53 protein-coding genes, 1 tRNA gene and 1 pseudogene (1 of these 55 only partly in view) are annotated in these 56,019 nt (G+C 61.6%); 19 read left to right on the forward strand and 36 right to left on the reverse strand.

Annotated elements, in window-relative coordinates:
* Positions 1-349: 349 nt before the first annotated feature.
* The 6 genes from JTP94_RS34830 to JTP94_RS34855 form a co-directional block, all read right to left on the reverse strand.
* Positions 350-1,414, reverse strand: coding sequence for an ABC transporter ATP-binding protein (locus tag JTP94_RS34830; protein WP_204854896.1), 1,065 nt, complete (start codon positions 1,412-1,414; stop codon positions 350-352).
* Entirely contained in the window at positions 1,411-2,340 is a 930-nt protein-coding gene (locus JTP94_RS34835; protein ID WP_204854897.1) for a PfkB family carbohydrate kinase, read from the reverse strand. Before JTP94_RS34835 ends, JTP94_RS34830 begins: the two co-directional genes overlap by 4 nt.
* Positions 2,341-3,363: an SIS domain-containing protein gene (locus tag JTP94_RS34840; RefSeq protein ID WP_204854898.1), complete on the reverse strand. Its 1,023-nt coding sequence runs from the start codon at positions 3,361-3,363 to the stop codon at positions 2,341-2,343.
* Complete coding sequence (locus JTP94_RS34845) at positions 3,360-4,205, reverse strand: carbohydrate ABC transporter permease (RefSeq protein ID WP_204854899.1); 846 nt, start codon at positions 4,203-4,205, stop codon at positions 3,360-3,362. The genes JTP94_RS34840 and JTP94_RS34845 overlap by 4 nt, the downstream gene beginning before the upstream one ends.
* On the reverse strand, positions 4,205-5,089 hold the full coding sequence (locus JTP94_RS34850) for a carbohydrate ABC transporter permease (RefSeq protein WP_204854900.1): 885 nt from the start codon (positions 5,087-5,089) through the stop codon (positions 4,205-4,207). Before JTP94_RS34850 ends, JTP94_RS34845 begins: the two co-directional genes overlap by 1 nt.
* A 185-nt stretch (positions 5,090-5,274) precedes the next feature.
* Positions 5,275-6,513: an extracellular solute-binding protein gene (locus JTP94_RS34855; RefSeq protein ID WP_204854901.1), complete on the reverse strand. Its 1,239-nt coding sequence runs from the start codon at positions 6,511-6,513 to the stop codon at positions 5,275-5,277.
* 228 nt (positions 6,514-6,741) lie between these two features.
* On the opposite strand from JTP94_RS34855, the gene JTP94_RS34860 reads away from it, so the two are divergent.
* Entirely contained in the window at positions 6,742-7,944 is a 1,203-nt protein-coding gene (locus tag JTP94_RS34860; protein ID WP_204854902.1) for an ROK family transcriptional regulator, read from the forward strand.
* A gap of 4 nt (positions 7,945-7,948) precedes the next feature.
* On the opposite strand, the gene JTP94_RS34865 is transcribed toward JTP94_RS34860, so the two are convergent.
* A complete protein-coding gene (locus JTP94_RS34865; RefSeq protein ID WP_204854903.1) occupies positions 7,949-8,284 on the reverse strand; it encodes a DUF6665 family protein in 336 nt (111 codons plus the stop codon).
* Positions 8,285-8,516: 232 nt separating this feature from the next.
* Between JTP94_RS34865 and JTP94_RS34870 the strand changes: the two genes are divergently transcribed.
* Positions 8,517-9,050, forward strand: a complete 534-nt coding sequence (locus tag JTP94_RS34870; protein WP_204854904.1) for a methylated-DNA--[protein]-cysteine S-methyltransferase — start codon at positions 8,517-8,519, stop codon at positions 9,048-9,050.
* 236 nt (positions 9,051-9,286) lie between these two features.
* On the opposite strand, the gene JTP94_RS34875 is transcribed toward JTP94_RS34870, so the two are convergent.
* The 5 genes from JTP94_RS34875 to JTP94_RS34895 form a co-directional block, all read right to left on the reverse strand.
* Positions 9,287-11,290, reverse strand: coding sequence for an aldo/keto reductase (locus JTP94_RS34875; RefSeq protein WP_204854905.1), 2,004 nt, complete (start codon positions 11,288-11,290; stop codon positions 9,287-9,289).
* Positions 11,291-11,341: 51 nt separating this feature from the next.
* On the reverse strand, positions 11,342-12,430 hold the full coding sequence (locus JTP94_RS34880) for an ABC transporter ATP-binding protein (protein WP_204854906.1): 1,089 nt from the start codon (positions 12,428-12,430) through the stop codon (positions 11,342-11,344).
* Between the two features lie 15 nt (positions 12,431-12,445).
* Positions 12,446-13,282 (reverse strand): carbohydrate ABC transporter permease, encoded by an 837-nt coding sequence (locus tag JTP94_RS34885; RefSeq protein ID WP_204854907.1) that lies wholly within the window; start codon positions 13,280-13,282, stop codon positions 12,446-12,448.
* Positions 13,279-14,139, reverse strand: coding sequence for a carbohydrate ABC transporter permease (locus JTP94_RS34890; RefSeq protein ID WP_204854908.1), 861 nt, complete (start codon positions 14,137-14,139; stop codon positions 13,279-13,281). The genes JTP94_RS34885 and JTP94_RS34890 overlap by 4 nt, the downstream gene beginning before the upstream one ends.
* 112 nt (positions 14,140-14,251) lie before the next feature.
* A complete protein-coding gene (locus JTP94_RS34895; protein WP_204854909.1) occupies positions 14,252-15,526 on the reverse strand; it encodes an ABC transporter substrate-binding protein in 1,275 nt (424 codons plus the stop codon).
* 86 nt (positions 15,527-15,612) lie between these two features.
* On the opposite strand from JTP94_RS34895, the gene JTP94_RS34900 reads away from it, so the two are divergent.
* Together JTP94_RS34900 and JTP94_RS34905 are read left to right on the forward strand one after the other, a co-directional pair.
* On the forward strand, positions 15,613-16,563 hold the full coding sequence (locus JTP94_RS34900; protein WP_246755465.1) for a helix-turn-helix domain-containing protein: 951 nt from the start codon (positions 15,613-15,615) through the stop codon (positions 16,561-16,563).
* A gap of 64 nt (positions 16,564-16,627) precedes the next feature.
* Complete coding sequence (locus tag JTP94_RS34905) at positions 16,628-17,398, forward strand: TIM barrel protein (protein ID WP_204854911.1); 771 nt, start codon at positions 16,628-16,630, stop codon at positions 17,396-17,398.
* A 60-nt stretch (positions 17,399-17,458) separates the two neighbouring features.
* On the opposite strand, the gene copD is transcribed toward JTP94_RS34905, so the two are convergent.
* Complete coding sequence (copD, locus tag JTP94_RS34910; RefSeq protein WP_204854912.1) at positions 17,459-18,343, reverse strand: copper homeostasis membrane protein CopD; 885 nt, start codon at positions 18,341-18,343, stop codon at positions 17,459-17,461.
* Positions 18,344-18,755: 412 nt separating this feature from the next.
* Between copD and JTP94_RS34915 the strand changes: the two genes are divergently transcribed.
* Entirely contained in the window at positions 18,756-19,502 is a 747-nt protein-coding gene (locus JTP94_RS34915) for a metallophosphoesterase (protein ID WP_204854913.1), read from the forward strand.
* A 9-nt stretch (positions 19,503-19,511) separates the two neighbouring features.
* On the opposite strand, the gene JTP94_RS34920 is transcribed toward JTP94_RS34915, so the two are convergent.
* The gene (locus tag JTP94_RS34920) at positions 19,512-20,993 is read right to left on the reverse strand and encodes an NAD-dependent succinate-semialdehyde dehydrogenase (RefSeq protein WP_204854914.1); all 1,482 of its coding nucleotides are present in this window, start codon (positions 20,991-20,993) and stop codon (positions 19,512-19,514) included.
* A 74-nt stretch (positions 20,994-21,067) separates the two neighbouring features.
* A complete protein-coding gene (locus JTP94_RS34925) occupies positions 21,068-22,339 on the reverse strand; it encodes a 4-aminobutyrate--2-oxoglutarate transaminase (protein WP_204854915.1) in 1,272 nt (423 codons plus the stop codon).
* 193 nt (positions 22,340-22,532) lie between these two features.
* Here JTP94_RS34925 and JTP94_RS34930 point away from each other — a divergent pair, with 193 nt between their 5' ends.
* From JTP94_RS34930 to JTP94_RS34940, 3 genes are all read left to right on the forward strand, one after another.
* Positions 22,533-23,363: a MerR family transcriptional regulator gene (locus tag JTP94_RS34930; RefSeq protein ID WP_204854916.1), complete on the forward strand. Its 831-nt coding sequence runs from the start codon at positions 22,533-22,535 to the stop codon at positions 23,361-23,363.
* Between the two features lie 83 nt (positions 23,364-23,446).
* Positions 23,447-24,073, forward strand: a complete 627-nt coding sequence (locus JTP94_RS34935; protein ID WP_204854917.1) for a ribonuclease D — start codon at positions 23,447-23,449, stop codon at positions 24,071-24,073.
* Between the two features lie 248 nt (positions 24,074-24,321).
* A complete protein-coding gene (locus tag JTP94_RS34940) occupies positions 24,322-25,965 on the forward strand; it encodes a hypothetical protein (protein ID WP_204854918.1) in 1,644 nt (547 codons plus the stop codon).
* An 82-nt stretch (positions 25,966-26,047) separates the two neighbouring features.
* Here the strand turns inward: JTP94_RS34940 and rpsA are convergent, their stop codons facing one another.
* The 4 genes and pseudogenes from rpsA to JTP94_RS34960 form a co-directional block, all read right to left on the reverse strand.
* Positions 26,048-27,751: a 30S ribosomal protein S1 gene (rpsA, locus tag JTP94_RS34945; protein ID WP_204854919.1), complete on the reverse strand. Its 1,704-nt coding sequence runs from the start codon at positions 27,749-27,751 to the stop codon at positions 26,048-26,050.
* Positions 27,752-27,938: 187 nt separating this feature from the next.
* Positions 27,939-28,571: a (d)CMP kinase gene (gene cmk / locus JTP94_RS34950; RefSeq protein ID WP_204854920.1), complete on the reverse strand. Its 633-nt coding sequence runs from the start codon at positions 28,569-28,571 to the stop codon at positions 27,939-27,941.
* A 25-nt stretch (positions 28,572-28,596) separates the two neighbouring features.
* Entirely contained in the window at positions 28,597-29,232 is a 636-nt protein-coding gene (locus tag JTP94_RS34955; RefSeq protein ID WP_204854921.1) for an FMN-binding negative transcriptional regulator, read from the reverse strand.
* 75 nt (positions 29,233-29,307) lie between these two features.
* A pseudogene (locus tag JTP94_RS34960) lies at positions 29,308-29,466 on the reverse strand (3-phosphoshikimate 1-carboxyvinyltransferase); the annotation flags it as partial.
* 310 nt (positions 29,467-29,776) lie between these two features.
* Here JTP94_RS34960 and JTP94_RS34965 point away from each other — a divergent pair.
* The gene (locus JTP94_RS34965; RefSeq protein WP_034512763.1) at positions 29,777-30,157 is read left to right on the forward strand and encodes a TIGR02300 family protein; all 381 of its coding nucleotides are present in this window, start codon (positions 29,777-29,779) and stop codon (positions 30,155-30,157) included.
* Between the two features lie 151 nt (positions 30,158-30,308).
* Positions 30,309-30,384, forward strand: a tRNA-Ala gene (locus JTP94_RS34970).
* A 194-nt stretch (positions 30,385-30,578) separates the two neighbouring features.
* Here the strand turns inward: JTP94_RS34970 and JTP94_RS34975 are convergent.
* Positions 30,579-31,613 (reverse strand): hypothetical protein, encoded by a 1,035-nt coding sequence (locus tag JTP94_RS34975; protein ID WP_204854923.1) that lies wholly within the window; start codon positions 31,611-31,613, stop codon positions 30,579-30,581.
* A 238-nt stretch (positions 31,614-31,851) separates the two neighbouring features.
* Here JTP94_RS34975 and JTP94_RS34980 point away from each other — a divergent pair, with 238 nt between their 5' ends.
* Complete coding sequence (locus tag JTP94_RS34980) at positions 31,852-32,574, forward strand: YoaK family protein (RefSeq protein ID WP_204854924.1); 723 nt, start codon at positions 31,852-31,854, stop codon at positions 32,572-32,574.
* Between the two features lie 71 nt (positions 32,575-32,645).
* Positions 32,646-33,437 carry a YdcF family protein gene (locus JTP94_RS34985; protein ID WP_204854925.1) on the forward strand — a complete coding sequence of 264 codons (792 nt, stop codon included), beginning with the start codon at positions 32,646-32,648 and terminating at the stop codon, positions 33,435-33,437.
* 22 nt (positions 33,438-33,459) lie between these two features.
* Here JTP94_RS34985 and JTP94_RS34990 read toward each other — a convergent pair whose 3' ends face one another.
* Positions 33,460-33,936, reverse strand: a complete 477-nt coding sequence (locus JTP94_RS34990) for a hypothetical protein (protein WP_034512710.1) — start codon at positions 33,934-33,936, stop codon at positions 33,460-33,462.
* Positions 33,937-34,080: 144 nt separating this feature from the next.
* Between JTP94_RS34990 and JTP94_RS34995 the strand changes: the two genes are divergently transcribed.
* Positions 34,081-34,716 carry a trimeric intracellular cation channel family protein gene (locus JTP94_RS34995; RefSeq protein ID WP_204854972.1) on the forward strand — a complete coding sequence of 212 codons (636 nt, stop codon included), beginning with the start codon at positions 34,081-34,083 and terminating at the stop codon, positions 34,714-34,716.
* Positions 34,717-34,784: 68 nt separating this feature from the next.
* On the opposite strand, the gene irrA is transcribed toward JTP94_RS34995, so the two are convergent.
* A complete protein-coding gene (irrA, locus tag JTP94_RS35000) occupies positions 34,785-35,204 on the reverse strand; it encodes an iron response transcriptional regulator IrrA (protein ID WP_204854926.1) in 420 nt (139 codons plus the stop codon).
* Between the two features lie 297 nt (positions 35,205-35,501).
* On the opposite strand from irrA, the gene fabA reads away from it, so the two are divergent.
* From fabA to JTP94_RS35020, 4 genes are all read left to right on the forward strand, one after another.
* Positions 35,502-36,017: a 3-hydroxyacyl-[acyl-carrier-protein] dehydratase FabA gene (gene fabA / locus JTP94_RS35005; RefSeq protein ID WP_034512711.1), complete on the forward strand. Its 516-nt coding sequence runs from the start codon at positions 35,502-35,504 to the stop codon at positions 36,015-36,017.
* 53 nt (positions 36,018-36,070) lie between these two features.
* Positions 36,071-37,294 carry a beta-ketoacyl-ACP synthase I gene (gene fabB / locus JTP94_RS35010; RefSeq protein ID WP_204854927.1) on the forward strand — a complete coding sequence of 408 codons (1,224 nt, stop codon included), beginning with the start codon at positions 36,071-36,073 and terminating at the stop codon, positions 37,292-37,294.
* 4 nt (positions 37,295-37,298) lie between these two features.
* Positions 37,299-38,105, forward strand: coding sequence for an enoyl-ACP reductase FabI (gene fabI / locus JTP94_RS35015; RefSeq protein WP_204854928.1), 807 nt, complete (start codon positions 37,299-37,301; stop codon positions 38,103-38,105).
* A gap of 206 nt (positions 38,106-38,311) precedes the next feature.
* On the forward strand, positions 38,312-38,893 hold the full coding sequence (locus JTP94_RS35020; RefSeq protein WP_204854929.1) for a dienelactone hydrolase family protein: 582 nt from the start codon (positions 38,312-38,314) through the stop codon (positions 38,891-38,893).
* A 254-nt stretch (positions 38,894-39,147) separates the two neighbouring features.
* Here the strand turns inward: JTP94_RS35020 and JTP94_RS35025 are convergent, their stop codons facing one another.
* From JTP94_RS35025 to recR, 12 genes are all read right to left on the reverse strand, one after another.
* The gene (locus JTP94_RS35025; RefSeq protein ID WP_204854930.1) at positions 39,148-40,164 is read right to left on the reverse strand and encodes a class I SAM-dependent methyltransferase; all 1,017 of its coding nucleotides are present in this window, start codon (positions 40,162-40,164) and stop codon (positions 39,148-39,150) included.
* 318 nt (positions 40,165-40,482) lie between these two features.
* Positions 40,483-42,621: a polyribonucleotide nucleotidyltransferase gene (gene pnp, locus JTP94_RS35030; RefSeq protein WP_204854931.1), complete on the reverse strand. Its 2,139-nt coding sequence runs from the start codon at positions 42,619-42,621 to the stop codon at positions 40,483-40,485.
* Positions 42,622-42,946: 325 nt separating this feature from the next.
* Positions 42,947-43,216 (reverse strand): 30S ribosomal protein S15, encoded by a 270-nt coding sequence (rpsO, locus tag JTP94_RS35035; protein WP_034512717.1) that lies wholly within the window; start codon positions 43,214-43,216, stop codon positions 42,947-42,949.
* Positions 43,217-43,388: 172 nt separating this feature from the next.
* Positions 43,389-44,321, reverse strand: a complete 933-nt coding sequence (truB, locus tag JTP94_RS35040) for a tRNA pseudouridine(55) synthase TruB (RefSeq protein WP_204854932.1) — start codon at positions 44,319-44,321, stop codon at positions 43,389-43,391.
* Between the two features lie 12 nt (positions 44,322-44,333).
* The gene (gene rbfA, locus JTP94_RS35045; RefSeq protein WP_034512719.1) at positions 44,334-44,756 is read right to left on the reverse strand and encodes a 30S ribosome-binding factor RbfA; all 423 of its coding nucleotides are present in this window, start codon (positions 44,754-44,756) and stop codon (positions 44,334-44,336) included.
* A 68-nt stretch (positions 44,757-44,824) separates the two neighbouring features.
* The gene (locus tag JTP94_RS35050; RefSeq protein WP_204854933.1) at positions 44,825-45,433 is read right to left on the reverse strand and encodes a hypothetical protein; all 609 of its coding nucleotides are present in this window, start codon (positions 45,431-45,433) and stop codon (positions 44,825-44,827) included.
* A gap of 92 nt (positions 45,434-45,525) precedes the next feature.
* Positions 45,526-48,237 (reverse strand): translation initiation factor IF-2, encoded by a 2,712-nt coding sequence (gene infB, locus JTP94_RS35055; RefSeq protein ID WP_204854934.1) that lies wholly within the window; start codon positions 48,235-48,237, stop codon positions 45,526-45,528.
* A 101-nt stretch (positions 48,238-48,338) separates the two neighbouring features.
* Positions 48,339-49,031 carry an RNA-binding protein gene (locus JTP94_RS35060; RefSeq protein ID WP_204854935.1) on the reverse strand — a complete coding sequence of 231 codons (693 nt, stop codon included), beginning with the start codon at positions 49,029-49,031 and terminating at the stop codon, positions 48,339-48,341.
* Positions 49,028-50,635 carry a transcription termination factor NusA gene (nusA, locus tag JTP94_RS35065; RefSeq protein ID WP_204854936.1) on the reverse strand — a complete coding sequence of 536 codons (1,608 nt, stop codon included), beginning with the start codon at positions 50,633-50,635 and terminating at the stop codon, positions 49,028-49,030. Before nusA ends, JTP94_RS35060 begins: the two co-directional genes overlap by 4 nt.
* Positions 50,636-50,697: 62 nt before the next feature.
* A complete protein-coding gene (gene rimP / locus JTP94_RS35070; RefSeq protein ID WP_204854937.1) occupies positions 50,698-51,306 on the reverse strand; it encodes a ribosome maturation factor RimP in 609 nt (202 codons plus the stop codon).
* A 160-nt stretch (positions 51,307-51,466) separates the two neighbouring features.
* Positions 51,467-52,909 carry a lytic murein transglycosylase gene (locus tag JTP94_RS35075; RefSeq protein WP_409456659.1) on the reverse strand — a complete coding sequence of 481 codons (1,443 nt, stop codon included), beginning with the start codon at positions 52,907-52,909 and terminating at the stop codon, positions 51,467-51,469.
* Between the two features lie 13 nt (positions 52,910-52,922).
* Positions 52,923-53,528, reverse strand: a complete 606-nt coding sequence (recR, locus tag JTP94_RS35080) for a recombination mediator RecR (protein ID WP_204854938.1) — start codon at positions 53,526-53,528, stop codon at positions 52,923-52,925.
* Between the two features lie 57 nt (positions 53,529-53,585).
* Between recR and JTP94_RS35085 the strand changes: the two genes are divergently transcribed.
* Positions 53,586-54,203 (forward strand): MOSC domain-containing protein, encoded by a 618-nt coding sequence (locus tag JTP94_RS35085; RefSeq protein WP_204854939.1) that lies wholly within the window; start codon positions 53,586-53,588, stop codon positions 54,201-54,203.
* A 2-nt stretch (positions 54,204-54,205) separates the two neighbouring features.
* Here JTP94_RS35085 and JTP94_RS35090 read toward each other — a convergent pair whose 3' ends face one another.
* Both JTP94_RS35090 and JTP94_RS35095 read right to left on the reverse strand, forming a co-directional pair.
* Positions 54,206-54,817 (reverse strand): LysE family translocator, encoded by a 612-nt coding sequence (locus JTP94_RS35090; RefSeq protein ID WP_204854940.1) that lies wholly within the window; start codon positions 54,815-54,817, stop codon positions 54,206-54,208.
* Between the two features lie 92 nt (positions 54,818-54,909).
* The gene (locus JTP94_RS35095; RefSeq protein WP_204854941.1) at positions 54,910-55,446 is read right to left on the reverse strand and encodes an alpha/beta hydrolase; all 537 of its coding nucleotides are present in this window, start codon (positions 55,444-55,446) and stop codon (positions 54,910-54,912) included.
* A gap of 110 nt (positions 55,447-55,556) precedes the next feature.
* On the opposite strand from JTP94_RS35095, the gene JTP94_RS35100 reads away from it, so the two are divergent.
* Positions 55,557-56,019 carry the 5' portion of an Lrp/AsnC family transcriptional regulator gene (locus JTP94_RS35100; protein WP_204854942.1) on the forward strand. The gene runs 14 nt beyond the window's last position, so 463 of the gene's 477 nt are visible here — the first part of the coding sequence; it begins with the start codon at positions 55,557-55,559; its stop codon lies beyond the right edge, outside the window.

A 56,019-nucleotide genomic window follows, 5' to 3' on the forward strand; every position in this document is an offset into this window, starting at 1 on the left:
TGTCGCTCGGCACCCGTCAGGATCTCAACCTTGGCCATTCATACCCTGTTACGTCACAAATGAATCATCTGTGTCGTAACTTGAGCTAATTCCGCACCTAACCAAAACCGGCTCACCGGACGCTCACCGACCACAACAAGACCAAAACTGCGCCTGAAAATTTCATGCTGGCGGTCGTGAGAAAGAGCTGGCGACGAGCCAGCTAGCCCCGGCCTCCGTCCAGAGGATCACACGGGCGCCAGTTTAGCCGACGACATGCTGGATCATCGGGCGGATGACGGCGGAGCGCACCGCCATCTCTACGTTGTCAGTGGCTGGCCCGAGGATGCTGCGCCTGGCCCGAAAGGGCTCATTCGCAGCGGCGACCGGTGGCGCGGTCGAAGAGGTGCAACGCATTGGCGTCGAAGCCGAGCCTCAGCGTCTGCCCTGCGGCAATCGCAGTGCGCGGCGGCAGGCAAGCCATCAGCCGCTGCGAACCGGCTTGCGCGGTCACGATCAGTTCGGGACCTGTCAGTTCCGCGACTTCGCAAATGGCCTCCAGCTTGCCATGCTCGTCCAGACGCATCGTTTCCGGCCTGATGCCGACGACCAGTTCCTGTCCCTGTTTGATCCCGTCCTTCGTCGCAGGCATGGGCAGCGTGATCGAGGTGCCGTCGATGCACAGGACACCTGCCTCTGCGGTCGCGTTCAGCAGATTCATCGGTGGCGCACCGACGAAGGTCGCGACATAGAGTGTTGCCGGGTAGTTGTAGATCTCGTCCGGCGTGCCGAGCTGCTCGATCCGGCCGTCGCGCATGACGGCGATGCGGGTTGCGAGCGTCATAGCCTCGATCTGATCATGCGTCACGTAAACGACGGTGGTCTTCAGCATCTGGTGTAGACGTTTCAGCTCCGTGCGCATTTCCATGCGCAGCTTGGCGTCGAGATTGGACAGCGGCTCGTCGAACAGGAAGACTTCCGGTTTGCGCACCAGCGCCCGGCCGATCGCCACGCGCTGACGCTGGCCGCCGGAAAGCTGGCTCGGCTTGCGTTCCAAAAGCGCCTCGATCTGCAGCAGCTTTGCCGCCTCACGCACCGCCTTGTCGCGCTCGGCCTTGGGCACCTTCCGCATCTCCAGGCCGAAGCCGATGTTGCGATGGACCGAGAGATTGGGATAGAGCGCGTAGGACTGGAACACCATGGCGATGTCGCGATCCTTCGGATGTACGCCGAGCACCGAGCGATCGCCGATGCGGATATCGCCGCTCGTTGCTTCCGCCAGCCCCGCGATGATGTTCAAGAGCGTGGACTTGCCGCAGCCCGAAGAGCCGAGCAACACCAGGAACTCGCCGCTTTCAAGCGAGATGTCGATGCCTTTCAGCGTCTCGACCTCGCCATAGCTCTTGCGGATGTTCTGGATTTCGAGCGCGCTCATCGAACGGCCTCCTCGGATGCTTTTGCCGGGCCATAGCTGCGCGGCAGAGTGGAAATGGCGCGGGAAGCGACCGCAGTCCCGGCCGAAAGGCAAGCTGCAAGCGGCTCGCCGCGAGCAAGGGCGGCCAGGAAACCCGCGTTGAAGACATCGCCGGCACCGATCGTATCGACGACGGTGACACGCGGCGCGGCGGCCGAAACCACGCTGCCGTCGGCATCGATGGCAATCGCGCCTTCAGCGCCGCGCTTGACGACGACGATGGCTCCATCAGGCATGTGCGAACGAAGCGCGCTCGCGGCCTGAACCGGATCGTCCACGCCGGCAAGTGTCGTCGTTTCGACTTCGTTCATCAGCGCGATGCCGCAACGGGAGAGCCAATGCCGCGTCGAATCGCAATTCTTCTCAGTCCAGCCGTCGAGCGGCCAGCCGGTATCGAGCGCAACCGTGATCCGGTGTTCATCCGCCCAGTCGAACAGCGCTTCGTAGTCCCGTGTCAGGTCGTCGGTGAGGAAGGCGCCACACAGCAGCGCATAGCCGCCGGAGAGCTTCGTTCCGTCGAGCACGGCATGCACGTCGGCCAGAGTGAGCCGCGGCAGGTGCCCGCGTGTCGTGAAAAAGGTACGCTCCCCGTCGGGGTGAGTGATGCCGACCGACAGGGTCGTGCCCTCGGGGTGCACGGGCCATTTGCTGCTGCGGGCACCGAATGCTTCGCTGAGCCAGCGTCCGAACTGGTCGCTGCCGACATTGGCTGCGATCTCGTAATCGATGCCGAGCCCTTCCCAGGCGAGCGCGGTATTGCCCGCCTGGCCGCCGACGCGCAGCTCGTCGTGATCGACAATGATTTCCGTGCCGGCCTTGGGCCAAGGCTCGGCCGGCCCGAGGATCAGGTCGACATTGACATTGCCGATGACTGCAAGTGGCTTCATTCATTCGCTCCGGGTGATCTTGGTGGAGCGCACCGGCGTGCCGGCATTCTCGACCCGCGCATCGGCGAAGGCGATCATCAGCGCCTGCGCCACGGGCAGCATCTGGAAGATCGCGGCAAGGCCGCTTTCCGGCTTGAACCGAAGCGTGACGCAACCGGGGACCGGTTCTTCCTGCGAGCCGTCGAAGATGATCACAGGTGCACCTGTCTCGGTGGCGGAAACGGCCATGGCCGTCACGAGGCTGGCTGTCGCATCGTTGCCGCGGAAGAGCACGACGCCGATCGATGGCCCGAGCATTTCCATCGGCCCATGCCGCAGCTGCCCGCCTTCAAGCGAGAAGCAGGGGCGGCGCGACAGTTCGGTCAAGCCAAGCGCAAGCGCCTCGGCAACACCCTGCAGACGTCGGCCTGATGTGACGACGGAGGCGACGTTGGCAAGTGCTGCAAGTGCCGGCTCAATATCGAGCGTCTGCGGCGCGCGCAGCACCGCCAGTGCGCTCGCCGGATCCTGCCCGAGGGCGGCGAAGATCGCCAGATGCAGCGCGAAGCTCACGGTGAGGCTGCGGGTTGCGGCAAAGGCAAGCTCGGTGCCGCCGGCGCCTACCAGCGAAGGAGCGGTCCTCGCGAGGAAGGAGCTGCCCTCCAGTGTCAGGCCGAACGTGTCGGCATTGCCGCCGGTCTCGTCGAACCAGCGGAGCACTTCGGCGCTCTCGCCGGACTGCGATGTCACGAAGATCGTCCGGCCCTCGAGCGATAGCGGCTGGCCAAGTTGTTCGGAGAGCGGTAGCGCAATCGCGTCGATGCCGGCGGCGCGGTAAAGCGGCTCGACGGCGCGGTTGACGGCGTGGGAGCCGCCCATGCCGAGCAGCAGCAGCTTGCCGGTGCGCCTCAGCGAGGCCGCGGCCTTGGCAGCCATGTCGGTCGCCGCCTCGAAGGAGGCAATCGCATCGGCATGCTGGCGGGCCATTTCGCGATCGATTGCGGCAAGTCCGGCTGGGCGTGTTTTCTCTGCGGTCATGTTCATCCCTTGACGCCGCCGCTGGTCAGCCCGGAGATCAGGGCACGTTGCATGACGAGACCGATCAGCACCGGGGGCAGGGCGGCCAGCACGCCGGCAGTCGCGATCAGTCCGTAATCCGAGACACGGCCGCCGGCCAGATCGGCAATGGCGACGGTCAGGGTCTTTGCGCGCTGGTCGGAGGTGAAGAGCAGCGCATAGAAGAATTCATCCCAGGCAAGCAGGAAGGCGAAGAGCGCCGAGGTCGCCATGACGGGCATCGCAAGCGGCAGCGTGATGATCTTCAGCGTCTGAAACAGCCCGGCGCCATCGATCATCGCTGCAGCCTCGATCTCCTTCGGAATGGAATCGAAGCCGGATTTCATCAGCCAGGTCGTGAAAGGCGCAAGGATCGTCAGATAGACGAGCGCCAGCCCGAAGACGTTGTTAAGCAGGCCGAGATGGGCGAGACCCATATAGAGCGGCACGGCGAGCGCCACTGGCGGCAGCATGTAGGTGGCGATCACCATGGAGAGCGACCATCCCACAGACGGCGTGCGCGACACGGCCCAGCCGGCCGGAATGGCGAGCGCGATCGCAGCGATGGTCGCCATGCCGGCAACCTCGATGCTGTTGCGCAGCGACGAGGTAAAGGCGGCGCCCTCGCTGTTTTCCAGCGTCGACAGCAGCACCTTGTAGCGCGAGAAGTCGGCCGTCTGCGGCCACCAGCGCAAGGGCTTTGCGGCAAGATCGGCAGCCGGCGAAATGCTCATGATGAAGAGCCAGAGGATCGGCGCCAGGATGACGGCGGCGAGCAGCAAGGCACAGACATAGAGGAAGCAGGTGAAAAGCGGGCTCTTGCGTTCCATCAGGTGGCGCTCCCCGCGGTTTTGCGGACAAGGGCGGCATAGGCGGCGGCAAGCACCGTCACCAGCAGCGTGACGATGAGGGCAAGCGACGCGCCGGACCCCGCTCGCTGGAAGGAGAAGGCCTCCTGATAGACGAGGATGGACAGCGTCCGAGTGCTGTTTGCCGGGCCGCCACGCGTCATGACCCAGATGATGTCGAAGACCTTGAAGGCCTCGATGGTGCGCAGCACCAGCGCCACCATCAGCGGCCCCGCCAGATAGGGAAGGATGACGAAGCGGAAGCGGGTGAACGGCCCCGCACCATCGACCAGCGAGGCGGCGGTGATGTCGCGCGGCACGGCCTGCAGGGCGGCAAGCGCGATCAGCGCCACCAGCGGGAAGTTCTTCCAGCAATCGGCGACGATCAGCGCCGTCAGCGCCGTGCCCGGCTCGCCGAGCCAGGAGCGATAGGCGTCGATCAGGCCAAGCTGGGTAAGGGCTGCGTTCAGCGCGCCATATTCCGGATTGTAGATCAGCCGCCACAGGGTGGCGTTGACGACGGTCGGCAGCGCCCAGGGCAGGATCATCAGCGCGCGTAGCACGCCCCGGCCCTTGAATTCCTGGTTCAGGAGCAGCGCAGCAAGCACGCCGAGCACCATTTCGGCGGCAACGGATACGATCGCGAACCAGGCCGTGGTGATCAGGGTGCGTTGGAAATTGGGGTTCGCCAGCATCTTTGCGTAGTTGTCGATGCCGACGAAATTACCGCCGGTGCCGACAAGCTTTGCGTCCGTGAAAGAAAGGCCGACGGTATCGACGAGCGGCCAGCCGATGACGGCGACCATCACCACAAGCAGCGGCAACATCAAAAACCAGGCGCGAGTTGTCATAGAGGTGCCGGACATGGCAGGCCCCTTCTTTCATTCATCATGGAGGATCAAGAGGCGGGCGGCGATTAGAGCATGATGCCGAAAAGTGTGATCGGTTTTCGGTCGACATCATGCTCTCTCTTTTCTGATGCTAGAGCGGATTCAGATTTTAGGTCGAAAAGACCTAAAATCATCCGCTCTAGCGCCGCCCGGTCAGACTATCAGAGACCGCTGTTTTGGGCAGCCGACTTCAGCGCATCTTCCGGCGAAGATTGGCCGAGCAGCGATTCCTGGATCGCCTGCTGAAGTGCTGTGGACAGTTCCTGATACTTCGGCGTCGTAGGACGCGGATACATGGCGGCAAGCCCGACTTTTGCGGCCGAGATCAGTTCTTCCTGGCCCTTGGTAACAGCCGGATCGTCATAGGACGATGCCCAGATCGGCAGGCTGAGTTTGGCATACTGGTTCTGCGTTGCCTGCGAGGTCATGAAGGTGATGTATTTCCAGGCCTCGTCCGGATGCTTGCTGGCCGTGGTGATGCCGAGGCCCATAGAGCCGTTGACGGCGGAAGCCTCGCTCTTGCCGGCGACGCCCGGTGCCGGCACGACGCCGACCTTGCCGGCAACCTTGCTGTCCTTCGGGTCGTTCGCCATGTTGTACATGTAGGTCCAGTTCAGCGCGAAGGCGGCGTCGCCGTTTTCGAAGACCTTGCGGACGTCCTCTTCGAGGAATTCCTTGGAATTCGGATTGGTGAGGCCGGACTTGTAGCTGGATACCATGTATTTCAGAGCATCGAGGCCGCCGCCATTCTGGAAGTCCGGCTTGCCGTCCTTGATGAAATCGCCCTTGTTGGCGCTGACGAGCGTGGTGTAGTCGCAGATCGCGGCTTCGGCCTGCGACCAGCTCCAGGCGATCGGCGTCGCCAGAAGGCCCTTGTCCTTGATGATCTTGGCCTGTTCGGTCAGCTCGTCCCAGGTCTTCGGCGGCGTCTTGATGCCGGCCTTTTCCAGGATTTCCTTGTTGTAGAACAGGTACTTGGTGTCAAGAATCCAGGGCATGCCGAAATATTTGCCGTCATATTGGACAGTGGTCCACGCGCCCGGCAGCACGCCCTTCTTGGTATCGTCAGGGATGCGCGAGGAAACATCGACCAGAACCTTGTTGGTCGCGTATTCGGCCGGCCAGATGACGTCGAACAGCACGACGTCGTAGCCGCCGCCCGAACCCTGCGCCAGCACGGTCTTGTCGTGCAGGCCTTCATAGGGAACGAATTCGAGATTGACCTTGATGTCCGGATTGGCCTTGGTGAAGGCGTCCGTCATGGCGCGCACATCGGCTTCGCTATAGGCAGCCTGTGCCATGAAGAGGGCGTTCAGCGTCGTTTCGGCAAAGGCATGCGACGCGAAGGACACGCCGACCAGCGCTGCGCCGATCAGTGTCTTGTTCAATGATTTCAACATTCCAGCCTCCAGTTTTTTTGACAGTCACGCGATTTTCCAACGGCGGCTGAAATGTCGCCGTCAGGTGTCGAACGGGCAGCCGGCCTGGCTGCCGAACCTCGATCGGAGCGTCTTCGGAGCCTTGAAGCTCCCCTGCGTTCCCTCATGAAACTCTGTGGTTTCTTTTAAGTCAATTGTCTTGACTTATTTGTTCTTCAATATTCTATTGGTGTCAAGAGGCAAATGCACATGAACGATATTCGCCCGATCAGGGCCACGAGCGGAACGAACCACGAAGGCACCAGTGCCCATAACCGGCGGGTGATCATCGATGCCCTGCGGCTGAACGGCGCGCTTTCGCGCGCCGATCTCGCGCGCGCCACCCGGCTGACGAAACAGACGGTCTCCAACATCATGGAGGAGCTGGAAAACGACGGGTTGGTCACGTCGAGGGAAACGGTGCGCCGCGGCAGGGGGCAGCCCTCGACACCCTATGGCCTCGTGCCGGAGGGCGCCTTCGCGATCGGCCTGCAGATCGACCGTCACATCACCCGTGCCATCGCTGTCGATCTGGTCGGCAATGTGCTGATCGGCAAGGAGGCGAACCTGCCGGCCGGCGGACCGGCCACGGGCACCCCCGTGGTGCTGCAGCTCGTGCAGGAGGTCCGAACCGAGCTCAAGCTGCGTACCGCACAGGCGGAGAAGCGCCTCGTCGGGCTCGGCGTTGCGATGCCAGGTCCGTTCGGCATCGAGCAGGATGGGGACGACAATCCCTGGATGATGGGCGCCTGGCAGCGCTTTCCGCTATTGGAAACGCTTTCCGCCGGCACTGGCCTCAACGTCACCCTGCAGAACGACGCCGCCGCCTGCGCGACCGCCGAGCGCATGGTCGGCGCCGCGCATGGGCTCGACCATGCCGTCTGCCTCTATGTCGGCTATGGTATCGGCGCAGGCCTGATCCTCGGCGGCGATCTTTATAGCGGTGCCCATGGCAATGCCGGCGAAATCGGCATGGCGCTGCTCACGGCCGGCGGCAGGCTAACCCAGCTTGAACACCGCGCATCGCTGGCCTCGCTCTACGAGCATCTGGGCGTCGATCCGATGGCGCCGGACATCTATTCGCTGATCGACAGGCGCGCTGCCGCCGACGATCCGGAGATTCTCGCCTGGATCGAAAAGGCGGCGATCGACCTGCGCTGGAGCGTGCATCTCATCGAGACCATCTTCGATCCGCAGACCGTGATTCTGTGCGGCGGCGCGCCGGCAGCCCTTGCGACGCGACTAATCGACGCCATGCAACCGCTGTTGCCTTCCAATGCCGATCGCGCCGACCGGCCTTTGCCGCGCCTGCAGCTCGGCATGACCGACCCCTGGGCTGTGGCGCGCGGCGCGGCGGCCGAGCCGATCGGCCATGCCTTCGATCCGCGCTTCTCGGCGATCCTGAAGGCTTGAAAATTTAGGGGTGGCGCGGGCTCGCGCCGAGGCGCGCGAGCACTTTGTTGGGAATGCCATAGCGCTGAATGACGTCGCGGCCGTTGCGCAGGCCGCAGATCTCACGATGAATGAACATCGCCCAGACGGCTTGTGCGGCAGTATCGACCAGCCGCTCGTGTTCCATGCCGTGCTTGCCCTTGGCTTCGCCCTCTTGCAACGCCGCAAGCGCCGCCTCCACCTTGAGGCCGTTATGGCCGAGGGTGCTGGCACGCTCCGACATCAGCTCATATTCGAGAATTCCTAGGCCGGTCACCGCCATATTGGCTGGATTTAAACTGCTCGGCGGGCGAACTGTCATCTCTGGCTCCGGATGCTGATGATCTGTCCTGCCCGATTCTACACAATTCCGGTGCCATTTCCAAATCGGGACTGCGGCATTTTGATCGTCAAGGCACGGAATGCGGGCCCATGAATTTCCTGTCGCCAAGACGCTTTTCGGGTGGCTCATGCCCAGTATTTCGAGTCCTATGCCATGACTGCAAGCGGCTTGCCCGCCGTTCCATGGCGCGATTCGAGGAAAGGATATCGGCATGACCACATCCACGCGAAATGCCGGCAAGCAATATGTCTATCGGATCATGGCTTCGCCCGTCGGAGACTTGAAACTTGTCGGCAGCGATGACGGGCTTGCGGCCATTCTCTGGGATAATGACCGGCCCAATCGCGTGCCGCTGTCGATCGTCGCCAAGGACGATAACCATCCCGTCTTGCTGGAGACCGAGCGACAACTCCGGGAGTATTTCGCCGGCGAACGACAGGTCTTCGATCTCCCTCTCGATTTTTCAGGAACCGAGTTTCAGCGCAAGGTCTGGCAGGCGCTGCTGGCCATTCCGTTCGGCGAGACTCGCACCTACAGCCAGATTGCAGTTGGGATCGGGGCGTTTAAAGCGATCCGAGCTGTCGGCGCCGCCAATGGCCGCAACCCGATCTCGATCATTGCGCCATGTCATCGGGTGATCGGCTCGGCGGGCGATCTGAGAGGATTTGCCGGCGGCCTCGAGCGTAAGGCCTACCTGTTGCGGCTCGAAGGGGCCGGGACGAAAGCCTTCAATTTCGCCGCCTGACCGTTTGGCGATCATTGTCGGTATAACATGCAAAAGGCCCATCCGGTCTCACCGGGGCGATCGCATATGCGGCATGCCAGTGCCGTAATCTCCTTCTCCCCGAGGGGAGAAGGAGGGCGCGGCAACGACTTCCTCCCATATGAAAACAGCCCATCCGGTAGACCGGATGGGCTGTTTTCATTTTGTGCGATCATACGCAGCGGCTGATCGTGACGGCACGAACAGGCCGCATCGTTTCAGCCCTCAAGCCACTTCACCTGTTCCTGCGTCAACTTGATGTCGAGCGCCGAGAGGCTGTCTTCCAGCTCGGCGATCGTGCGCGGGCCGATCAGCGGGATAACCGGGAACGGCTGGGCAATGACATAGGCAAGCGCGATATGGATCGGATTGCGGCCGAGTTTCTGGGCCAATTCGATCGCCCTGTCGCGGCGACCGAAGTTGCGGTCGGAGTACCAGACGCGCACCAGTTCCTCATCGTTCTGCTTGTCACGGCCGGCGCGGTCGGTGAAGAAGCCTCGGCCCTGGCTCGACCAGGCGAAGTTCGGGATCTGCTTGGCGTTTAGCCAGGCCTTCCATTCGTCGTCGGAGGCGGCGATGCATCCGGCCCAGATCGGGTCGAGCATTTCCGCCAGCGAGAAGTTGTTGGAAAGAGCCGCCGGCGCGGCCTTGCCGTTCTTCTCGGCATAGGCGATCGCCTCGTCGAAGCGGGCGCGGGTCCAGTTCGAGCCGCCGAAGATGCCGCGAATGCGGCCGGCCTTGACCTCGGCATCCATGGCATCAACGAATTCGCCGACCGGGACGGCCGTGTTGTCGCGATGCATGAAATAGATGTCGACATAGTCGGTCTTCAGCCGGTTGAGCGACTGGTCGAGCTGCTTGGCTATCATATCCGGGTAGCAAAGTGGCGAATGCGCGCCCTTGCCGATCAGCACGATCTCCTCGCGCGGCACCTTCCGGCTGGTGTGCCAATCGCCGAAGATGCTCTCCGTTTTGCCGCCGCCATAGACATAGGCGGTGTCGAAGGCGTTGCCGCCGGCTTCATAGAAGGCGTCGAGCGTCAGGGATGCCGAGGCAAAATTCGGGAAGAATTCGAAGCCGAGCATGACGGTCGATGCCGGCTTGGTAATGCCGGGGATACTGCGCTTCGGGATGCTGTTGCCCTTGGCAACGGTCGCGCCGGCAATGTTCTTCGTCCGATGTGTCGCCTTCTCAACTTGGTACTCGAGACCGATGGAAGCGCGCCACTGATCGAGAACCCTGAGATTGCCGATCGAGTCGGCCCAGCCGATGCCGGGATAGGCGAATTCCTTGCCCCCGGCTTTGATGGCATCGCCGGCTGCATCGACTTCGAAGGAATAGAGCCAGCGCTCTTCCTTGACTTCGATGGTCTGGGTCTCGCCGCCTTTGATGAGCTCGATCTTGCCGACGCCGCCCTTGTGGCCGGAGGCGAACCAGAAGTCCGCAACTTCGATGCGTCCTTCGGAACCGATGATCCGCAGCGTGTTGTCTTGATTCGCCATGATCGAGCAGGAAACTTCGGCGATAACGTTATTCGGGAATTTGAGCACGGCGGACGCCCATTCGTCGACGCCCGTCTGGCCGAGATGGGCAACGCCCGACACCTTGTTGGGATCGAGGAACGGCTTGCCGTCGGCGGCACCGGCAATCAGGCGCGCCATCGATACCGGATAGCCGCCGACATCAAGGATGCCGCCGCCGGCCGTGTCGTTGGCAAACAGCCGATGTTCCGGCTTGACGGTGCCCATGTTGAAGCCGAAGGACGAGTGGATGATGCGCAGCTCGCCGATCGCGCCGCTTTTCACCAGCTCGATCAGCTTCGCCGTCTGCGGATGGACGCGGTACATGAATGCTTCGCCGGCGAAGACGCCGGCCTTTTTGGCTTCGTAATAGATCGTCTCGGCATCATAGGCCGACAGCGCGATCGGCTTTTCGACCAGAACATGCTTGCCGGCGCGGATCGCCTTGATCGCCCATTCGGCATGGCCGGTGTGCGGCGTGGCGATGTAGACGGCATCGATTTCCTTGTCGGCAAGCAGCGCCTCGTATCCGCTAACGATGCGGGCGCCAGGGAAGTTGTCGCCAAGGCCGGGCTTTTCGGGGTTGCGGCTGGCGATGGCCACCAGCTTGCCGCTGCGGGAATGGGCGATACCGTCGGCAAAGGTCTGTGCGATCCTGCCGGGGCCGATGATGCCCCAGCGGATGGTTGCGTCTTTAGTCATGAAACGATCCTTTCCTAAATCTGCATGCTGTCTTGGGAGGAAGGACAGCGCCTACCGCAATCGGTTGCCGGCGCTATCGAAGAGGAATGTCTTGGTCGCGGAGAGCGCGACGGTGAGCTTGTCCCGATTGCCGGTGTTGCGGGACTCTTCGCGTTCGATGACGATCTGTTCGCCGCCGGCGATGTTGGCGTAAATGTAGCTCGTATTGCCGAGATGCTCGGCGACATCGACGTCGACGGTCAAATCTGCATCGCCTCGTCCGGCGTCGAGGAAGTGTTCGGGGCGAATGCCGAGCGTCACCTGCTCGCCGATTTCGACCCCGGTTGCCGTGATCGGCAGTGACAGGCGGACGTTACGCTGGTCGCGAAGGACCACCGTAGTCCGGCCCCCCTGATTGTCGGTGACCTCGGCGCGCAGGAAATTCATCTTCGGCGAGCCGACGAAGCCGGCAACGAACTGGTTGACGGGATCGTCGTAGAGATCGAGCGGCGCGCCGATCTGTTCGATATTGCCGCCCCGCAGCACGACGATCTTGTCGGCGAGCGTCATCGCCTCCGTCTGGTCGTGCGTCACGTAGATCATCGTCGTGCCGAGCTTCTTGTGAAGGCGCGAGATTTCGACGCGCATCTGCACGCGCAGTTCGGCATCGAGGTTGGAGAGCGGCTCATCGAACAGGAAGATCTGCGGTTCGCGCACGATGGCGCGGCCGATGGCGACGCGCTGGCGCTGGCCGCCGGAGAGCTGCTTCGGCCGGCGCTGCATCAGCTCGGTGATCTGCAGGATCTCGGAGGCCTGCTTGACGCGGCGATCGGTATCCGCCTTCGGATTGCCGTTCATGCGCAGGCCGAAATTGAGGTTCTGCTCGACGGTCAGGTGCGGATAGAGCGCATAGGACTGGAAGACCATGGCGATGCCGCGATCGGCCGGTTCGACATCGTTGACGACGCGGCCGCCGATGCTGAGTTCGCCGCTGGTAATATCCTCCAGCCCGGCGATCATGCGCAGCAGTGTGGACTTGCCGCATCCGGAGGGGCCGACGAAGACGACGAATTCGCCGTCCTTCACCTCGAGATTGGCGCCGTGGATGATTTCCAGCGAACCGTAGCGTTTGACGATATTGGTAAGGGACAGTTCAGCCATACGGGTCTCCCGGAATTACTTGATTGCGCCAGCGGCGATGCCGGCGATGAAATGACGTTGCAGGAGAACGAAGATGACGAGGATCGGCGCCGTCAGCATCACGGCACCGGCCATGATGCCGCCCCAGGAGACCTTGGTGAGGCCGATCAATGTCCCGAGCGCCACCGGCGCCGTCATCATTCCCGGCCGGGAGTTGATGAGCAGCGGCCAGAGGTAGTTGTTCCAGGAGGCCAGGAACAGGATGATGGCGAGTGCTGCCATGGTCGGCCTTGCCAAGGGCAGGGCGATGCGCAGGAAGATCTGCCATTCCTTGACGCCCTCGACGCGAGCCGCGTCAAAGAGCTCGCCCGGCATCATCGAGAAGGCCTGGCGCATGAACAGCACGCCGAGAGAGTTGAAGAGCGGCGGCACGATCAGCGCGACCCAGGTGTTGGCAAGCCCGAAATTGCGCGCCACCATGATGAATTGCGGGATGATGACCACGGAATAGGGCAGCGTGATCGTTCCGAGGATGATGCCGATGACGACGGATTGACCGACGAAACGATAGCGCGCGAGTGCCCATCCCGCCATCGAGGTCAGCAGCACCGACAAGATAGTGTAGACGACGGCAACGACGATGGAGATCGTCAGTGCGCCCAGGAAGTTGGTATCGGCCTGCAGGTTCCGCACGTTGTCGAAGAAGCTCGTCGACGGCGTCATGATGATGTCTGGACTGAAGATGCCGTAGTCGGGCATTGTCGAGAAGATGAACATCATCCAGAGCGGAAACAGCCAGATGATGGCCAGCGGCGCCAGTAGCGCATGCAGCGCGATCGAGCGTTTCAGTGTGGATTTGGACCTTGATTTCATTTCGGTTCGCGCCCCACCCAGAGATTGAGGAGAGAGATGATCACCGCAAGCGCCGCCATGGTGTAGGCGATCGCCGAGGCATAGCCGAAGTTCAGCGATGTGAAGCCCTGCCGGTAAAGCAGGATGCCGAGCGTTTCCGTGGCGCCGCCGGGACCGCCACGATTGGTGATCAGGAACGGCTCGGTGAAGAGCTGCATGGTGCCGATGACGGAGAGGACCACGCAGAAGAGGATGATCGGCTTCAACAGCGGCAGGGTGATGTGGATAAACTGCTTGAAGCGGCTGACGCGATCGAGCGTTGCAGCCTCGTAGACATCCTCGGGGATCGATTGCAGCCCGGAAAGGATGATGATGGCGTTATAGCCTGCCCAACGCCAGGTGACGGCGATGATGATGAGCAGCATGGCTGCATGCGAATCGGAGAACCACGAGATGGGGCTGATGCCGACGCCGCCGAGGAGTTTGTTGATGATGCCGAAATCGACGTTGAACATCAGGCGGAATACGGCGGCATAGGCCACCTCGCCGACGACGACGGGCGCGAAGAACGCAAAACGGAAAAGGCCGCGCGCCTTCAACAGCGGCGAGTTCAGGAGCACCGCCATGACGGTCGCAAGCGCGATCATCACAGGCACCTGTACCACAAGGATGAGCAGCGTGTTTTCAAGCGCGTTATAGAAGGCCGGGTCGCCGAACAGGCGCCCCCAATTGATCGAGGCGCTGAATACCCACGGATTGACGCGCGTGTTCTGGAACGAGATCAGGAACGAGTCAATGATCGGCCAAACCCAGAAGGTAGCGAATACCAGAAGATAGGGTGCAAGGAACGCGTAGGCGCTCCGGTTTCGCAACCGCATGAAAGCCTTCTCCTTTATGCGCAGTGAAATGATCAGTGACGATGCATCCCCGCCGCCCTGGGGGCGGCGGGGATGCCGGGCGCGGCTTGGGATGCGCGCCCGGCTATGTCACTCATTTCGCGACTGGCAGACCCGTCGCCGAGGCGATCTGCTGGGCCGCATCGTCGAGCGCAGCCTTGCCATCCGGATATCCGCCGGCGAGGTACTTCGTCTGCACCGCCTTTATGACGGCGTCGGCATCACCAAAATATTGGGTGCCCGGGCTCGGATGGATCTTCGGCAGGGTCGCAAGGATATCGGCCCAGACCTTCTGTCCGCCCCAATAGGGCAGCGGTTCGTTGACGAAGGGATCCTTGACCGCCGACAGCAGCGAGGGCACGAGACCGAAGGATTTCAGCATCGTGACCTGGCCCTCATTGGTGCCAAGCGTGTAGTTCAGATATTTCCAGGCAGCTTCCTTGTTCTTCGAGCTGCTGGCGATGGCGAGCGACGAGCCGCCGAGATTGGCTGCATGCTGGCCGTCAGCCGTCATGCTCGGCATCAGATAGACGCCCCACTTGCCGGCGAGATCGGGCGAGGTGGAACGGACGGTGCCTTCATACCAGCCGCCGTACATCTGCGTTGCCACCTTGCCGGCCGTGTTCGACTGGATCTTTTCGTCCCAGTTGGCCGCGGTCAGCAGGCCCGCGTCCTTCATCTCCTTCACTTTTTCAAGCGCTTTGATGCAGCCGGGCTGGCTGACGGCGATGCTTTGGCCGTCATCGGAAAAATAGCCGCAGCCCTGTTCGTTGGCGAGCATGCGGAACCATTCGCTGTCGCCGTTGAAGTCGGCCTGCGACATGACCACACCGGGATTGGCGGCGGAGATCTTCTTGCCGGCGGCGATGAAATCGTCCCAGGTCTTGATCGTTGCCGGATCGACGCCAGCCTTCTCATAGAGATCGCGGCGATAGAACATGGCGACCGGACCGGAATCCCACGGCATGGCATAGGCCGCGTCGCCGACTTCGAGCTCGGCGCGTTTGAAATCCGGGAATTGCTTTTTGATGTCATCGGTATAGCCGAGCTTCGTCAGGTCGGTCAGGCAGTCGGGAAAGCGGTTCCAGAAGATGGACGCCTTGTGGTTTTCGATCGACATGATGTCGGGCAGGCCGTCGCCGCCGGCGGCACAGGCGGCCAGCATTTTATCGAAGACCTGCGGGTTGCCGATGTCCTGTACATCGACCTTGATATCGGGATATTTTTTATTGAACCCCTCGACTGTTGATTTCAACGCCGACGCGGCGACGTTCCAGCTCCAGACGGTAATGGTGGTTTGTTCCGCAAAGGCAGAACCGGAAGCGAGCAAGGTGGCAAGCACCGCCGCTCCAGCAAGTTTTAAACGCATTGAAAATCCTCCCTTTTCAATTGCTGTCCGCAAGCGAACAAGCTTAGACTAGCTCTCGGTACGCTTCTGTCTCCTAAAAAGGGAACATGGACTTGGCGAAAAGTAAGGTGGGTTATAGAGCGGTCTATCAGCCGGGTGCGAGCAGTGTCGAAGGGCTCCCGACGATCCTGCAGATGTTTCATAACCATCCATTGCCGATGGCCAAGCCGCATTGGCACGCGCAGGTGGAAGTGAATTACATCGTGCGCGGTACCGTACACTACCACATAGGCGATCATGAGCTTCATCTGAAGGCCGGCGAGATCTGCCTCTTCTGGGGCGGTCAGCCGCATCAGCTGGATGAGCTGTCCGACGATGCGATCTATGCGGGCGCGCATCTGCCGCTCGTGCATTTTTTCCGCATGCGCCTGCCGCTCGATATTTCCAGCCGGCTGATCCGCGGGCAGACGCTGATAAGCTCGGCGACCGATGCCGCCGATGATGAGAATTTCGCCAGATGGCACCGTTACGCCATGTCCGGCGATCGGACGAAGGCCGAGCATGCCGTCGCCGAACTTCTCCTGCGTCTGGAGCGGATCGCCTTCGAGCCCTACCGCATGGTACCGGAGAAGCAGGAAAACCTGACGAACGAGCAGGTCCATCCGCAATCCTCGCGCAGCCTGGCGAGAATGTGCGATTTCATCGCCGCCAATTTCCTGCATGACATCGATACGGTCGATATTGCCAAGGCGGCGGATCTCCATCCGAAATACGCGATGAACCTCTTCAAGAAATCCACCGGCATGACCCTCGGCAAATATGTGAACCTGCTGCGCCTGTCTCGCGCCCAGGCGATGCTGATGCGCGACGGCGCCAATGTCCTGCAGGTCGCCATGGACAGCGGTTTCGGCTCGATCAGCGCCTTCAACAAATCCTTCCGCCACATTGCCGGCATGACGCCTTCCGATTTCCGCCGGGACATGCGCGTCCTCTCCGCGATGAATGTCGAAGCCATCAAGCCTTCGATGCGGCGGCCGGCCCCGCAATTCCATCGCTAGCGCCTCTTGCGGTCGCGGGCGATCTCGCGCATTGCTCGTGACCGGTTGAGGGAGGGAGAATCTCATGCGGCAGTTTTCGGCTTGTATCGAGTGGTTGTTCGCGCGCGAAGATGATGCCTTCGCCGACCGTATCCGGCTGGCGCATCAGGCGGGGCTGGATGCGGTCGAGTTCTGGCGCTGGACGAACAAGGATCTGGATGCCATTGCCGCTGCGGTCGCCGAGACGGGCATTGCGGTGTCCGGGCTGGTGGCAGAGCCGATGATTGCGCTGACGAATCCGGCAAACAAAGATGCTTGGCTTCAGGGCCTGCGGGAGTCCGTCGTCGTGGCGCAGCGCCTCGGCGCGCCGGTTCTCATCGCGCAAGCCGGCGACGATCTTTCTGAGTTTTCGCGCGCCGAACAGCGGGCTGCCCTTGTCGCCGCGCTGAGCGCCGGCGCGGATATCCTTAAGGGTTCAGGCGTTCGGCTTGGTCTTGAGCCGCTCAACACGAAAATCGACCATGTCGGCTATTATCTGTCGTCGACGACCGAAGGCCTCGACATCGTCGATGAGGTCGGCCGTGCGGAAATCGGCATCGTCTACGATCTCTATCATTCGGCGGTGATGGGCGAGAAGACGGAGCATGTCGTCGGTGATCGCGTCGACCGGATCGTGCATGTCCATGTCGCAGATCATCCGGGCCGCAGCGATCCTGGCACGGGTCACATCGATCTGGCTGACCGGTTGAACTGGCTGTTTGCACATGGTTATGGCGGTAGGGTGGGCCTGGAATACAGGCCGAAAACGAGCGATGCCGAGGCCGTTCGCGCGGTGGTGAAGTCGCTCGGCGGCTAGAGCAATTTCAGGAAAAGTGCGCAGCGGTTTTCCGTCCGGAATTGCGTGAAAACAAACGGTCTAGACCGGCTCCAGCATGCCGAAGACGGCGACCAACCCGATGACCGTGATACCGATGCCGATCTCGGCGATACTTCCAAGGCGAAGCGCCTGCAAGGCGCGGCTTGGGTTGCGGCCGATCCAGGGCACGAAGACATAGCGATTGATGATCGCGAGCAGCGTCATGCCCGCGACCAGCGCGATCTTGATGGCAAGCAGCCTCTGATAGGGCGAGGACCAGTCCGTCGGCAGGCGTTTCAGGACCAGCATGGTATTGACGACGCCGGAGAGGATGACGAGCGCTACCGCCCAGTGCCCCGCATTCGAGAAGCGGCGCAGCGCCAGGTGCGCGTCCGCCCTGCATTCCGGCCGGTTCAGAAGCCGGAGAATGGAGATTAGCGGCACGAGCGCGCCCAGCCAGCCGCCACCTGTCAGAACATGGAGGATGTCGTTAGCGCGGTGTGCGTAGCGCAGCCAGCCTTCCAGCATCGATGCATGTCCGGTCAAGGCAAGCGCGGCAAGGCCGAGGCCGGAACCCAGCGCCACGCCGCGGCGGCGCCAGTCCTCCGGCAACAGGAAGGCGAGAAGCATAATGATCGCCGCGAACGCCTGCGCCTGCCAGGCTCGGCCAACCGTGGTATCGAACAGGACGTCATGGACCATGCCGACGTCGAGTGCGTCGCTCCAGCCGTTGCCGATGGCGGCGGTCGCAGCAGGCAGCGAAAGGAGCGCCGTCAGGGCAGCGATCGCGGCGGCGAGGAAGAACGGGATCGCAAGGATGCGCCAGACCCGATCGGCGAGCGCCTTCGGTACCAGAAGAGACAGATAAACACAGGCACCCCACAGCAGCATCAGCGATGCGTCGTGAAAAAAGCGGCAGAGTTCGAGCGCTGTCGTCGGGTTCATCAGGGTTTCACGGTAAGGTTACAGGCGCTATTGATGATAGGCCTCCGGTTGTGGCTGGCTTCGTTTTTCGTTATTGTAGGGCAAACGCGCTGATACCGTGCCAACAAAGCGGGGACGCCGGGCTCGCCACTCTTCAGGCGATCAAAGATCCTCCCGTCGAGTTGTCAAGCGCGATAGGATTCCGGATACGCCCTGTCAACTTTCTCCATGCATAAAGGCGGCATTCGGGACGCTTTGCCGCAAGGCATCCGGTGTCGTCGGCAATTGCCGATCGAAACATCCGGCGAGAGCACTGATTCCTGCCTTTCGGCAAAGAATCGTCGCTTTTGAGGCCTTTTTGCAGATTGTTAAGGCGTTCCGGGGTGTACGCTCGAAAGGGAGTTTCATGTCGGCAGCTAGGACACGCGAAAAAATGGCTCATGGCTTCGGCCATCACCGGCGTCGCGAGCGGCTCGAGAGTCTCGATATGCCCACCTATGTCATCGGCGATGTGCATGGCCGCTATGATCTCTTGAGCATGCTGGAGCGCAAGATCGTCGCCGATGCTGCCGGGCTTCCCGGGCGCAAGCTCATCATCATGCTCGGGGACTACATCGATCGCGGCCCGGCCTCGGCGCAGGTCGTCGGCCGGCTCATGGCGTCGCCGCCGAATGGTTTCGATCGCATCTGCCTGACGGGCAACCATGAAATGGAAATGCTCGCCTATCTCGATGGCGAGATATCGCTGGATGACTGGGTGGCGCTCGGCGGTGATGCCACTCTGCACTCCTATGGCGTGGATATCCCGACAGTGCGGGAGCAATATCCGAGCCGGAAAAAGCTCGACACATTCATCCGAACCTGGCTTCCAGACGATCACATCAATTTCTTGCGCCGGTTGCCGATCCTGCTGGATACGCCGCAGGCCTTGTTTGTCCATGCCGGCATCGATCCGGACCGGCCGATTTCCGATCAGCAGGACGCTGACCTCGTCTTCATCCGTTCGCATTTTCACGACAGTGCGCAGCTGCTGCCGAAGCTGATCGTACACGGTCATACGCCGGTCAAACGGGCCGAAGCCCGCGGGCTCCGGCTCAATCTCGATACCGGCGCTTTTCACACCGGGCGGTTGACGGCGGCCCGGCTATGGCAGGGCCGCATCCACATTACCTCGACTTGATTTGCCGGCTTATAGATTGCCGATGCAGAGATATTTCATTTCGAGATAATCATCAGCGCCATGGCGCGAGCCCTCGCGGCCGAGGCCGGATTGCTTGATGCCGCCGAAAGGCGCCGTCTCGGCCGACATCAGGCCGGTGTTGATGCCGACCATGCCGTATTCCAGCGCCTCGGCAACCCGCCAGACCTTCTTGAGATCGCCGGCGAAGAAATAGGCGGCGAGGCCGAATTCCGTATCGTTCGCCTGCGCGATCACGTCCTCGACCGTCTCGAACCGGAAGAGCGGCGCGACGGGGCCGAATGTCTCCTCGCGGGCGACCTTCATGGTCTTGTCGATGCCGGTGAGGATCGTCGGGGCGAAGAAGGTGCCGGCCCCTTCGATACGCTTGCCGCCGAGGAGGACCTTGGCGCCCTTCGATACGGCATCCTGAACGTGGTCCTCGGCCTTGGCCACACCCTGTTCGTCGATCAGCGGCCCGATGGTCACGCCCGGCTTGAAACCGTCTCCGACCGAAAGCTCCGTGACCTTGACGGCAAGCTTGGCCGCGAAGGCGTCATAGACGTTGGACTGGACATAGATCCGGTTGGCGCAGACACAGGTCTGGCCGGCATTGCGGTATTTTGAAGCCAGCGCCCCTTCGATGGCGGCGTCGAGGTCGGCATCGTCGAAAACGATGAACGGCGCGTTGCCGCCGAGCTCGAGGCTGACCTTCTTGATCTGGTCGGAGCACTGACGCATCAGGATACGGCCGACCTCGGTCGAGCCGGTGAAGCTAATCTTGCGCACCTTGGCATTGCCGCAGAGCTCGCGGCCGATCGCCGGCCCGTCAACGCCGACGATGACGTTGAATACGCCGGCCGGAACGCCAGCTTCTTCGGCAAGGACTGCGAGCGCGATCGCCGACAGCGGCGTCTGTTCGGCGGGCTTGGAGACAACCGTGCAGCCGACGGCGAGTGCCGGCGCGATCTTGCGGGTGATCATGGCGGCCGGGAAGTTCCAGGGCGTGATCGTGCCGACGACGCCCACCGGCTGCTTGATGACGATCATGCGCTTGTCGTTGGACGGCGCGGGTATGGTCTCGCCATAGATGCGCTTGGCTTCTTCCGCATACCATTCGACATAGGCTGCGGCGTAGAGGATTTCACCCTTCGCTTCGGGTAGCGGCTTGCCCATCTCGGCTGTCAGGATGGCAGCCAGCTCATCGGCATTGGCGATCATCAGATCGAACCACTTGCGCAGGATGACGGCGCGTTCCCTGGCGGGGCGGGCGGCCCAGGCGACTTGAGCGGCATAGGCCGCGTCGATCGCCGCCGTCGTCTCGGCGGCCCCCATGTCGGGGAGCGTCGCGAGCACTTCGCCGGTGGCGGGATTGATGACATCGAAGGTCTTGGTCGCGCCGCCTGCCGTCCAGACGCCGTTTATATAGCCGGCGTCGCGCAGGAATCGCGAGGAGAAGGGGACATGCTTGGTCATTGCGGTCGTAAAGGACATGATATGCACTCCGACAGGTTTTCGCCCGGCAGGCCGCGCGGGCGGATTGTAGAGGAAACGTGGAAGAACGGTGGTCAGCGCGCGGCACTTGCCTCGATCATGGAGGCTTCGAGAATGTCGAGGGCTTCGCTGAACACACCGTCCTGGATGGTGATCGGCGACAGGAAGCGGATGACATTGCCGTAGACACCGCAGGTCAGCAGGATCAGGCCCTTGTCGAGAGCGATCAGCCGTACCTTATTGGCGAAGTCGGCGCTTGGCAGCTTCGTCGCCACATCGTTGAACTCCACGGCATTCATGAAGCCGGGGCCGCGAATGTCGACGATTTCAGGCACCTTGTCGCGCAGCGATTCCAGCCTCTGCTTCAGCCGCGAGCCGAGCTGGTTGGCGCGATTGCACAGATCCTCGTCGACGATGACGTCGAGCACGGCATGAGCAGCGGCGATGCCGAGCGGATTGCCGCCATAGGTGCCGCCAAGGCCGCCCGGTTCCGGTGCGTCCATCACGTCGGCGCGGCCGGTGACGGCGGCGAGCGGGAAGCCGCCGGCAAGGCTCTTTGCCATGGTGACGAGATCAGCCGCGACCTCATGATGATCCATCGCGAACATCTTGCCGGTGCGCGCAAAGCCGGTCTGCACTTCGTCGGCGATCAGGAGAATGCCGTGCTGGTCGCAGATTTCCCGCAGCGCCTTCATGAAGGCCGGCGGTGCCGGATAGAAGCCGCCTTCGCCTTGCACCGGCTCGAGGATGATGGCGGCCACGCGCCGCGGATCGACATCGGCTGCAAACAGCTTCTTTAGCGTCGCCAGCGATTGTTCGACGGTTACGCCATGCAGCGGCACAGGAAAGGGGGCGTGGAAGACATCGCCCGGCATCGGGCCGAAACCGATCTTGTAAGGCGCGACCTTGCCGGTCAGCGCCATGCCCATGAAAGTGCGGCCGTGGAAGCCGCCGCCGAAAGCGATGATGGCGGAGCGGCCGGTCGCGGCGCGAGCGATCTTCACGGCGTTTTCGACCGCCTCGGCGCCTGTCGTCACGAAGATCGTCTTCTTGGCGAAATCACCGGGAACGATCGCATTCAGCCGTTCGGCAAGATGCACATAGCTCTCATAGGGCACGACCTGGTGACAAGTGTGGGTGAAGCGGTCGAGCTGTTCCTTGACGGCGGCGATGACGCGGGGATGGCGGTGGCCGGTGTTCACCACGGCAATGCCGGAGGCAAAATCGATATAGCGGCGTCCCTCCTTGTCCCAGATCTCGGCGTTTTCGGCGCGATCGGCATAGATTTGCGTCGTCATGCCGACGCCGCGGGAAATGGCGGCGTTCTTCCGCTCGGTCAGGGTCATCGCTGTGGCTCCAAGGAGAGGGTTTCAAATTAGCTTGCAGAACTTCTGCAAGTTCTTTAGAAAATTCCTACATTTTTCCTGCAAGATTTCAAGTGGGATTTTGTGCGGGTGACAAGAATGCGCCGAAGGTTCACGCAAGCGTTCTATCCATGCTAAGCAGATCAAAAGACTAATGATCAGGGATGATTGGCAAATGAGCAGCATCGAGCCCGAGCGCTCCCCCGTGCGCTACAAGGTGGCGGAAGCGGCGCGTCTGGCAGGCGTGTCGGCTTCCACCCTGCGGCTATGGGAAAGCCAGGGCCTGGTCGTGCCCTTTCGTTCCGAGACCGGGCACCGGCAGTACAGCGCCGAGGATGTGGCGCGGCTGAAGCGTATTTCCTGGTTTCGCGCCGAGCGCGGCCTCAACCCGGCGGCTATCCGCGAGGCGCTGGAAACCGAGGATGCCGGGGCATCCGGCGCTGACAGCGGCGAACAGATCGCGTCCTCCGGCCTAGGCCGCAAGCTGCGGGCGCTGCGCCACGCGGCCGGCAAGACGCTGGAGCAGGTCGCTGCCGAGATGGGCATGACGTCGTCGACGCTGTCGACGCTGGAGCGCACCTCGCAGGGTGTCAGCTTCAAGACCCTTCATGATCTCGCGGATTATTATGGCACGACGGTCTCGCGCCTGTCGGGGGAGGAGCGCGAGGATGTATCGGCCCTCATCAGGGCGCGCGAGTGGCGCGTCTGGCCGGCGACGACGCCCGGCGTCACCGTCCAGCTTCTGGCCGAAGGAAAGACGATGATGGATTGCCATCGCTTCGTGCTGGCGCCAGGCGCGGCGAGCGAAGGCGCCTATCGCCATGAGGGCGAGGAGTTCATTCACGTCCTTTCCGGGCGTCTGGAGCTGGTGCTCGACAGTGATCAGTTCTTCGATCTCCTGCCCGGTGATTCGCTTTATTTCGAGAGCCGCCGCTACCACTCCTGGCGCAACCGCTATGATGGTGAGACCATATTGCTCTGGATCAACACGCCGCCGACATTTTGAGCGGCGAGCGGTATCGTCATTCCCCTGTCTGTCCTATAGAACGGACGACAAGCGAATTCAGACGACGAAGCCGGGAGAATCTCATGGCTGCCACCATCCGTTACCACGAAGGTGATATTTCCGCTGACGATGCCGCCCGCTACACCGGCGCCATTGCCGTTGATACGGAAACCCTCGGCCTCATTCCGCGCCGCGATCGGCTTTGCGTCGTGCAGCTTTCGCCGGGCGATGGCACGGCCGATGTCGTCCGCATCGCCGCCGGCCAGAAGCAGGCCCCAAATCTCGTCGCCATGCTTGCCGATCCCGCCCGCCAGAAGATCTTTCACTATGGCCGCTTCGACATCGCCGTCTTGTTCCACACCTTCGGCGTCACCACCACGCCGGTGTTCTGTAGCAAGATCGCCTCGCGCCTCTGCCGCACCTATACCGACCGTCATGGCCTGAAGGACAATCTCAAGGAAATGCTCGACGTCGATATTTCCAAGGCGCAGCAATCGTCCGACTGGGCTGCCGAAAAGTTGTCGCCGGCGCAGCTCGAATATGCCGCCTCCGACGTGCTTTATCTCCACGCGCTGCGCGCCAAGCTGACGGAACGCCTGCTGCGCGACGGCCGCATGGACTATGCGGACGACTGCTTCGCCTTCCTTCCGACCCGCGCCAAGCTCGATTTGCTCGGCTGGGAAGAGGCGGATATTTTCGCGCACAGCTGATAGCGTCGCCAGAAGAGCGAAATCCATGGTGAAAGCCGGCGCCGCATAAGTGGCACCGGCTTTTGCTTTTAGCGATCTGTTAAGAAACGGACTGCTATTATGACAGTTGATTTGCTGCGTTCGACGGCGGTTTCCTGTTTCGCCTTCCCGGTTATCCGGCGCTCGAACATTGACCGGCCGCATGAGCGGACCCTGACTGACCCTGCCCCCCGCCTCCATCGTCGCCTTGCCAGACAAAGGAGCATGTCATGTTGCTTCCCGTTGGTGCCGTGTCCGCCGTGGCTGCGTCCATTGAAAAGCCTGTTGTTGCGACGGCGGAGACTGCCGGCCTCCAGACAGCGGCAACACCGCTGGCCGTTCTGTCGAGCACGATCAATGCCAGCGTCGAGGGCAAGCTGAACATGCTGCTGGTGGCGGCACGCGAGCGGATGTTCGATAGCCTGCTCTCCGCCATCGACGCTGCCGGCGTGGCGCTGAACGTTTCGCGTGAACCGGGCGAGAGCGATGCCGCCTTCGCGCAGCGCGTCGCCGCCACGATCCGCAGCCTGCCGCCACAACAGCTCGCCGTCGCCCAGCAACAGCTGAACGCGCAGATGAGCACGCCGATCCCGCTGCCTCTGCTGGCCGAAGCATTGGAGCACCCGGAAAGCCCGCAAGCGGTTCAGCTGGCTCTCAGCCTCCCGGCACCGGCTGCCGAACCCGATGCCGCGCTGAAGGCTGTCGTCAATTCCTACGGCCAGAATGCCGGAGAGGCGGAAAGCGTGGTAACGCAAACGCCGACACCTGCCCTGACGCAGAAGGCAGCCGATATGGCCGCCCAGGCAACATTATTGCCGTCTCCCGCGGAAGAGGCGGCGATCCCCACGGCGTCCCAGCCGGCTGGACAGCCGACACAACAGCCGCAAGCGGCAACCCCGCCGAGCGCTTCGCCCGCGCCCGCTGCCACCGTTCAAACGGCTCCAGCGCCAGCGATTGCACAAAGTGGCGCAGGCCCCGCTCCGCAAGTTTCACCCGGCGCCGGCATTGACGCCAATGCGGCCGTATTGTCTTCGCAACTCGCGTCTCTTGTCGATGATCTGGCTGCGGGACCATTGCTGGCGGCGATCGCCGCCGAGGCCAAGCTGCCGACCGAAGTCGAGTTGATCAGATCGCCACTTACGCCGCCGCCGGTGCCGCGCGACATCCAGCAGATCCAGGCCGATATCAAGCAAGGGCTGCAGGTGATCATCAACCCGCCTGTGGCGGCAGCCAATTCCGACCTTCTGCAGATCATCAGCAATCCGGCGACCTCGGTCGAAAAGATCATAGCGCAGGCGCTGACCGCCAATGGGGCAGGGCAAATCTCGCCGCAGCCCCAGCCGGCTGTCGATGAAAGTGGCAGAAGCCGCCTTGTTGCGGCGGGCTTCACTCCGACATCGCTGGCAGGCGAACCGGAGGTGTCTGTTTCCGTTTCGGCACTTGCCGGAAAGTCGCAGCCTCAGACATCGACTGGAGCAGCAACGGCAATCGTCGATACGCCGGAGCAGATGGGAGTACTGGCCCCCGTGCCGCTGGGCGTTCCCTTCGTCGTTGCGAATTATCTGCCGGCGGCCATCCCCACCAAGGAAGCTGAATCGAAACTGGTCGATCGCGTGGATCCTGTCGAGGACGAGGAAGGCGAAGAGGCCAGCGACGGCGACACGGAGCAGCACGAGAACGAAGACGATTCGCAGGCTGAAGAATCATCGCCGCAGGCGGCTGAGGAGACTTCCGGCGATACGGAAGCGCAGCTCGTCTCTTCTGAGGATGCGGTTGTCGCGCCGGACCTGCCCGCCTTGCCGCAGCCTGCGCCGGCCGATCGCCCGCAGGATCATGCCTTCGATTTCTATCGACGCATGGTGGAATGGGAATAATCGGGAAGAGCGCATAGCAGCCAAAGAAAAACCCGCCGGATCGCTCCGGCGGGTTCTTTGTTTGATAGGCTTTAGCCGAAGATTATTCGCCGTTGCGGTTCTTCAGAGCCGCACCCAGGATGTCGCCGAGCGAAGCGCCCGAGTCGGACGAACCGAACTGAGCAACAGCTTCCTTCTCTTCCGCGATTTCCAGAGCCTTGATCGACAGCATGATCTTGCGGTCCTTCTTGGAGAAGTTGGTGACGCGGGCGTCGACAACCTGTCCCACAGAGAAACGCTCCGGACGCTGTTCGTCGCGGTCACGCGACAGATCGGCGCGGCGGATGAACGAGGTGATGTCTTCGTGGCTGACGAGCTTCACTTCGATGCCGCCGTCGTTGACCGCGATGACTTCGCAGGAAACGACTGCATTCTTGCGCAGGTCGCCGGAAGCTGCTGCTTCGCCGACTGCATCCTTGCCGAGCTGCTTGATGCCGAGCGAGATGCGTTCCTTGTCGACATCGACGTCGAGAACGACGGCCTTGACGACATCACCCTTGTTGAACTCCTCGATGACCTGTTCGCCCGGACGGTTCCAGTCGAGGTCGGAGAGGTGCACCATGCCGTCCACATCGCCGTCGAGGCCGATGAACAGGCCGAATTCGGTCTTGTTCTTGACTTCGCCTTCGACTTCGGTGCCGGCCGGATGGTTGCGGGCGAATGCAGCCCACGGATTTTCGAGCGTCTGCTTCAGGCCAAGCGAGATACGGCGCTTGGTCGGATCGACTTCGAGAACGACCACTTCGACTTCCTGGCTCGTGGACAGGATCTTGCCGGGGTGAACGTTCTTCTTGGTCCAGGACATTTCCGAGATGTGGATCAGGCCTTCGATGCCCGGCTCCAGCTCGACGAACGCACCGTAATCGGTGATATTAGTGACGGTACCGGAAATCTTCTTGCCTTCCGGATACTTGGCCTGGATGCCATCCCACGGATCGCTCTCGAGCTGCTTCATGCCGAGCGAGATACGGTGGGTTTCCTGGTTGATGCGGATGATCTGCACCTTGACCTGCTGGCCGATGGACAGGATTTCCGACGGATGGTTCACACGGCGCCAAGCCATGTCGGTGACGTGCAGCAGGCCGTCGATGCCGCCGAGGTCAACGAACGCACCGTAGTCGGTGATGTTCTTGACGACGCCGTCAACAACCTGGCCTTCTTCGAGGTTCTGAACGATTTCAGAACGCTGCTCGGCACGGGACTCTTCCAGAACCGTACGGCGGGACACGACGATGTTGCCGCGGCGCTTGTCCATCTTGAGGATTTCGAAGGGCTGCGGGTTGTGCATCAGCGGGGTCACGTCGCGGATCGGACGGATGTCGACCTGAGAGCGCGGCAGGAAGGCGATGGCGCCGTCGAGATCGACGGTGAAGCCGCCCTTGACCTGGTTGAAGATGACGCCTTCAACGCGTTCGCCAGCTTCGAACTTGGCTTCGAGCTTGATCCAGCTTTCTTCGCGGCGAGCCTTTTCGCGCGAAAGAACGGCTTCGCCCAGCGCGTTTTCGATACGCTCGACGTAGACTTCGACTTCATCGCCAACCTTGAGCGTGCCGTCCTTGGCGCGCGCACCGAATTCCTTCAGTGCGATGCGGCCTTCGACCTTGAGGCCGACGTCGACAACGGCGACGTCCTTCTCGATGCCGGTGACGATGCCCTTGGTGACATAGCCTTCGGCCAGATCGTTCTTGGCGAAGGATTCTTCGAGAAGGGCCGCGAAATCTTCGCGAGAGGGGGTAGTTACAGACATAAAATCTCCTGGCGTGTCCTTATTATGCATTTTTGGACACTGATGCGCCGGTGGTTCGTGTTGAACAGGCCTGACCCCAGTCCGCCTTCCCCTTAAGGGAAAGCTATCCGGCGCTTGGACGGAATGTCAGGCTTCATACAAATTGGCGACTCCGTGCGCTATAAGCACGCGAAAGCCGCTCGCATTTTCAGGCATTTCGGCTCAGAGCGGTGTCGATGATCAACTTTGCCGTCTGAAACGCCGCTTCTATACTCATTTCTGAGGTATCAAGCAAGTACGCGTCTTCGGATGGCCGAAGCGGGCTGTCGGTGCGGCCCATGTCACGCTCGTCGCGCCGCTTCACATCCTCGAAAATGGCTGCGTAATCGGCGTTGCCGCCGGCCTCGACGATCTCGTCGTAGCGGCGCTTCGCCCTGACCTCGGCCGAGGCCGTGACATAGAATTTCACCGGCGCGTTCGGGCAGACGACAGTGCCGATGTCGCGACCGTCAAGCACCGTGCCCGGCTCCCTGCCGGCAAAGCTGCGCTGCGCCTCGACGAGAGCCCGGCGCACGGCCGGCATGACGGCGATCTTCGATGCCGCTTCGCCGATCTCGTGTTGCGACAGGATGGCCCGGTCGAGCCCGGCGAGATCGACCTTGCGCGCCATGGCCTCGGCAACGGCTTCGTCATTGAGCGGCAGGCCGGCATCGAGCAGGGCTTTGGCGGTTGCGCGGTAGGTGAGGCCGGTGTCGAGATGGTGGAAACCATAGGCGTCCGCGATCCGGCGCGCCAAGGTCCCCTTGCCGGCTGCCGCCGGCCCGTCGATGGCGATGATCATTCTTCTTTTATCCCTAGTCCCGGTATTATTTGCTGTAGCGTCGCACGAGATCGGCCATCTCGGCGGTGTCGGTCCGATCGATCGTGTCAAGGCCTTCGGCCACGCCCTGCCGGTCGGCTAAGGGTCGGTTCTGGCTGACCTTCCATTTGCCGTCAATCGTTTCGATATCGATCTCGATGCCGATAATGCCCTTCAACTGCGCTGCGACGAATTCCGGCGGCGCATCGTCGACCGCCCAGGGCTGCGAGCGGCTGCTCTCGTTCTCGCCCGTCAGCGCGCCGATCTGCGTGCGCAGCCAGGCAGGATCTTCGATGATCTGCGCGCTGCCGCGAACCTGGACAATGGCATAGTTCCAGGTCGGCACGACCTTGCCGGTTTCCCGCTTCGTCGCATACCAGGACGGGGTGATGTAGGTGTCGGCGCCCTGGAAGACGACGAGCACCGGCGCGCCGGCTGCGATTTCCCGCCACTGGCCGTTGGCCCTGGCGACATGGGCCTGCAGCGTGCCCTTCGGCGAAAGACCGGTCTTCAGGTGGAACGGCACGGGATTGGCGATCAGGCCGCCGTCGCCCGCGGTGATCAGCAATCCGAGCGGGTGGGCGCGGATGAGATCGTGTTGCGTACCGAGATCGTCTTCGCGATGGTGGGGCGGCTGATACATGGTTCCGGTCCGTTTGCTGTCGCCATCCTCCGGCGCTTCATGGCGCGCGGCTTCGGATGGCCGTTCGCGCGCGATCTAGCAGTCCTTGACCTCGATCGTCGCGCCTAATCTTGTCATCATATCAAAAAAATCCGGAAAACTGGTAGCGATCATGCCGGAATCGTCGACCGTGAGGGCGTGCTCGGCGGCAAGCCCCATGACGAGGAAGCTCATGGCGATGCGATGATCAAGACGAACCCCGCGGCTGCAACGGCCAGCACCGATCTCCGCCGGCGATTTCCCTTGCCACGCCGGTATTCCCTAGCATTATAGGACTGGCTGCGGTTCCCCTGCGCCAGATGTCCTGCGGTTCACATCGGCTCGTTAACATGGGCGTGCTGACCAGTCATCCCGCAATGCGCGAAAACCGCGTGCGAAGCGGCATGAAGTTTAGCTTTGACAGAGACGGCCGCAACGATTAAGGGGACCGGCTGATATTTCCCTTAAAACGCCGGTTTCCCCGGCATTGCCGGATTTTCATTCGGTCATTCATGAGGCTTTGACAGTGGCGAAAACGGAACTTGGAACAAAACGTACCGATCCGGACAATGGCAAGAAGTTCTACGACCTGAACCGGGACCCGGTCGTCTCGCCCTATACCGGCAAGTCCTGGCCCTTGTCCTACTTCGAGGAAACCTCCGCTTCGAAGGAAGTTCCGGAAGAAGAGGAAGTGGCCGAGGTCGATACCGAGAACACTGAAGTCGAACTGGTATCTCTCGAGGACGCCGATGAGGCGGCTGCCGGCGACGATATTCCGGATATCGGCGATGACGATGTCGAAATCGGCGACGATGACGACGATACCTTCCTCGAAGCCGACGAAGATGAAGATGATGACGACATGAGCGACATCATCGGCGTCACCGGCGACGACGACGACGTCTGATCTGCGGACAAGACGGCCCGGCAAACAAGAAAAGTTCCCGGGCCGAAATTTTCGGCTTGCTATCTGTAAGAACCAGAAGTAATAAGCCGCCACCCCGACGGGCAAAGCGCTTCGAAGGGACCCAGGGCCGGTCAAACGGCACCACCTTGATGGGGCTATAGCTCAGCTGGGAGAGCGCTTGCATGGCATGCAAGAGGTCAGCGGTTCGATCCCGCTTAGCTCCACCAGCCTTCGCTCTGCGAGCTTCGGCTCGGCAAGCCGGTAGGCTTGATGTGCCGAAGGCGAGAAGATAGCGAAGGCTGTCGCGCTGAAGTTGCGCAGCAACGTAAGCGGACTTTCTCCAAATACTGCGATTGTGTGCTGGCCAAAGGTCGTCGGTGGGGCCTCCTATCACGTGATGGGCGGCCACCAGCCAGTTCCACTATTCCGTGGGGATAAGGGAGGAATCAATGTCATCATCACCAGCACGAATCGCGCGGTCTGGCGAAACGAGCGCGTGATAGACAAAGCGCCCGAACTGAGGCAGCCCAATCTCCGGGACACTTCCCCGGAAACGCTTGAAGACTGTCCTAGCCGCGAAGAACGCGTGGATGTCCGCCAGCTCGAGGCATGGATGACTCCTTGGATTTACGAAGATTGGCGCGGGGACAAAAGTGCCGTGTGAGAGTAGGGCGTGGGCGAGGTAGTGACGCGATCCTAGGTAGCTGTCTTGTGACCACCCCTCAATATGCGGGAAAGCCTTGATTTCTCTTATAGCTTCGAAATTGAACCTGGGGCGCAGCCCTTGAGCTGTGGCGCGGTAAATCGCCATGGACAGAAGCGCTTGGTGATTGGCGATTTTGACCGCTTTGAGTTCCCTCTGCCTTTCGCGCTTGTCCGACGAATGTTTGCAGATCGAGAAGACATAGTGGTTCCAAGCGAATTCGTCGTGATCACGAAGAACGTTTGCACATGCTTGTAAGAAGGGAAAAACGCGATCTTCGGAGATCTGCTTGTAGATCGGATGCTGCCTTCGCTGGCGGCCATCGATGAGGTCCTTCGTATGGATTGTCCAGCTTTCGGGCTTTACACCAGAAACCCAATTCGCCTTGACCTCAGCAAGCCCCTTTGCCAAATCCACTATTTGACCGGATGTCCCACCAACGAGCGAGTAGCCTTGAAAGAAGTAATTTCCCAACTCGCGATCCGCCTCATCGCCAAAAAACTCTACGCTTCCCGCAGGAGTTACGGGGTTAAGCGGGAATTGAACCGAGCGGCCACATTGACAATTGACCTCGGTAGCCTGTTGCACCCATGCACCCTTCGAACCGTCTTGGCCGTAGGGGACAATCGGTTCAAAAGGTTCCTCGTGACGATCAAATAACGCAGGAAAGATTCGCTCACCGCATAGGCATTCAGCGGACATCTGGGCTATTTCTTCCGGGAGAAACGGTGGCGACTGGCTCTGCTTTTTCATGGAACTTCTGATTCGCTGTGGATCTTGCAACAATACTCATCCGACCTAGGATGTCTCAATAGACCAACATCTAGAAATCCATTTCGATGATATTCCGTCGCTGCCCATTCGGCGGGACGATCGTCCGAAAATTGATCTCGATCATCCGCTCAACCCAACTTTTCGCAAACCACAACCCTCTGCATCTAACCAACACCATGCTAGCCTCCCACCACCCGCAACTCACCCCGATTCGGCCATGACCAGACAGCGCCGCCGTCGTCTCATCAAGACCCGCCGCACGGTGACGGGGCTGCTTCTTGTGGCCTCGATTTCCTTCCTCGCCGGCATGACCGATGCCGTCGGCTTGATGCTGACCGGCAACTTCGTGTCCTTCATGACGGGCAACACGACGCGGGCGGCGATCGCGGTCGGGACGGGCGATTTCGGCCATGCGGCGGTGCTGTTTGCAGCAATCCTCACCTTCATCGCCGGCAATGCGCTGGGGATCGTCGTTGCCCATGTTGCCGACCGGCGGGCTTTTGTCGTGCTCGCCTGCGTCAGCATTCTTCTCGCCGCGGCTGCGGGCTTCGGGGAGCCGTCGCTGATCCTGGTGCAGTTCTATCTGGTGGTGCTGGCCATGGGCATGGTCAACGCAACAGTCGAACACATCGAAGGCCTGCCGATCGGGCTGACCTATGTGACGGGTGCCCTGTCGCGTTTCGGGCGCGGCATCGGGCGCTTCCTGCTGGGCGAGCGGAATTTCGCCTGGACGGTGCAGATCGTGCCCTGGAGCGGCATGATCCTCGGCGCCGTCATCGGCGCTCTCCTGACCGGAGCCCTGGGTGCTCATGCGCTCTGGCTGGTCTCGATGGTCGCGCTTGTGCTGGCGCTATCAACGTTTTTCATTCCCAAGCCTCTGCAGCGCCGCTTCAATCAGCGCTTCGTTATTGCAGTCTCGATGGCACGGCGGTCGAAATAGCCACATTGCAGTGCACAAAAATCTGCTAGGAAAAAGCGAATCGTTTCTGCCGACAAGCTTAAGGATGTGCCGTGTTCGTTTTTTCGAAACTTGTCTGGATCTTCGGTCAGCCGCTGTCGCTGGCGTTTTTCTTCGGCCTGCTGGCGCTGCTCGCAGCTCTCCTGCGCTGGCGCGCCGCCATGCTCGCCTCGTCGCTATTGTCGCTGCTGATCCTCTTCGTCGCGCTCTATACGACGGCGGGCGCCTATATCGTCCAGGGGCTGGAGGAGCGCTTTCCGCATGCCGCCGCCGATCCTGCCGACCTTAAATGCATGATCGTGCTTGGCGGCGCCACGCAGAACGAGGTGACGACGGCCCGCGGCGGCTACGAGCTCGATTCGGCCGGTGATCGCCTCATCGAGGCGCTGCGGCTGGCACAGAAATATCCGCAGGCGCGGATCGTGGTCTCGGGTGGCGATGGTTCGATCGGCGGTAGCTACGAAGGCGACGCCGTCATCTCGGAGCGCTTCTTCACCGCGCTCGGTATACCCACAGATCGTCTCGTCGAGGACAAAACCTCTCGCACCACCTTCGAGAACGCCGTCAATACCAAGGAGTTGCTGGCGCAGAACGGCCTCTCGGGCTGCCTGCTCATTACGTCGGGCTTCCACATGCCGCGCTCGATGGGCATCTTCCGCAAGCAGGGCATCGATGTCGTGCCCTGGCCGGTGGACTATCGCAGCACCGGCAAGGAAACGCTCGGCCTCGATTTCACCCAGCCTTCGCTCAACGCGCAACTGCTGGCGACAGGCATACGCGAATGGATCGGCCTCGTCGGCTATTATGCCGTCGGCCGCACATCGGCGCTTTATCCCGGACCGTGACGACGTGTCCGGACCCTGATGGCTATTTCTTCGAGATGGTGACGAATTTGACGCCGCGCACCCTGACGGTGATCTCGCAGGGGTCGCCGTCGGTGCGGTCGCAGAAGTGCGGGTGCATTTTCATGACCAGCACCATGTTGCCGAAACGCTGGATGAAATCGTAGCCGTAGATCTGCGCCGTGGCGATCATCAGGTAGCCGCCTTCGGCCACATGGACGTAGAAATTATAGGGGCAGCCTTCATCCGTGCAATAGGGCCCCTTTTCGCCCTTGCAGGTGATCTCGCCTTCGTTGACGACGATATCGGTCAGCTTGTCGTTGTTGATATCCTGCTCGGTGGCGAAATGATCGCCGAAGCTCACCTGGCCGTCGCAGGTCTTGGTGAAGTGATCCTTCTCGAACGCCACCGGATCCTGCAGGATCGACTGCTGCGCCAGCGCCGTAGCGGGCATGATCACGAATGTGATGAGATTGAGGATCACGATCAGCAGGGATTTCACGGGAAGTTTCCTCTTCGAAGCGCCGTTGCGGCCACATTGGTCGCCGTAACCGCTACGACATCTTTACACGCGCCTGCTTGCGCGGCCCTTGCCGTCGTGATTCATTTCATGGAAATCGCCGCCGGCGTCCTGTTGGAGTTCCCGATGTCGCTTCTCTCGTTTCTCGATTATGCCGGCGTCGCCCTTTTCGCTGCCACCGGCGCGCTGTCTGCCTCGCGCAAGCAGCTCGATCTGATCGGTTTTCTGTTTTTCGCAGCGGTCACCGGCATCGGCGGCGGCACGCTCCGGGATATTATTCTCGGCCGCGTGCCGGTCTTCTGGGTGCTGAACCCGACCTATATCATCATCTGCGCCATCGTCGGCGTGCTGTTCTTCTTTACCGCGCATCTGTTCGAATCGCGTTATCGGCTGCTCATCTGGCTCGATGCAGTGGGACTGTCAGCCTATTGCGTGATGGGGGCGGCCAAGGGCATGGCCGCGACAGGCTCGCCGACGGTTGCCATCGTCACCGGCGCGCTGACGGCGACCTTCGGCGGCATCCTGCGCGATCTGCTGGCGAACGAGCCCTCGGTGCTGCTGCGACCCGAGATCTACGTGACGGCGGCCCTCGTCGGCGCCGGTGTCTTCACCGCCGCCAATGCGACGATGCTACCGCTCTATGCGTCGGCCGGGCTCGGCGTTGCCGCAGCCTTCGCCGTGCGCGGCGGCGCGCTCTGGTTCGGCTGGACCTTTCCGACCTATCATCATAAGCCGGGGCGGCATCCTGACGATGTGATGTGAGATGGAAGGCAGCAGGAATTAGCCAGTAGGCAATAGCAAATGGCTATGAAACAATTCCACTGCCTGCCTTACCGCTGCTTGCGGCGCAGGCGGATCACGACGTCGACATGGGCGATTTCCATGCCCTTCGGCGGCTCCGGCAGGTTGCTGATCGTCAGATTGCTGATCGGAATATCCAGCACTTCGTTGTGGCCTTCGACGAAGAAGTGATGATGATCGGAGACGTTGGTGTCGAAATAGGTCTTGGTGCTCTCGACGGCGAGCACGCGGATCATGCCGGCTTCGGTAAATTGATGCAGCGTGTTGTAGACGGTCGCAAGCGAGACGGGCACGCCTGCGGCAACGGCTTCCTCGTGAAGCTCCTCGACCGTCAGATGCCGGTCGCCCTTGGCGAAGAGGAGATCACCCAGCGCGATCCGCTGCCTGGTCGGCCTCAGGCCGACATTGCGCAGCCTGGTCTCGATCGCGATTTCGGCCTCTTCCGCCATTCAGGGACTCCGGATTCCAGATTTCTATTATTCTTCACTAAGCCATATAACTTTTGCCTTGATCGCTTTCAATAGTTTCGATGGGGTAGGAAGGTGCTCAAAAGCCGGAAAAATCGGGCTTTTGCCGCATTTGCCACTGGTCGCAGCTCTGGCGTTCCTGTATGCGACCACCACATAAGGGCTAGCAGGTTCGATTGGATGGTGGAGTGAGAGTGTGATGGTTGCGCTTCATTTTCTGTCGATCTTGCACTAAAGCTTCACATCCATCGGCATTCATGCGGGGGAAATGGAATTTTTATGACGACGAGACAATCCAGCTTCAATTACGAGGAAATCCTGGCCTGCGGCCGCGGCGAACTGTTCGGCCCCGGCAACGCACAGCTTCCCCTGCCACCGATGCTGATGGTCCATCGCATTACAGATATTTCCGAAACCGGTGGCACCTTCGATAAGGGCTATATTCGCGCCGAATACGACGTGCGTCCCGACGACTGGTACTTCCCCTGCCATTTTGCCGGCAACCCGATTATGCCGGGCTGCCTCGGCCTGGACGGCATGTGGCAGCTGACCGGCTTCTTCCTCGGCTGGCTCGGCGAGCCGGGCCGTGGCATGGCGCTTTCGACCGGCGAAGTGAAGTTCAAGGGCATGGTTCGTCCGGAAACGAAGCTCCTCGAATATGGCATCGACTTCAAGCGCGTCATGCGCGGCCGCCTCGTCCTCGGCACTGCCGATGGCTGGCTGAAGGCTGACGGCGAGATCATTTATCAGGCAACAGACCTGCGCGTAGGCCTGTCAAAGGACAAGGCTGCTTGAGCCGCGGCGTTGCCGCCTCCACAAAAAGAGACGTTTTAGAAAAGGTCATCGACATGAGACGGGTAGTTGTTACGGGTCTGGGTATTGTCTCTTCGATTGGAAACGATGCCCAAGAAGTGACTGCCTCGCTGCGCGAAGCCAAGTCCGGCATTTCTTTTTCCCCCGATTTCGCCGAGCATGGTTTCAAGTGCCAGGTCTGGGGTTCGCCGAAGATCGATACGACCGAACTGGTCGATCGCCGCGCCATGCGCTTCCTGTCGCAGGGCGGCGCGTGGAACCATGTCGCCATGAAGCAGGCGATCGCCGACAGCGGCCTCGAGGAAAGCGACATCACCAATGAGCGCACCGGCATCATCATGGGCTCCGGCGGCCCGTCGACCCGCACGCTGATCGAAGCCGCCGACATCACCCGCAAGAACAACAGCCCGAAGCGCATCGGCCCCTTCGCCGTGCCGAAGTCGATGTCGTCGACGGCATCGGCAACGCTTGCGACCTGGTTCAAGATCCACGGCGTCAACTATTCCATCTCATCGGCCTGTTCGACCTCGGCACACTGCATTGGCAATGCGGCGGAGATGATCCAGTGGGGCAAGCAGGACGTGATGTTCGCCGGCGGCCATGAAGACCTCGATTGGACCATGTCAAACCTCTTCGACGCGATGGGCGCCATGTCCTCCAAGTTCAACGAGGATCATCCGGAAGCCGCCTCGCGCGCCTATGACGTCAATCGCGATGGTTTCGTCATCGCCGGTGGTGCCGGCGTGCTTGTTCTGGAGGAGCTGGAGCACGCCAAGGCGCGCGGGGCCAAGATCTATGCTGAGCTGGTCGGCTACGGCGCTACCTCTGACGGTTACGACATGGTCGCGCCGTCGGGCGAGGGTGCGGTGCGCTGCATGCGCCAGGCGCTCGCCACCGTGAAGGGCGATATCGACTATATCAATACCCACGGGACCTCGACGCCGGTGGGCGACAGCAAGGAAATCGGCGCGATTCGCGAAGTTTTCGCCGACAAGATCCCGCCGATCCAGTCGACCAAGTCGCTGACGGGCCATTCGCTCGGCGCAGCCGGCGTCCAGGAATCGATCTACTCGATCCTGATGATGCAGGAACGCTTCATCGGTGAAAGCGCCCATATCGCCGAGCTCGATCCGGAATTTGCCGGCGTGCCGATCGTGCGCAAGCGCATCGACGACGCCAAGATCGACATCGCTCTTTCGAATTCCTTCGGCTTCGGCGGCACCAACGCCACGCTCGTATTCCAGCGCTATAACGGATAAGGCAATGACCGGAATCATGCAGGGTAAGCGCGGCCTCATCATGGGCGTCGCAAATAATCATTCGATTGCCTGGGGTATTTCAAAGGCGCTCGCAGCCGAAGGCGCGGAACTGGCTTTCACCTTTCAGGGCGAAGCGCTTGGAAAACGCGTCAAGCCGCTTGCAGCCGAGGTCGGCTCGGACTTCCTTTTGCCTTGCGATGTCGAGGATCTTGCCTCGGTCGATACCGTCTTCGAGGCGATCAAGGAGCGCTGGGGCAAGCTGGATTTCATCGTCCACGCCATCGGCTTTTCCGACAAGAACGAGCTGAAGGGCCTCTACGCCAACACCACGCGTGATAATTTCACCCGCACCATGGTGATTTCCTGCTTCTCCTTCACCGAGATCGCCAAGCGTGCCGCCGACCTGATGACAGAAGGCGGCAGCATGCTGACGCTGACCTATAACGGCTCGACCCGGGTGATCCCGAACTACAACGTCATGGGTGTTGCCAAGGCGGCGCTCGAGGCATCCGTGCGCTATCTCGCCGCCGATTACGGCCCGCGCGGCATCCGCGTCAACGCCATCTCCGCCGGCCCGATCCGCACGCTGGCCGGCGCCGGCATTTCCGACGCCCGCGCCATCCTCTCCTGGAACCAGCGCAATGCGCCGCTGCGCCGGTCGGTCACCATCGATCAGGTCGGCTCCTCGTCGCTTTACCTGCTGTCGAACCTGTCGGCAGGCGTTACCGGCGAAATCCACTTTGTCGACGCCGGCTACAACATCACCTCGATGCCGACGCTGGAAACGCTGTCGACGGCGGACACCGAGTAAGCCTTCCGATTTGAATTGTCCTCTCGGTATTTGGCCGGGAGGACCGAATTTCCGGATATCCTCCCAGAGGAGTCCCGATGACGTCCAACGACGCCGAACGCTCGATCCGACCGATTGCCTCCACGGGAAAACGCACTCTTCCCGGCGAGGCGATGACTCTGTAAAGTGCCGAACGTGCGCCAGACCATCCAACCCGGAGGCTCCCTATGGCCGAGGTCTTGTTGTTCCACCACGCACAGGGGCTGACCCCGGGTGTGCGCGCCTTCGCCGACGACTTGCGGGCCACCGGTCACACCGTGCACACGCCGGACCTGTTCGACGGACGCACGTTCCAGAGCATCGACGAGGGTCTCGCCTATATCGGTGAGATCGGATTCGATGACATGCGGGAGCGCAGCGTCCGCTTCGCCGACGAACTACCTCCCGAGATCGTCTATGCCGGGTTCTCGTTCGGTGTGCTGCCGGCGCAGAAGCTGGCACAGACACGGCCCGGAGCCCGCGGAGCCCTGCTCTTCTACTCTTGCCTGCCGATCAGTGGCGAGTGGGCCTTCGGACCCTGGCCGGATGGCGTCGCGGTCCAGATTCACGGTATGGACAACGACCCAATCTTCGTCGGCGAGGGCGACATCGACGCCGCCCGCCAGATCGTGGAGAAGGTCGAGGACGCGGAGCTTTTCCTGTACCCCGGCGATCAGCACTACTTCGCCGACAGCTCGCTCCCGTCATATGACGCCGATGCAACCGCGCTGCTCACCATCCGAGTGCTCGAGTTCCTGGATCGCGTTTGATCCATGCCGGCGTTTTGGCTTGAGCTCAGGCCCGAAACGCGGTCCCGCAACAGCGCTTACAGTTTCTCAGCGGCTTCGGGTGTACCAATATCGTGAAGCGCCCTTATGCACTTTCGAGCAAAGGCCGAGTTGTCATTGTGGTGAACCGACTCTGGCTCATGCAGAGGATCGGCACCAAATCGAATGATGAAGTCACGCTCCGAAATCTTGTCGAGCATAAGGTCTATCACCGGATTTGACGTCCGATCCGCCGCTTATTTCTTCGCCCAGAGCACCTTGAAGCGGGCATTGCGGCAGGTCTCGCCATGCTCCTTGAAGCTTTCCGCCAGCACCGGCTCATAGGGCAGGCCGCGATTGGCGACCAGCATCAGGCGGCCACCGCTGCGCAGGGAGGCGGCAGCTGTCTTGATCATCGCCTGGCCGAGCGAAGGCTCGGCGGCGTGGCCTTCATGGAAGGGCGGGTTCATGATGATCAGGTCGTACTTGTCCTTGACCGGCTCGCTCGCCAGATCGTGCCAGAAGAAGCGCTGGGCGACCTTCGGGCAATTTGCCAGCAGATTGGCACGGGCAGCCTCCAGCGCGCCGTAATGGGCCTCATAGAGGTCGATGCGGGCGCTTCTCGGCGACTTCGTCGCAAGTTCCACGGAAAGATAACCCCAGCCGGCGCCGAAATCGGCGGCGTCGCCGGTAAAGTCGGTCGGCAGGCGCGAGGCGAGCAGTTCCGAACCGGCATCGATCCGGTCATGGGAGAACATGCCGGGGGCCGTCGTGAACCGGTCGTCGACGCGTGTAGCCGGCTTCGCAAGCTGCGCCGTCATCGCCTTGATGTCGGCGGGGCGCGCGAACCAGAAGGCGACACCGTGATATTTCGGCATGTACTCGACCGCGAGGCCGAAGCCCTCCATGCGCTTGCGCAGCGGCTGAATGCCGTCTTCCTTGCCGCCGGCAACGACGATGAGGCCACCTTCCCTAACGCGCGAAAGCGCTTCGGCGATATGATCTTCGTTTTCGCCCTTGTGCTTGCCGCAAAGGACCAGCGCGCCGTCATAGTCGCCGCCTTCGATCTCCGGCGTCACGTTGATCCGCTGCGCCTGCAGCTGGCGATAGAAGGGGCGGAAGCCCTGGACGGCGGAAAGTTCGGCGGTAAATCCGTCCGGCAGCGAAAAGCCGGCCTCGGCTGCGAGAAACAGGATCCGCTTATCCTCGCCGGGCGCGTCAACAGTGCCCGAGGCAAAGGGGTGGAACAGGGTCTTCAGGGCGTCGCGGCTCATGGGGCGTGGTCTCGTCTTGGGAAATGGGTTTCGATTGTCGGACATGTGCGCCATCGTCGTATTCCAGGCTTGCCCCTCACCCTAGCCCTCTCCCCGTTGAAACGGGGAGAGGGGACGACAGAGCAAGACAAGATGCCTCAGCTTGGAAGAGAGGATGATCGAGCGCGGTCGCATCCCCTCTCCCCGCCTGTGCGGGGAGAGGGCTAGGGTGAGGGGCCAGGCACATAGTTTCAGCGAAAGCGGGCCAGGCCGACAGCAATAATATAAAAAGGGCGCGGAAACGAATTCCGCGCCCCGGAACGTGAATGAAGGCGCGGCTTATTCGGCCGCGTCATCCTTCTTCTTGTCGGCGGCGAGTTCCTGGCCGGTCGCCTGGTCGACGACCTTCATGGACAGGCGAACCTTGCCGCGCTCGTCGAAGCCGAGCAGCTTGACCCAGACCTTGTCGCCTTCCTTGACGACGTCCTGCGTCTTCGCCACGCGCTCGGAAGCGAGCTGCGAGATGTGGACGAGGCCGTCGCGGGCGCCGAAGAAGTTGACGAAGGCGCCGAAGTCGGCTGTTTTGACAACCGTACCTTCGTAGATCTGGCCGACTTCCGGCTCAGCGACGATCGAGTGGATCCACTTGCGGGCCGCTTCGATTTCCTTGCCGGAAGACGAGGCGATCTTGACGGTGCCGTCGTCTTCGATGTTGATCTTGGCGCCGGTCTTTTCGACGATTTCGCGGATGACCTTGCCGCCGGAGCCGATGACTTCACGGATCTTGTCGACCGGGATGTTCATGACTTCGATGCGCGGTGCGAATTCGCCGAGCTGGCCACGGCTTTCGGTGATTGCCTTGGACATTTCGCCGAGGATGTGGGTGCGACCGCCCTGTGCCTGGCCGAGAGCGACCTTCATGATCTCTTCGGTGATGCCGGCGATCTTGATGTCCATCTGCAGCGAGGTGATGCCGTCGGCAGTGCCGGCGACCTTGAAGTCCATGTCGCCGAGGTGGTCTTCGTCACCGAGAATGTCGGAGAGAACGGCGAAGCGATCGCCTTCCAGGATCAGACCCATGGCGATGCCGGCAACCGGCTTGGCCAGCGGAACGCCGGCGTCCATCAGAGCGAGCGAGGTGCCGCAAACCGTTGCCATCGAGGACGAGCCGTTGGACTCGGTGATCTCGGAGACGACGCGCAGCGTGTAGGGGAACTGTTCAGCCGTCGGCAGCATCGGGCGGATAGCGCGCCATGCGAGCTTGCCGTGACCGATTTCGCGACGACCCGGGGAACCCATGCGGCCGGTTTCGCCAACCGAGTAGGGGGGGAAGTTGTAATGGAGCAGGAAGCGCTCCTTGTACATGCCCGTCAGGCTGTCGACATACTGTTCGTCTTCGCCGGTGCCGAGCGTGGCGACGACGATTGCCTGCGTTTCACCGCGGGTAAACAGCGCCGAACCGTGCGTGCGCGGCAGAAGGCCGACTTCCGAAACGATCGGGCGAACGGTCGACAGGTCGCGGCCGTCGATACGGCTTGACGTGTCGAGGATGTTCCAGCGAACGATCTTGGCCTGCAGGTGCTTGAAGACGGCGCCGATGACTTCGGCCGAATACTTCGGCTCGACGCCTTCCGGGAAGAAGTGTGCCTTGACCTTGGCCTTGACGGCGTCGACGGCAGCGTAGCGCTCAGCCTTCTGCGTGTTCTTGTAGGCGGTGCGCAGTTCGGCTTCGGCGATGCCGAGCATTTCGGCTTCGAGTTCGGAATGATCTTCCGGCGTGAAATCGCGCGGTTCTTTGGCCGCGACTTCAGCGAGCTTGATGATCGCGTCGATGACGGGCTGGAAGCCGCGATGACCGAACATGACGGCGCCGAGCATGACGTCTTCGGAGAGTTCCTTGGCTTCGGATTCAACCATCAGCACGGCGTCCTGCGTGCCGGCGACGACGAGGTCGAGGCTGGATTCGTCCATCTCGTCGAGATGCGGGTTGAGCACGTATTCGCCGTTGATGTAACCGACGCGAGCGCCGCCGACCGGGCCCATGAACGGAACGCCCGACAGCGTCAGGGCAGCCGAGGTGGCAACCATCGAAAGGATATCGGGATCGTTTTCGAGGTCATGCTGGATGACGGTGACGACGACCTGGGTATCGTTCTTGTAGCCTTCCGGGAAGAGTGGGCGGATCGGGCGGTCGATCAGGCGGGAAACCAGGGTTTCCTTTTCGCTCGGACGTCCTTCGCGCTTGAAATAGCCGCCGGGGATCTTGCCGGCTGCGTAGGTCTTTTCCTGGTAGTTGACGGTGAGCGGGAAGAAATCCTGGCCCGGCTTCGGCGACTTGGCGGAAACGACGGTGGCGAGCACTACGGTCTCGCCGTAGGTTGCCATGACAGCGCCATCGGCCTGGCGGGCGATCTTGCCGGTTTCGAGCTTCAGCGGGCGACCGGCCCACTCGATTTCGACGGTATGGATATCGAACATATCTTGTCCTTGCATAGTGCGGGAAAAGGCGCCGTCGCCAATGAGTTCGGCAAGGCGCATCTTCGACCGCACGAAATGTGACGCATCACGGGCAAGACAACGAGAGGCTTTCGAAGATCGGCCGAAGCGCGAAGCCTCGGCTGAAAGCATCCGGCAATCCTGCCCCATGACAGGTCAACGGTTGTTGTTGGCAGGACCGGCCCATCCGGCCTGCCGGCGGTTTCACATCGCGCAAACACAAGGCGCTAGGGAAACTCGTCTTAAGGGTTCATACCCTTCATAAGCATCCGGCGGACGTTCACGAGAACGCCCGCCGGAAATTCGATTAGCGACGGATACCGAGGCTGGTGATCAGCTTGGTATAACGGCCTTCATCCTTCTTCTTGAGATAGTCAAGAAGCGAGCGCCGGCTGGAAACCATCGTCAGGAGTCCACGACGGGAGTGGTTGTCCTTCTTGTGGTCCTTGAAGTGGCCTGTGAGATTGTTGATGCGCTCGGTCAGGATAGCAACCTGGACTTCCGGAGAACCGGTGTCGCCTTCGACGGTAGCATATTCCTTGATCAGCGCAGCCTTGCGCTCAGCAGTGATCGACATCGGATAGTCCTTTCTATGAGAGGAAATTAAAGTCGCCAAAAGCCGGGATGTCGTCCAGCATTGGCCGCGAATGCAATCGGGCAGGCCCGATGCTGGCGCTGCCTATAGACCATTTGACATGCAAAGGGAAGAGCCGCGATTTTTCCTTCTCCCGGCCGGGAGAAGGCGGTGCTTACACGAACACCCGCTTCGGTCGGAATTCCCCCTCACCGATCTCGCCGATGGCGATCAGCTTGCCGCGCGCGGTGGCATAGGCCTCCGTTTCGGCGACCGGCGCATCGCGGCCGCGTACCAGAATAGGATTGCCCATCTTCAAACGGTGCGCCTGATCATCGTTGATGACGAGGTGCGGCAGCGACGACAGGGCTTCGGCCGTGTCGATCAGCAGCGCGTCGAGGGCCGCCAGCCGCTCGTCGGCATCCTCGATCGCCTCGAGCGCCACGAGATTGGCGAGCGGCACCATCGCCTCCTCCGCAAAGGGGGCAACGAAGCTGCGGCGCAGGCTGGAAATATGGCCGTAGCAACCGAGATCGCGGCCGAAATCGCGGGCAAGCGCCCGGACATAGGTGCCCTTGCCGCACTCCACCTCGAAATGCGCCGTATTGGCATCTGGGCAGGCAAGCAGCGTCAGGCGGAAGATCTCCACTTCGCGCGAGGGGATATCGACCGTCTCGCCGTCACGGGCGAGGTCGTAGGCGCGTTCGCCGGCGATCTTGATGGCCGAGAACTGCGGCGGGATCTGGTTGATGACGCCGGTATATTGCGGCAGCAGCGCGCGGATGTCTTCTTCGCCCGGGCGCTTGTCTGACGTCTGCGTCACGTCGCCTTCGAGATCGTCGGTGGCGCGCTCTTCGCCCCAGGTGACGGTGAATTCATAGATCTTGCGGCCGTCCATGACGTAGGGGACCGTCTTGGTGGCGTCGCCGAGCGCGATCGGCAACATGCCGGAGGCAAGCGGATCGAGCGTGCCGGCATGGCCCGCCTTCTGCGCCTTGAAAAGCCACTTGATCTTGGAAACGGCTTCTGTCGAGCCGAAATCCACCGGCTTGTCGAGGATGAGCCAGCCCGAAATCGGGCGGCCCTTGGGCTTGCGTGGTTTGGACATTCTCTGTCTCTGTTATCGGTTTTTGTCGGTATCGGTGTCGGCATCGCCGTCATCGAGATCGCGCTGGACCTCCGGCGAGCGCAGCAGCGCATCGATCTTCTTGTAGTTGTCGAAGCTGGTATCGTCGCGGAAGCGGACTTCCGGCATGTATTTCATCTGCCGAAGCAGCGGCCCGAGACGGCCGCGGATGTATTTCGAATGACGATTGAGCGTGTCGATGATGATGTCATGGTCGGCAACGCCGAGCGGCGTCACATAGGCGGTGGCGATCTTCAGATCCGGCGACATGCGCACTTCGGAAATGGAGATCACGGTGCGCTCGATCAGGTCGTCGCGCACTTCGCCGCGCTGCAGAACCTGCGTGATCGCGGCGCGCACTTGTTCGCCGACGCGAAGCATACGCTGCGAGGGCGCGGAAGAAGTTGGTCTGGTCATGGTTTTTCCGTTAGCAGCGTCCCTTGGACGCTATAAAGCGGGTCACATGACTCGATCCGGCGCAAAGGTCAAGGCTGGATGGCGCGTTCTGCCTTCCAGAAGCCCAGAATCCGCCGGAGTGCGGCATCCTGCTCCCCTTGATTGGAGAACGCGGATACGGGGATATAGGTGACGAAGGCTTCGAGATCGAATTCGATCCGGCCGTCGCGACGGCCGATATTGGTGATCTCGCTCCAGGCGAGCCACATCGATGTGTGTGCCGAGTTCCACGATGCGCCCTCGGGTGTCATCGTCACGGTAATGGTGATGTCCGGGCGGATGCGCGACCGCATCGCCGCCAGGCGTCTCCGTGTCAGCCAGCGAGAATAGAGGACGATCAGCACATAGACGATCAGGGTCGGAACGAGCCAGATCATCATCATCTCGCCTTCGTCGACGGACGGCGATATCCCGAAAACCGGAACGAAGAGGTAAGCGCGCAGAACGTGGAAAAGACCGGCCAGACCGGCGCCGCCGCCGATCGCCCACAATGGGAGCAAGCCCCATCTATCGTAAGCATTGGCAGGGCGGCGTGCTGCAAGACGGCGTCCCGCCCGTCGCATGACCGCGATATGCTCGTCCGGCTGACGAACATAGGAAACGACGATCCGGTCGTTGTCTGCAGACGTTGTCGTCATGAGCGGCGCGCCTTTCTCCAGCCACTTCGAACCCAATAAAAAACCGCCGGCGATGACCGGCGGTTTTGATATCTAGCCAATAGGAAGGCCGCTTACAGCGTGCGGGTGATGTGCTCGACGCGGAAGCATTCGATCGTATCGCCTGCGCGGATGTCTTCGTAGTTTTCGAAGGCCATACCGCATTCCTGGCCGACATTGACTTCCGACACTTCGTCCTTGAAGCGCTTGAGCGTCTTGAGCTTGCCTTCGTGGATGACGACGTTGTCGCGCACCAGGCGGACACCGACACCACGTTCGACCTTGCCTTCGGTGACGCGGCAACCCGCGACCTTGCCAACCTTCGTGATGTTGAACACCTCGAGGATCTCGGCATTGCCGAGGAAGGTTTCGCGGCGCTCCGGAGACAAGAGGCCCGACATCGCTGCCTTCACGTCATCCACCAGGTCGTAGATGATGTTGTAGTAGCGGATTTCGATGCCTTCGCGCTCGGCGAGCGTGCGAGCCTGTGCATTGGCGCGGACGTTGAAGCCGATGATCGCCGCGTCGGAAGCTCCGGCCAGCGAAATATCGGATTCGGTCACGCCGCCGACGCCCGAATGGACGATGCGGGCGCGAACCTCGTCGGTGCCGAGCTTGTCCAGCGCGCCGGTAATGGCTTCGATCGAGCCCTGCACGTCGCCCTTGATGACCAGCGGGAACTCCTTGGTGCCCGTGGCCTGCAGCGTCATCATCATCTGTTCCAGCGAACCGCGCTGGACGGACTGGCGGGCAGCCGCCTTGTCGCGGGTGAGACGCTGGCGATATTCGGAGATTTCGCGGGCGCGGCTTTCGTTTTCAACGACGGCGAACTTGTCGCCGGCCTGCGGTGCGCCGGAAAGACCGAGGACCTCAACCGGCATGGCCGGGCCGGCTTCCTTGACGTGCTCGCCCTTGTCGTTGACCAGCGCACGCACGCGACCCCACTGATCGCCTGCAACGACGATCTGGCCGGGGCGCAACGTGCCCTTCTGGATGAGGACTGTCGCAACCGAGCCGCGACCGCGATCGAGCTGGGCTTCTATAACAGTGCCTTCCGCCGTGCGGTTCGGATTGGCCTTGAGATCAAGGATTTCCGCCTGCAGCAGGATGGCTTCGAGCAGCTTGTCGAGGTTCGTGCGGTTCTTCGCGGAGACTTCCACGTCGAGCACTTCACCGCCCATGGATTCGACGAAGACTTCGTGCTGCAGCAGTTCCATACGGACCTTCTGTGGGTTGGCCTCATGCTTGTCGATCTTGTTGATCGCTACGATGATCGGAACACCCGCCGCCTTGGCGTGGCTGATCGATTCGATCGTCTGCGGCATCACGCTATCGTCGGCCGCAACGACCAGGATGGCGATGTCGGTCGCTTGAGCGCCGCGAGCACGCATTGCCGTGAAGGCTGCGTGACCGGGTGTGTCGATGAAGGTGATCTTCTGGCCATTCTGTTCGACCTGATAGGCACCGATATGCTGGGTGATGCCACCGGCTTCACCGCTTACCACGTTGGCATGGCGGATGGCGTCGAGCAGCGAGGTCTTGCCGTGGTCGACGTGACCCATGATGGTGACGACAGGCGGACGGGAAACCAGTTCGCCGTCTTCGTCGGCAACGTTGAAGATGCCGTGTTCGACGTCGGATTCCGAAACGCGCTTGACCGTATGGCCGAATTCGTTGGCGATCAGCTCGGCCAGATCGGCGTCGATGACGTCGCCCGGCTTCAGCATCTGGCCGTCCTTCATCAGGAACTTGATGACATCGACGGCGCGTTCGGACATGCGCTGCGACAGTTCCTGGATGGTGATGGTTTCCGGCAGCACGACTTCACGCGAAATCTTTTCGCGCGTTTCCTGCATCTGGCTGCGGCGGAACTTTTCCTGGCGGCGGCGCATGGCCGAAAGCGAGCGGCCGCGAGCGCTGCCGTCTTCGTCGACATTGGCCGTCGTTACCGTCAGCTTGCCGCGGCGGCGTTCTTCGTCGGTCTTCGGACGCGTGGTGACCGGCTTTGCCGGCTCAGGGCGCGTGACCTTGCCGCGCGCCGGAGCGCCACCACGCGGCGGGCCGCGATCAGTTTCTTCTTCATTGACCCGACGGCGGTTGGCCGGTGCTTCCACGGGCAGAGCGCCGGGGCGCGCAGGCTGCGGAGCCGCATCCGGGCGACGAGCAACGACAGGAGCCGCGGCTGCGGCCGGCTGCACGTCCGGCTTCGGTGCTTCCACCGGTGCGGGCGTTTCGACCTTTGTCTCTACGGCACGGGCAGCCTCTTCTTCAGCGCGGCGGGCGGCTTCGGCCTGCTCTACGATGCGACGGGCAGCTTCTTCCTCGGCGCGGCGCACCGCATCCGCGGCATCGCGGGCCTGGGCGTCGGCGAGTGCGCGACGGCGCGCGTCCATTTCATCGGCAGACAGATGGTTCAGAACCACCGGTCGCGACGAGCGTTCCTGCTGCGGCCGCTGCTGATAGCTCTGGTTGGGCTGTCCCGGCCGCTGTTGCTGGCCACCGGGCTGATGAATGCGCGGAGCTGGCTGCGGCGGGCGCGGCGGCTGCGGCGTCGGTTCCGCGACGCGCGTCACGGATGGCGTTGCGGCAGCCGTCGTCGAAGCAACGATCGGCTTTTCGTCTTCGGGGCGTAGGGGGCGGCGCTTGCGGGTCTCAACCACGACCGCCTTGGTGCGACCGCGGCCCATGTCCTGGCGCACGGTGCCCTGGTTTACGCCTGAAGGCTTCAGGGTGAGGGTCTTCTTACCCGAAACACTCAGCGTCTTGTCGTCTTGATTGTCGGTCATTCCGTTCCCGTTCCTTCGGACAGGGCTCGGAAACGTCCGTCAGACCCTGTCGTTCAATGCATGTACCTTAATGAGGCGTCCGGCAGAGGCCGGTGACCGCGTCATTGTTTTCGCCGGCCAGCGCCGCCCGTTGCCCGGGACTGACCGCCGTTGCGGTACCGTTCGAGCAGGTTTGCGCGCTTCACTACACCTTCACCCGCCCGCCCTGCAAGCGCTGCGGCATGGATAAAAGCATTCTGGCCCATCAGTTCTTCCATTTCCGCCTCCGTGAAGACACGGAATGACGGTATTTCCTTTTCGGTCTCCATGCCGAGATGCCAGGCCTTTCTCGCCTGGTCGATCTTGCGGACGCCGTCGGCGGCGGCATCGATCGCATGGAACACGGCGAGTGCCGAACCGTTGCGAACGGAGCCATCGACCTTTGACGAGCCATTGACGAACTGGCTCGCTTTGCGCGCCATGTGCATCATCCCGGCAAGCTGCGCCACAAGAAGGCGGTCGACGATGGCGCCGAGATCGCTCGGTGCCGTCACCTCCGCCTTCAAGGCGCGAGAAAACAATTTCTTCGCCACCGCCTTGTCCACGAGTGCCCGGTCAAGCTTGACCCAGCAGCCGCGTCCTGGCAGCTGCCGCTTCAGATCGGGAACAACGGTCCCGTCAGGAGCGGCTACGAAGCGGATCAACTCGTCGGGCGATCCGCTTTCGCGTGTTACGATGCACATGCGGCCGTTTGCGCCGTCACCCCCGAGATCTTCGTCTTCAGGCGGTGCGATCGGCCCCTCGGTGATCGTCATGCTTCTTGCTCGGCTTCATCCTCCGCGGCGACCTCTTCGGTCTCAGTGGCGAGATCGGCCTCGGTGATCCAGCCAGCCGACAGGCGAGCCTGCACGATCATCTGCTCGGCCTCGACGCGCGAGACTTCGAGCTTGGAGAACAGGCCTTCGAACTTCTTCGTCTCGCCATTCTTGCGTTCGCTCCAGCCGACGAGGTCGTCGGCGGCGCAGCCGGCGAAGTCCTCGATCGTCTTGATGCCGTCCTCGCCGAGGGCGACCATCATCTGCGCGGTCATGCCGTTGATCTGGCGCAGCTCGTCGGATACGCCGAGTGCTTTGCGCTTCTCATCCATTTCGGCTTCCAGGCGCTCCAGATATTCGCGGGCACGCTGCTGGATTTCCTGGGCGGTTTCTTCGTCGAAACCGTCGATGGAGGCGATTTCGTCGAGTTCGACGTAAGCCAGCTCCTCGACGGCGGCAAAGCCTTCGGAGGCCAGAACCTGGCCGACCATCTCGTCGACATCGAGCGCGTCCATGAACAGGTTGGTGCGCTCGTTGAATTCCTTCTGACGGCGTTCCGATTCCTCGGCTTCCGTCATTATGTCGATGTCCCAGCCGGTCAGCTGCGAAGCAAGGCGAACGTTCTGGCCGCGGCGGCCAATGGCCAGCGACAGCTGTTCGTCCGGAACCACGACTTCGATGCGCTCGGCGTCCTCATCAAGAACGACCTTGGAGACTTCAGCCGGCTGCAACGCATTGACGACGAAATTCGCCGGCTCGTTGGACCACGGAATGATGTCGATCTTTTCGCCCTGCAGTTCGCCGACGACAGCCTGGACGCGCGAACCGCGCATACCGACGCAGGCGCCGACCGGATCGATCGACGAGTCGTTCGAAATGACGGCGATCTTGGCGCGCGAGCCCGGGTCGCGGGCAACCGATTTCACCTGGATGATGCCGTCATAGATTTCGGGCACTTCCATGGTGAAGAGCTTGACCATGAACTGCGGATGCGTGCGTGACAGGAAGATCTGCGGACCGCGCTGCTCGCGGCGAACGTCGTAGACATAGGCGCGGACGCGGTCGCCGTAGCGGAAGTTCTCGCGCGGGATCATCTCGTCGCGACGGATGATGCCTTCGCCGCGGCCGAGGTCGACGATGACGTTGCCGTATTCGACGCGCTTGACCGTACCGTTGACGATTTCGCCGACGCGATCCTTGAATTCGTCGAACTGACGGTCACGCTCGGCTTCGCGCACCTTCTGCACGATGACCTGCTTGGCCGACTGGGCGGCGATGCGGCCGAAATCCATCGGCGGCAGCGGATCGGCGATGAAATCGCCAAGCGCTGCGTCCGGGTTGCGGTCGCGGGCCAGTTCCAGCGGGATCTGCGTGGAATAGTCCTCGGCCTTCTCGACAACTTCGAGCAGGCGCTGCAGCCGGATTTCGCCGGTCTTCGGGTTGATGTCGGCGCGGATGTTCGACTCCGAGCCGTAACGCGAGCGCGCGGCCTTCTGGATCGCGTCTGCCATTGCGGCAAGCACGATCTCGCGGTCGATGACCTTTTCGCGCGCCACTGCATCTGCGATCTGCAGAAGTTCTAGCCGGTTCGCACTGACTGCCATTGTTTTTAGTCTCCGTCTTCCTGCCCTTGGGTTCCCGTTCCGTCAGGCGGTTCGTTGATCGATTATTCTTCTTCGTCGTCCGCTTCGTTCTGGTTCGCTGCCTCGGCTTTCGCCAGCTTGTCGGCGCGCAGCGCGTCGCGGATGAGATCGTCCGTCAGGATCAGCTTGGCCTCGGCCAGCGTGCTGAACGGAATGGTCACCTTCGGTTCCTCGCCATAGGCAACCTGGTCGCGTTCGATCGTGAAACCATCGTCATTGATGTCGGCGATCTTGCCGCGAAAGCGCTTGCGGTTATCAACCAGGATCGAGGTCTCGCACTTGACGATATGGCCGATCCAGCGGCGGAAATCCGACTTGCGCACCATCGGCCGGTCGATGCCGGGCGAAGACACTTCCAGATGATACGCCTTATCGACGGGATCTTCCACATCAAGCACGGGCGAAATCGCCGTCGAGACTTCTTCGCAATCCTGAACGGTCATGGTGCCGTCGTTGCGCTCGGCCATCACCTGCAACGTCAGGCCGTTCTGGTTCAGGAGGCGCACGCGCACCAGGCGGAAGCCCATGCCGACGATCACGGGCTCGATGATGGCGGCGACGCGCTGGTCAAGGCCGGTTTCGACAATCAGGCGCGGTTCATTGGTACTGTCTGCGTTTGTCACTTCCGACAAGCGTTCACTCCTGCAGGGTGCTGCATTTGGGAGATCGAGCTAATAAAAAAGAGCGGGTCCTTGCGGCCCACTCTTCATCACACGATCAAGAATTTGAATGCGGATATAAGCCCGTTTCCGGCAAATTGCAAGGCTTTCGCGCCGAAACCTGCTCGGCTGCCTATTTCAGTACGCCGAGCATCGAACTGTCGGGATAGCAGGTGGGCTTCATGCCGCTCTTTTCCTGCCATTGGCCGATCGACCGTCTCGTCTTGTAGCCGGGCAGGCCATCCGTGCCGCCGACATCGTAGCCCTTGCGCTCCAAAGTCTTCTGCATGCCGGCGACATCGGAGCGCAGCATCTTGCCGACATCGCCCCATTGGCCCTGGAAGGCGCCGCTGCCGGCGGCGATCCGGTCGGCGAGGTTGCCGATGTAAATGCCGTAGAGATCGGAGTTGTTGTATTCCTTGATGACGTAGAAATTCGGCGTGACGATGAACTCCGGCCCGTCGCGGCCGGCCGGCACCAGCATCATGCCGCTGGCGCGCAATTCGTCTGATGGAAATGCCTTGCCGGAAACCCTTGATATCCCGAGCGACGCCCAGTGCGAGATCGGCTTGGCGAGATCGGGCCCTTCCTGGGCGCAGGAAACGGCTTGCGGAATGGTGACCTCATAGCCCCAGCTGCGACCACGCTGCCAGCCTTTCTGAACAAGATAGTTGGCTATGGATGCCAGCGTGTCCGGCACCGAAGTCCAGATGTTGCGATGGCCGTCACCGTCGAAATCGACGGCATATTTCAAATAGCTGGTCGGCATGAACTGCGGCTGGCCGAGCGCGCCGGCCCAGGACCCCATGAACTGATCGGGCGTGACGTCGCCGTGGTCGAGGATGCGCAATGCCGCGATAATCTCGGTGCGGAACATGTCCTTGCGGGTCGACATGAAGGCTTTTGTCGCCAGCACCTGGACCGCCGAATTCGGCAGCTTGGCGGCGCCGAAGCCGGTCTCGCGTCCCCAGATGGCCAGCAGGATCGGCCCCGGCACGCCATAGGTCTTCTCGATCCGCCGCAGCACCGGGCCGTATTGCGAAACGAGGCTCCGTCCCGTGGCCGCCAGCTTTTGCAGCCGCGCCTCGTTGAAATAGGGAGCGGGCGAGGAGAATTCGGCCTGCGTCTGCTTCTGCTCCTGGGGTTTGGGAAAGCCCGGCGGCACGAGATCCGGCAGGTCCCAGTTCAGCGTGATACCGGCAAAGGCGGCGCGGAAGGTCTTTTCGGATATCCCGTCCTTTTGCGCTTCGGGCCAGAGATCCTTCTGCAGCCAGCTCTGGAACTGCGCTTCGACATCGGCCTTCGAGGCGGCGAGCGCGGGCAGGGGGAGGAGGGTTAGGAGGAGGATAAGCAGCCGCAGAATATGTCGCGCGATACCCCCCTCTGTCCCTTTCGGGACATCTCCCTCACAAGGGGGGAGATTGTGAGCGGCGCGCTTCATGCCATGTCGACGGTCCGAAGTTTCTGCGGATGAAGCAGCTGATTGTTTGGCGAAGATAGCGCTGCGAGTTACCAATCTCCCCCCTTGTGGGGGAGATGTCACGAAGTGACAGAGGGGGGTGCGCACTCTCCTCATGCTCTGCCTCTCCTCAAATCGCCGTCCGCGCCCGCAGTGCCGCCGTCAGCGTGCCTTCGTCGAGATAATCGAGCTCGCCTCCGACCGGCACCCCATGGGCCAGCCGGGTGATCTTGATCTCAAGACCGGCAAGCTGGTCGGTTATATAGTGTGCTGTGGTTTGGCCTTCCACCGTGGCGTTGACGGCGATGATGATCTCGCGGACGCCGCCTTCGCCGACCCGCGCGATCAGTCCGCGAATATTGAGATCGTCTGGGCCGACGCCATCGAGCGGCGATAGCACGCCGCCGAGCACATGGTAGGCGGCATTCATCGCGCCGGCCCGCTCCAGCGCCCAGAGATCGGACACATCCTCGACGACGATGATGACGGACTGGTCGCGGTGGTCGTCGGTGCACACGGTGCAGGGATCGACGGTATCGACATTGCCGCAGCGCGAGCAGATCTTCACTTTGTCATAGGCTTCGCCCATGGCGTGGGAAAGCGGCCCGAGCAGCTGGTCCTTCTTCTTGATCAGATGCAGAGCCGCGCGCCGCGCCGAGCGAGGCCCAAGCCCGGGCACCTTCGCCAGAAGCTGGATGAGTTTTTCGATTTCGGGGCCGGTGACTCGCTTTGCCATGGGAGGCTTTTAGCCCATAAGCTCAAGGAACGGAATCACGGAAGGGATGATTGGCCGATGAAAATTCTGGCCGTTTGCACCGGAACCGCCGAAACACTTCCCGGCAGGAAAAGCAAGACCGGCATCAACAAGCATGCCGTGGGGGGTGGCGTCATGATTGATACGGAGGGTCTGATCGGCGACGCGATCTGCGATCGCCGGCATCATGGCGGCCGCGACCAGGCCGTCTATGTCGAGGGATCGCTGACGCTGGACTGGTGGGCTAGGGAATTGGGACATGCTCTTCAACCCGGCACCTTCGGTGAAAATCTTGTCATCCACGGGCTGGATAATTGCGAGGTTGCCGTCGGCGACAGGTTTATAGCCGGCGATCTTGTTCTGGAGGTCACGTCGGCCCGCATTCCTTGCGCCACCTTTGCCGCGAAGATGGGCGATCCCAAATTCGTGAAACGCTATACCCGCGCCGGGCGTCCCGGCATCTATTGCCGTGTCCTGCAGGCCGGGATCGCTACGGCAGGCAATGCCGTGACCTACGTTCCCTATGCAGGTGTCCCTGTTTCCATGCCGGAAATGATGGCGACGTTTGGCAAGCGGCTATCGCCGGAAGATCGGGCGCGTTATCTGGCAGCGCCTATTCACTATAAGCTGCGAACTGTGCTTGAGGGCGAGCTTTAGGCTCACCGCATAGCAATCGCTACGGCAGCGCCCGCCATGGTGGCGGCGCTGGTGCGATTGGCGATGCGCACGGCGCGGCGGCTCTTGAGGAAGGTTCTCGCCTTCGCCGCAAGCATCGCCCAGGAAAGGTCGATGACAACAAGCACCACGAACATCGTCGCCACCAGCTCGGCCCATCCGGAAAGCGTGACGGCGTGAAGATCGATGATCGAGGGCAGCAGCGCCACATAGAACACCATGATCTTCGGATTGCCCATGGTGACGGTGAAGCCGGCGATGAAAAGTCGCGCCGATGATTGTTCGTCCGGCAGTTGTTCTTCTGCCGTATCCGAAGCCGCAAACCACATCTTCCAGGCGAGGTAGAGAAGATAGGCGACACCGAGCCATTTGATGACCACGAAGGCCCAATGGAAGGTTTCGGCGACGGTTGCCAGGCCCGCAACGGCGCAGGTCAGCCAAATCGCCTCGCCGAGCCACATGCCGGAGAGAAAGGGCAAGACATTGCGGGCGCCTTTGGTGAGCACGCGTGCCACAAGTGCTGCGATGTTCGGCCCCGGCGATCCAGCCGCGATGAACAGTGCACCGGAAAAAATAAGCAGCATCGACAGGCTCATCGCATTCTCTCCGATCGGGCAAGCCAGAGGATTTCTGGAAGACGCCAGAAATAGCACCCTGGCTGCCGTTTTCCAAATTCCCGATTTAGCCTTTAGCCGAGCTGCGCGCGAAATCGCTCAAAGAGCGCCTTGCCATCAGGCCAATCGCCCAGTCCGGATGCGAAATTGATGTGACCGAGTGGCCCGACACTTACAAACTCGCTGCCCCAGATTTCGGCACTATCTCGGGAGTAATCGTAGGGGCCGTAAGGATCGTTGGTGCTGGTGACGAGCATGGACGGAAACGGCAGTCGTTGCCGCGGCGGATTGGCAAAACTGCCGGCCTCAGTCAGATAGACCTCGCCGGTTGGATCCGGCGGCGCGACAAGGAAGGCGCCAAGGATCGACGTTTTCTGGACCGGCGCCCAATGGGCGATCAGCTGGCAGGCAAGGCTATGGGCGAGCAGGATCGGCGGTGTTTTCGAGCTGGCGATTTCGCGGTCTAGCGCCGTGATCCAGTCCGTAAGGATCGGTCTGTCCCAGCTCGATGGCTGGAATCGTCGTATGTGCGGATCCTGCCGCTCCCACAGGGTTTGCCAATGATCTCCGTCGGAGCCGCCAAGGCCCGGCAGCATGATGATGTCGCTCATCTCTGTCCTCTCTCGCTGTTCGATGGAGAAAAACTGACATGCCGCTCTGGCAATTGACATTGCAATCCATCGGATAAAATCTTCCCCAGCCGATGAATTGAAGGTGAAAGATGGAAAGCGTCGAGAAGGAGTTGGATCCGACTGACATGTCGATGATCGAGATCCTGCAGCAGGATGGAAGGATCTCGGTATCGGAACTCGGTCGCCGCGTCGGGCTTTCGCAGCCGGCGGCATCGGAGCGGTTGAAGCGACTGGAGGAGCGAGGCGTCATATCAGGCTACCGCGCCGTGGTCGATCCCGCCGCCGTTGGCCTCGGCATGATGGCGGTGATCCGGCTGCGCACGACGCATGAACATATCCGGCCCTGCCTGAAGCAGTTTTCGGACATGCCCGAGGTTATCGAGGTCCTGCGGCTGACGGGTGAGGATTGTTTCCTGCTCAAGGTTCTGGTGCCGACAGCGGCTAACCTTGAAACCATCGTCGATTCCATCGCCCGCCATGGCGCGGTGACGACGTCGCTGGTGCTGCGAAACGAGCCAGCGAAACCGATCGGCCGCGAATTGATCCGCAAGG

It is taken from the genome of Martinezella lusitana (assembly GCF_016901135.1).
GTDB lineage: Bacteria > Pseudomonadota > Alphaproteobacteria > Rhizobiales > Rhizobiaceae > Rhizobium > Rhizobium lusitanum_D.

Coding starts and splice junctions, on each gene's coding strand:
- JTP94_RS34920 (WP_204854914.1), bottom strand. CDS start 20,993: ATGTCCTTTACGACCGCAATGACCAAGCATGTCCCCTTCTCCTCGCGA.
- pnp (WP_204854931.1), bottom strand. CDS start 42,621: ATGTTCGATATCCATACCGTCGAAATCGAGTGGGCCGGTCGCCCGCTG.
- JTP94_RS34875 (WP_204854905.1), bottom strand. CDS start 11,290: ATGACTAAAGACGCAACCATCCGCTGGGGCATCATCGGCCCCGGCAGG.
- JTP94_RS35090 (WP_204854940.1), bottom strand. CDS start 54,817: ATGAGCCTGTCGATGCTGCTTATTTTTTCCGGTGCACTGTTCATCGCG.
- JTP94_RS34935 (WP_204854917.1), top strand. CDS start 23,447: ATGGCTGCCACCATCCGTTACCACGAAGGTGATATTTCCGCTGACGAT.
- rpsO (WP_034512717.1), bottom strand. CDS start 43,216: ATGTCGATCACTGCTGAGCGCAAGGCTGCGCTGATCAAGGAATATGCT.
- JTP94_RS34905 (WP_204854911.1), top strand. CDS start 16,628: ATGCGGCAGTTTTCGGCTTGTATCGAGTGGTTGTTCGCGCGCGAAGAT.
- JTP94_RS34830 (WP_204854896.1), bottom strand. CDS start 1,414: ATGAGCGCGCTCGAAATCCAGAACATCCGCAAGAGCTATGGCGAGGTC.
- fabA (WP_034512711.1), top strand. CDS start 35,502: ATGACGACGAGACAATCCAGCTTCAATTACGAGGAAATCCTGGCCTGC.
- rbfA (WP_034512719.1), bottom strand. CDS start 44,756: ATGACCAGACCAACTTCTTCCGCGCCCTCGCAGCGTATGCTTCGCGTC.
- infB (WP_204854934.1), bottom strand. CDS start 48,237: ATGACCGACAATCAAGACGACAAGACGCTGAGTGTTTCGGGTAAGAAG.
- fabI (WP_204854928.1), top strand. CDS start 37,299: ATGACCGGAATCATGCAGGGTAAGCGCGGCCTCATCATGGGCGTCGCA.
- JTP94_RS34835 (WP_204854897.1), bottom strand. CDS start 2,340: ATGAAGCCACTTGCAGTCATCGGCAATGTCAATGTCGACCTGATCCTC.
- irrA (WP_204854926.1), bottom strand. CDS start 35,204: ATGGCGGAAGAGGCCGAAATCGCGATCGAGACCAGGCTGCGCAATGTC.
- cmk (WP_204854920.1), bottom strand. CDS start 28,571: ATGATCATCGCCATCGACGGGCCGGCGGCAGCCGGCAAGGGGACCTTG.
- JTP94_RS35060 (WP_204854935.1), bottom strand. CDS start 49,031: ATGACGATCACCGAGGGGCCGATCGCACCGCCTGAAGACGAAGATCTC.
- JTP94_RS34890 (WP_204854908.1), bottom strand. CDS start 14,139: ATGCGGTTGCGAAACCGGAGCGCCTACGCGTTCCTTGCACCCTATCTT.
- JTP94_RS34885 (WP_204854907.1), bottom strand. CDS start 13,282: ATGAAATCAAGGTCCAAATCCACACTGAAACGCTCGATCGCGCTGCAT.
- JTP94_RS34900 (WP_246755465.1), top strand. CDS start 15,613: ATGGACTTGGCGAAAAGTAAGGTGGGTTATAGAGCGGTCTATCAGCCG.
- JTP94_RS34995 (WP_204854972.1), top strand. CDS start 34,081: ATGTCGCTTCTCTCGTTTCTCGATTATGCCGGCGTCGCCCTTTTCGCT.
- nusA (WP_204854936.1), bottom strand. CDS start 50,635: ATGGCAGTCAGTGCGAACCGGCTAGAACTTCTGCAGATCGCAGATGCA.
- copD (WP_204854912.1), bottom strand. CDS start 18,343: ATGAACCCGACGACAGCGCTCGAACTCTGCCGCTTTTTTCACGACGCA.
- JTP94_RS34845 (WP_204854899.1), bottom strand. CDS start 4,205: ATGGAACGCAAGAGCCCGCTTTTCACCTGCTTCCTCTATGTCTGTGCC.
- recR (WP_204854938.1), bottom strand. CDS start 53,528: ATGGCAAAGCGAGTCACCGGCCCCGAAATCGAAAAACTCATCCAGCTT.
- JTP94_RS34870 (WP_204854904.1), top strand. CDS start 8,517: ATGACCACATCCACGCGAAATGCCGGCAAGCAATATGTCTATCGGATC.
- JTP94_RS34930 (WP_204854916.1), top strand. CDS start 22,533: ATGAGCAGCATCGAGCCCGAGCGCTCCCCCGTGCGCTACAAGGTGGCG.
- fabB (WP_204854927.1), top strand. CDS start 36,071: ATGAGACGGGTAGTTGTTACGGGTCTGGGTATTGTCTCTTCGATTGGA.
- JTP94_RS35025 (WP_204854930.1), bottom strand. CDS start 40,164: ATGAGCCGCGACGCCCTGAAGACCCTGTTCCACCCCTTTGCCTCGGGC.
- JTP94_RS34915 (WP_204854913.1), top strand. CDS start 18,756: ATGGCTCATGGCTTCGGCCATCACCGGCGTCGCGAGCGGCTCGAGAGT.
- JTP94_RS34980 (WP_204854924.1), top strand. CDS start 31,852: ATGACCAGACAGCGCCGCCGTCGTCTCATCAAGACCCGCCGCACGGTG.
- JTP94_RS35020 (WP_204854929.1), top strand. CDS start 38,312: ATGGCCGAGGTCTTGTTGTTCCACCACGCACAGGGGCTGACCCCGGGT.
- JTP94_RS34955 (WP_204854921.1), bottom strand. CDS start 29,232: ATGTATCAGCCGCCCCACCATCGCGAAGACGATCTCGGTACGCAACAC.
- truB (WP_204854932.1), bottom strand. CDS start 44,321: ATGTCCAAACCACGCAAGCCCAAGGGCCGCCCGATTTCGGGCTGGCTC.
- JTP94_RS34940 (WP_204854918.1), top strand. CDS start 24,322: ATGTTGCTTCCCGTTGGTGCCGTGTCCGCCGTGGCTGCGTCCATTGAA.
- rpsA (WP_204854919.1), bottom strand. CDS start 27,751: ATGTCTGTAACTACCCCCTCTCGCGAAGATTTCGCGGCCCTTCTCGAA.
- JTP94_RS35085 (WP_204854939.1), top strand. CDS start 53,586: ATGAAAATTCTGGCCGTTTGCACCGGAACCGCCGAAACACTTCCCGGC.
- JTP94_RS34865 (WP_204854903.1), bottom strand. CDS start 8,284: ATGACAGTTCGCCCGCCGAGCAGTTTAAATCCAGCCAATATGGCGGTG.
- JTP94_RS34855 (WP_204854901.1), bottom strand. CDS start 6,513: ATGTTGAAATCATTGAACAAGACACTGATCGGCGCAGCGCTGGTCGGC.
- JTP94_RS35075 (WP_409456659.1), bottom strand. CDS start 52,909: ATGAGGAGAGTGCGCACCCCCCTCTGTCACTTCGTGACATCTCCCCCA.
- JTP94_RS34850 (WP_204854900.1), bottom strand. CDS start 5,089: ATGTCCGGCACCTCTATGACAACTCGCGCCTGGTTTTTGATGTTGCCG.
- JTP94_RS34895 (WP_204854909.1), bottom strand. CDS start 15,526: ATGCGTTTAAAACTTGCTGGAGCGGCGGTGCTTGCCACCTTGCTCGCT.
- JTP94_RS35095 (WP_204854941.1), bottom strand. CDS start 55,446: ATGAGCGACATCATCATGCTGCCGGGCCTTGGCGGCTCCGACGGAGAT.
- JTP94_RS34925 (WP_204854915.1), bottom strand. CDS start 22,339: ATGACCCTGACCGAGCGGAAGAACGCCGCCATTTCCCGCGGCGTCGGC.
- JTP94_RS34880 (WP_204854906.1), bottom strand. CDS start 12,430: ATGGCTGAACTGTCCCTTACCAATATCGTCAAACGCTACGGTTCGCTG.
- JTP94_RS35050 (WP_204854933.1), bottom strand. CDS start 45,433: ATGACGACAACGTCTGCAGACAACGACCGGATCGTCGTTTCCTATGTT.
- JTP94_RS34975 (WP_204854923.1), bottom strand. CDS start 31,613: ATGAAAAAGCAGAGCCAGTCGCCACCGTTTCTCCCGGAAGAAATAGCC.
- JTP94_RS34860 (WP_204854902.1), top strand. CDS start 6,742: ATGAACGATATTCGCCCGATCAGGGCCACGAGCGGAACGAACCACGAA.
- JTP94_RS34840 (WP_204854898.1), bottom strand. CDS start 3,363: ATGAACATGACCGCAGAGAAAACACGCCCAGCCGGACTTGCCGCAATC.